Below are 55,458 nucleotides of genomic sequence, written 5' to 3'. Positions count from 1 at the left end.
CGGGGGCCCGGCCGGCGGGGGCCCCCGGGGGCGCGGCCCCCCCCCCGGGGGGGGGCCCCCCGCCGGGGGGCGCGCCCCCCCCCCCCCCCCGGGGGCCCCCCCCCCCCCCGGGGGGGGGCCCCCCCGACAAGATGCCGCCCGAAGCGCCCGGGCCGGGCCGGGCGTTGACGGTACGGCCTAGAGTCGGGCTTCATGCAGAACACCGCCGAGACCGGCCCCGACGCCCCGTTGGACGTGACCCCCCTCCTCGACGATCCGTACGCCGCCTGCGCGGCCCTGCGCGAAGCCGGACCCGTGCACCGGATCACCGGCACCGACGGCAGCCCCGCCTGGCTGGTCACCCGCTACGACGATGTCCGGCGCGCGCTCGCCGATCCGCGGCTCTCCCTCGACAAGCGGCATGCCACGCCCGGCGGTTACCGCGGGTTCGCGCTACCGCCCGCACTCGACGCGAACCTGCTGAACATGGACCCGCCCGACCACACCCGCGTACGTCGGCTGGTGGTCAAGGCGTTCACCCCGGGGCGGGTCGAGAAGCTGCGCGGGCCGGTCCGCCGGACCGCCGAGGAACTGCTGGACGCCATGGCGGCGGCCGGGCGCGCGGACCTGATCAGCGACTACGCGGGCCCGCTGCCGATCACGGTGATCTGCGATCTGCTGGGTATCCCGGAGGCGGACCGGCGCGACTTCCTGGCCTGGTCGGACGCCCTCATCACGCCGGACCCCGGCCGCCCGCACCTGATGAAGGAGGCGATCGGGGCGATGCTGGAGTTCTACACCGGCCTGATCGCCGCCAAGCGGGCGCAGCCGGGCGACGATCTGCTCTCGGACCTGATCGCGGTCCGCGACGAGCCGGCTGCGGGCTCGGGGGAGCGCGCCGAGGGCGGTGACCGGCTCACCGAGGACGAACTGACCTCGCTCGCCTTCCTCATCCTCTTCGCCGGCTACGAGAACACCGTCCACCTCATCGGCAACTCCGTACTGACCCTCCTCGACCATCCCGAACGGCTCGACCGGTTGCGCCGCAATCCGGCCGAACTCCCGGCCGCGGTCGAGGAGTTCCTGCGGTTCGACGGACCCTCGCCGCTCTCGATCCGCCGCTTTCCCACGGAAGACCTGGAGATCGGCGGGGTGCGGATCCCGGCGGGGGACAGTGTGCTGCTGTCGATAGCGTCCGCGAACCGTGACCCGGGCCGTTTCCCCGACCCCGACGTGCCGGACCCCGGACGGAACGCCTCCGGGCACCTCGCGATGGGGCACGGCATCCATCACTGCCTCGGCGCCTCCCTGGCTCGCCTGGAGGCCGTCACCGCGCTCGACGCCCTCCTCGGCCGCTTCCCGGACCTGCGGCTCGACGTTCCGCGTGGCGCGCTGCGGCATCGGCGCTCGCTGCGTTCGCGTGGCCTGATTTCGCTCCCCGTCACCTGGAAATCAGCAAACGAACAAGCTTTTGAGGCATAACCGTTCGCTCATGCGGTAGAAAGGTGTTGAGCCCGCCCGGTGTGCATCCCCCGTCGCACCGGGCGGGCCCTTCTTTGCACCTGCGACACGCCGGGGCGGCGCGCTCTCCTTGATCCGTCTGGCGCACCTGTGCTGCGGGCCGCGGCCGCCCTTCTTAGCGTGACGGCATGGCAATTGACGCGCTTTCGTCCAAGAAGGCCGGTGCGCTGGCGGTGATCGCCGTCTCCGGCGTGTCACTGATGTGCATACCTGCCGTGGCCCGGCCCGCCGGGACGGCGGACCACCGGCCCGCACCGGCGTCGGCAGGGGGCGGAGGAGGAGGTGCCGCTCCCGGCGCCCCCAAGCTGCCCGGCGGGCTGTCCGCCCTCTCCTGGACGGTGGCCGACGCGGACTCCGGCAGCGTCCTCGCGTCCAAGGACGCGCACCGCAAGCTCGCCCCCGCAAGCACCCTCAAGACGCTGTTCGCGGTCACCGTCCTGCCGAAGTTCTCGGCCGGCACCGTCCGTCAGGTCAGCGCCGCCGACCTCGACGGCATCGGGGCGGGCAGCAGCGTGGTCGGTGTCCGGAAGGGCGAGCGTTACAAGGTCGGCGACCTGTGGCGCGGGGTCTTCCTTCGCTCGGGCAACGACGCCGTGCACGTCCTGGCGTCGATGAACGGCGGATGGAAGGTCACCGCGCGGGAGATGCAGGAAACCGCCCGCAAGCTCGGCGCACGCGACACCACCGTCAAGTCCCCGGACGGCTACGACGCGCCCGGCCAGGTCTCCTCGGCGTTCGACCTGACGGTCTTCGCCCGCGCCGGACTCGCCAACGCGGACTTCGCGCGCTACTGCTCCACCGTCCGCGCCGATTTCCCGAGTGCCGGCGGCACCACCCGGATCGAGAACACCAACCGGCTGCTGGCGGGGTCGCAGGGGATGGCCCGCTATCCCGGCATCATCGGCGTCAAGAACGGCTACACCACCAACGCCGGCAACACCCTGATCGCCGCCGCGCGGCGGGACGGCCGCACCCTGCTGGTGACGGTGATGAACCCGCAGTCCGGTGAGGCCAACGGGGTCTACAAGGAGGCCCGTTCCCTGCTGGACTGGGGTTTCCGCAGCGCCGGGAAGGCCCAGCCGGTGGGCACCCTGCGCACCACGGGTGTCACCCACGGAGCGGGCGGCCCACCCGCCCAGACGGTCGCCCACTCCGCCGAAGCCGACGACGAGGCGCGCGACGGCTCCACCTGGCGTTCCGCCGTCGCCCTGTGGGCGGGCGGCGTGGGAGCACTGGTGCTCGCCGCGGGCGCCCTGCTCGCCTGGCGAATGCACGCCCGCCGCGACAGCTCCGGGGGAGGACCTTCCTAGGGCCTGTCGTCACACTCCCGTCGTCTGCCCGAAGGGCAGGCCTTGCGGCGTCCGGTGCGTGTGAGCGCAAGGCGGAGGGCGTCCCGGTACGGGGTGTACCGGGGCGGTCCCGACAACGCGGCGAGCACGCGTGCGGGACGCCGCAAGGCTGGGGGCACCTCTCGGCGTCAGCCGGGGGAGGGAGTGTGACGCCAGGGCCTGGGGTCTGTCGTGTGGATCACGCCGGGCTCGCGGGGCCGGCGTGATCCACACGCCAGACCCTGGCTGCCGAACGCCACCGGTGGGCGCCCCATCAGGCCCCGCCGGTGCCGTCCCGCAGCCGGGGCGCCGTGCCGGCCGCCGGCACCGGACCGCTCAGCCGCCCCGCGAGATCCCGGGCCCAGACCATCAGCCCGCCGACGTCGATGCCGTACGGGGCCCCGTCCGTGTACGGCTCGATGGCCACCGCGCCGCGGTCCAGCAGCGATCTGCCCCCGGAGACATTGCCGCGCGCCGCGTGGGTGAGGCCCACGGCGAGCTGGGCGAGCCCGCGCCACAGACCGCGCTCGGCCTCCGGCGCCGCCTTCCAGGCGTCCTCCAGCACCTCGTGGGCGTGGAAGGGCATGCCGTCGTCGAGCAGCCGCTGCGCTTCGGCCAGCGACTCGGCCGGCGTACGGGGAACTCCTTCGGGCTGCCGTGCCACGCCTGCTGAGCCGTACGGCAGCGGGCGGCCGAGCCCGTCCCGGGGCCGCGCGTTACGGGCCCGCCCCTGCTCGTCCCGGTCCCGGCGCCCGGACGGCCGCCCGGAAGCGGGGGAAGCGGGGGAAGGGGCGGCGCCACGCGCGGTGTCGCTGCGGTCCGGGCGGTCTTTGGCCGTGCCGCCGTCGGCCTCGGTGCCGGCCGCCCCGGCGCCGCAGTACGGGCAGCCGCCGCCCGCGCCGGGGCCGGGCCGCTCATCGATCCGCCCGCAGACCTCGCACACCCGGTCCAGCCAGCAGGCCGGGTCGCCGCCCTCGTCGTGGGCCGCGCCCGCGCCCGGCCCGCCGGGCCTGTCGTTGCCTTCCGCCGTGTTGCTCACCCTCCGATTGTGCGCCGCGCGGCTCACCCGCGTCACCGCGGGGGCGGTGGGGGCACGCGCCGGGGCGCGCCGGGCGTGCCCGTCGGGTCGCACGGGGGTCCGGCAATCGCCTCAGCCCCGGCGGCAGTTGAAGATTCCCCAGCTCAGAAGGTCCTCCTGGCAGGCCTCCACCCACCGCGGCAGGTTCTCCAGGAGGCCGTCCAGATAGCCGGGGCTGATGACGCCGCGCAGCTCGTCCGCGCGGCGCCGGGTCTCCTCGGTGAGGCGGAGGTAGTGGGTGAGCAACTGTTCGCTGTGGTCCTCGAAGGTGACGTCGGCCAGCCCGAGCCCGGCGAGCTCGCGCCGGTAGAAGTGCGGCGTGGCGAGGGCTTCCACCTCAAGGCGGGCCACGACGGCCCGCAGCTTCTCGGGCGGGGTGCCGTCGGTCGCCATCAGGTCCGTGAAGACCAGCTCGCCCTGCGGGGCGAGCACCCGGACGGCCTCGCTGAGCAGCCTGCGCCGGTCGGGGCTGTGGCAGAACGCCTCCTGTGACCACACGACGTCGAAGTGGCCGGCCGGGTAGGGGATGTCCTGGAAGGAGCCGGTGACGACCTCGATGAGCCCGTCCAGGCCGCGTTCGGCGTTGGTTTTCCGGTGCCGTTCGTTCTGCGGTTCGCTGATGTTGAGGGCGACGACCCGGCAGCCGAAGTGGCCGGCCAGATAGCGGGCGGGCCCGCCGTATCCGGAGCCCAGGTCCAGCACCGTGGCCCCGGGCCCGAGCCGCCCGGCGGCCGTCGCCGCGGCGCGTTCCTCCGTGCGGCGGGAGGCCTTGGCGACCGGCTCGTCGTCGTGTGCGTAGATGCCGGTGTGGATGTCCTCGCCGCCCCACACCGCGGCGTAGAAGGCGTCGACGTCGTCGGTGCCGTAGTAGCGGCGCGCCGCCTCGGCGGCATCGGCTGTGCTGTCGTGACCCATGCTGCTGCCCTCACTTGTCCGGTCCGTCGTCGTGGTGGAGCTGCTGGACGTGACGGTAGCCGGACGGCCCCTTGAAGATCAGGAGGGCGGATCCGGCCATCCGGGCCTCGCGCCGGGCTGGGCACCCGTACGGGGTGAGGGGGCGTCCGGTTCCCGCGGGGACGGGGCGCCGGCACCGTCGGAGACGGGAGGGCGTAGGTGAGGGTGCGGTCGGCCGACCGCGCGCGGCAGGGGGATGAGCAGGACCGCGATGATCATGCGCGCGTCAAGAGTGGGGGCGTGGTCAGGGGTGGTCCCTCCTACCGCCCCGCAGTGCCCCGGCCGCGCCGCCTATACCAACTCGGCGTCGTAGAAGCAGAGATGGTCCTTGATCTGCGCGACCTCGGAATGCGATCGGGGTAGGCCCACACGAGGTCCTCCGGGCCGCCGGGAAGGGACCAGTAGGAGGCGGTCCCCTTGAACGGGCAGAAGGTGTGGGTCGCGGACGGCGTGAGCAGCTCGGTGCGGACGTCCTCCGGTGGCAGGTAGTAGCGCACCGGGCAGCCGGTCTCGGAGAGCAGCAGCGGGCGGCGGCTGTCGGCGATCAGCTGTCCGTCGCGCTCCACCCGGATGTGGTCGGTGCCTTCGGCGATCTCGATGCGGTGGCCTCGGCCGGTGGTCATGATCGATTCCCGTCGGTGGACGATGCAGGTCCACCGTTCCAACAACCGACCGCGGCCGTGGTGTTCCCCGGCCACCGGATCGCGTACGGCGGCGCGCCCCCGCCCGCGCGGGGCGGGGCGGGGCGGGGGCGCGGCGCGGCGTGCGGCGGCTCAGATCTCCCGGATGCCGCGCCCCGCCCAGGCGGGCGCTGGCCCGGTCAGGGTGGCGAGGTGGGTGCGGGTGGCGTCGGGCAGCGGCGCGGCGCGGCCGGCGCCCTGGTCGACGTGCAGGGTGAAGAGCTCCTCGGTCGCCACCGGATCGCCGGACGGCTCGCCCGTCGGCGCGGCGAGGAACATCTCGTGCAGGAAGCGGACCTTCTTGGCGTCCGTCCCCAGCACGGTGGTGCGGACGCACAGGTCGCTGCCGCGTGGCACCTCGTGCAGGTAGCGGACATGCGCCTCGACGGTGTAGAGGGAGCAGCCGGTGCGTGCGCGGTAGCCGGCGTCGAGGCCCGCCGCGTCCATCAGCGCGTCCGTCGCGAAACCGAAGACGAGGACGTAGTACGCCTCGCTGAGATGGCCGTTGTAGTCGATCCAGTCGTCCTGGACGGTCTGCCGGAAGACCGGGAGGCCGCCCGTCCCGTGAGCGGTCATCGGCGGGCACCGCCCAGCCGGCCGGTGGCGCGCAGCACGTCGATGACGCCCTGGTCGCGCTCGGCGACCAGATCCGCGTACGTCCGCTCGCCTGCGGCCTCGTCGCAGCCGTCGACCATCGCGTCCCGCAGCTCCTTGTCCAGCTCGGGCGCCTCCAGCCGGGTCCACGGGGACTTCAGGGACGGGCCGAAGTGGTCGAGCATATGGGCCATGCCGCCCTCGCCGCCGGCCAGCGCGAAGGTCAGGCACGGGCCCATGAACGCCCAGCGCAGACCGGGGCCTTCGGTGATCGAGGCGTCGATGTCCTCGACGGAGGCCTCGCCGTTGGCGACCATGTGCAGCGCCTCGCGCCACAGGGCTTCCTGGAGGCGGTTGGCGATGAAGCCGGGCAGTTCGCGGTCCATGGTGATGACGGACTTGCCGGCCACGTCGTAGAAGCGCGAGGACCACTCCACGGCCGCGGCGTCGGTCCGCTCGCCGCCGACCACCTCGACCAGCGGGATGAGGTACGGAGGGTTGAAGGGGTGGCCGACGACGAGCCGCTGCGGGCTCGCGGCGGCGTCGTGCGGGGGCTGCATATCGGTCATCGGGTAGCCGGAGGTGGAGGAGGCGATGACCACGCCGGGCGGCGTCGCCGTGTCCAGCTCGGCCAGCAGCGACTGCTTCAACTCCAGCTTCTCCGGGGCGCTTTCCTGGACGAACTGGGCGTCGGCTACGGCCTCGGCGAGTGTCGCGGTGACCGTCAGCCGGTCCTGCGAGGCGCCGTCGGCCAGGCCTATCTGCTCCAGCGCGGGCCAGGCGGCGGCGACCAGGCGGCGCAGCTTGTCCTCCGCGTCGGGGGCCGGGTCCCAGGCGGTGACGTCGTAGCCGCGGGCGAGGAAGTGGGCGACCCAGCCGCCGCCGATGACGCCGGCGCCGATACAGGCGACGCGCCGGACGTCCTCGGGGGAGCAGGGGGCAGGGGTGGTGGCAGGCACAGGTGTCCTCCGGATCGGGCCGGTCGGGCGGGGAGTTGGGGGGTCAGGCGCGCGGCTTGAGGCCGAGGCGGGCGCGGGCCTCGTCGGGGGTGGCGACCGAGGCGCCGAGCAACTCGGTGATCTGCACGGCCCGTTCGACGAGCTGGCCGTTGGTGGCCTTGACGCCCTTGCTGAGGTAGAGGTTGTCCTCCAGGCCGACCCGGACGTTGCCGCCCAGCAGGATCGACTGGGCGACCCACGGCATCTGCATCCGGCCGAGCGCGAAGCTCGCCCACTGTGCGCCCTCGGGCAGCATGTTGACCATGGACTGCAGGACGCCCGGGTCGGCGGGTGCGCCCCACGGGATGCCCATGCACAGCTGGAAGATCGTCGGGTCGTCCAGCAGGCCCTCCGCCAGCAGCTGCTTGGCGAACCACAGCTGACCGGTGTCGAAGATCTCCAGCTCCGGGCGTACGCCGAGGTCCTGGATGCGCTTGGCGCCGGCCCGCAGCATGTCGGGCGTGGAGACGTAGAGGTTCGAGCCGTCACCGAAGTTCAGCGAGCCGCAGTCCAGGGTGCAGATGTCGGGGAGCAGCTCCTCGACGTGCGGCAGCCGCTCCAGGCCGCTGACGAGGTCGGTGCCCGGCAGGCTGGTGAGCGGGTTCTCCGGGTCGATGACCAGGTCTCCGCCCATCCCGGCGGTGAGGTTGATGATGACGTCGGTGCCGGTCTCCTTGACCCGCTCGACCACCTCGGCGTAGAGCCGCGGGTCACGGGACGGGGCGCCGGTCTCGGGGTCGCGGACGTGGATGTGGACCACGGCGGCGCCCGCCGATGCCGCCTCGACGGCCGATGCGGCGATCTGCTCGGGTGTCACGGGGACGTGCGGCGAGCGGCCGACGGTGTCGCCGGCTCCGGTCAGCGCACAGGTGATGATGACGTCGTTGTTCACGGGGTGTCCCTTCGGGGTGGGGCGGGGCCGGTCGGCCAGAGGGGGAGCCGGGCGGGGGCGCGGCTCAGGCGGTGAGTTCGCTGTCCACGAAGGCGAGGAGAGCGGCGTGCATGGTGTCGGGGCCGGTGCTGTCGGGCGCGGTGGCCAGGACCTGGGTGGCCAGCCCGTCGATCAGGGCGGTCAGTCGCAGCGCGGCGAACTCCGCGTCCACCTCGCGGAAGACGCCCTGCTCGATGCCGCGCCGCAGGACGTCGGCGACGGTGCTGCGCCACTGCCGGTAGTAGTGCTCGTGCAGCCGCCCGACGGCGGTGGAGCGGGCGGCCTGTGCCCACAGGTCCAGCCAGACCAGCCACTGGCGGCGCTGCTGTGCGGTGCGCGGGGTCTGCAGCGCGATCAGGTGCAGCAGTTCGGCGCGGGCGTCGGCGGCCTCGGCGAGACCGGCCGCCCGGCGCTCGGTGTCCTCGTCCATGCACCACCGCACGGCCGCTTCCAGCAGCTCGTCGCGGCCGGGGAAGTGGTAGTGCACGGCGGCGGTGCTGGTGCCGCAGGCGGCCGCGATGTCGGAGACCCGGACCTCGTGGAAGCCGTGCTCGGCGATCAGCCGGACGGTCTCCCGCACGATCTGCAGCGGCCGGCCGCCCTCCGGCACCGGCACCGGCTCACGGTCGGGCGGCGGCGCGGGCCGCTCCGGGGAGCCGAGCAGCCGGCCCACCTCGACCCCGCCGATCTCGGCGATGCGGACGATCTCGGCGAGCGTGAAACGCCTGGTGCCGCCCAGTGACCTGGACAGTTTCGAGGGGTCCATCACGATGCGGCGGGCGAACTCCCGACGGCTGCAGCCGAGCCCGTCGATCACCTGCCGGACACGGTCCGTGACATCCCCGGCGTCGTCGGTGACCCGGGTCGCGGGTTCTTCCTTCATGGTCGGGGACCGTAGCAGTGCGTTGAGATCATCGCAACGCTTGAAGCCGGGACTGCTTCTGATATCCCTGTTCTGGTGGGGTGCGAGAGAGGTGGTGAGGGGGAAACTGATGCGTGAGTCAGGGGTGGCGAGGGAGGGGAGGGCCAAGGGGCCGGAACGCCGCAATCCGGGTGAATGTGGCAAAGTGACGACATGGCTGACCGGGGAGCGAAGCGGCCCACCGTGTCGGTGCCGGACGACTGGCCCGCCCACCCGGACCTGACCCTGGCCCTCAACGGCATGGGCGGCTTCGACTGGGACCTCGACAGCGGGCTGATGCACATGGACCCGCCCGCCCTTGAGGTCTTCGACATGCTGCCGGAGGAGTACGACGACCGCCCGGCCAGCCTCAGCTGCCGTGTCCCGCCCAACGAGGCCGCCCGCCTCGACGCCCTGGTCGCCCGCGCCCTCAAGGACGGCAGCGACTCCTACGGCGCCTACTACCGGGTCCGCCTGCGCGACGGCGAACTGCGCTGGACCCACAGCCAGGGCAGCATCCGCCGCGACAGCACCGGCAAACCCCGCCGCATCATCGGTGTCGTACGCGACGCCAGCGACGAGTACACCCAGGCGGCCGAGCGGATCGCCGTCGACGAGGAACGCCGCCGGCACACCAGCGTCGTCGAACGCACCACCGCCGCCCTCGCCCACGCCAGGACCGTCCGCGACGTCATCGCCGTACTCGCCGACGAACAGGGCCTGAGCCGCCTCGGCGCCGAAAACGTCATCCTCGGCCTCGTCGAGGCCGGCCGCATCCGGCTGGTCTCCGAAGGCAAGGCCGGCAGCTTCGTCCCCGATCTCGAATACACCAAGGTCGGCGACGAATTCCCGATGAGCGAGGTCGTCCGTACCCTCACCCCCCGCTACGTCCGCAGCCGCACCGAGTTCGCCGAGGGCTACCCCCGGCTGTGGCCCGCCATCGAACCACTCAACGTCGGCTCCGCCGCCTACCTCCCGCTGATCGCTCAGGGCCGCCCGATCGGCGTCATCGGCCTCTTCTTCGAGCGGGAGAGCGAGTTCCGCGACCAGGAACGCAACCTGCTGGTCGCCCTCGGCTCCAGCATCGCGCAGAGCCTGGCCCGCGCCATGCTCTACGACCAGGAGCACGACCTCGCCGCCGGCCTCCAGACCGCCATGCTGCCCCGCCGCATCCCCGGCGTCGCCGGCGCCCAGGTCGCCGTCCGCTACCGCTCCGCCCGCATGGGCCGCGACATCGGCGGTGACTGGTACGACGTCATCCCGCTCCCCGACGGCCGGGTCGCCGCCGTCATCGGCGACGTCCAGGGCCACGACACCCAGGCCGCCGCCCTCATGGGCCAACTGCGGATCGTGCTGCGCGCCTACGCCGCCGAAGGGCACGCGCCCGCCACCGTCATGGCCCGCGCCTCCGCCTTCCTCAACGAACTCGACACCGACCGCTTCGCCACCTGCACCTACGTCGACGCCGACCTCACTACCGGCGCCGCCCGCTTCGTCCGCGCCGGACACATCGACCCCCTGCTGCGGCACGCCGAGGGCATCTGCCGCCGGCTGCCCGTCGCCGGGGGACTGCCGCTCGGCATCTCCTCCGAGTTCAAGCGCCTCGACTACCCCGTCACCACCGTCCACCTCGCCCCCGGCGACACCCTGCTGCTCTGCACCGACGGCCTCGTCGAACAACCCGGCGTCGACCTCGACGACGGCATGCGGCAGCTCGCCCGGGAGGTCCGTGAGGGTCCTCAGGACGTCCAGCAACTCGCCGACCGGCTCTGCGAATCGGCCGACGAGCGGCCCAGCGAGGACGATATGGCCCTGCTCCTGCTGCGCCGCCTCGGCACACCCGAACACGACACCGCGGGACGCTTCCGGCAGCACATCGCCCCCGCCGACCCCCAAGGCCTGTCCGCCGTCCGGCACATGATCCGGGCAGCCGTACGGGCCTGGGGTGCGCGCGAGCGCGCCGAGGAGATCGAGCTGGTCGCCGACGAACTCATCACCAACGCCCTGCTGCACACCGATGGCGAGGCCGTGGTCAACATCCGCATGCCGCACAGCGTCGAGCGCCGCCTGCGCCTGGAGGTCGAGGACCACTCCAGCAGCCTGCCCAGACGCCGCGAACCGGGCGAGGCCGGTGTGTCCGGCCGCGGCCTGCTGCTCGTGGACCGGTTGGCCGATGTCTGGGGGGTGGAGCCGCGCGGCGGAGGGAAATGCGTATGGTGCGAGTTCAACTGCCCGTGACCGGCAAGGCCCTGCGCCACCCGGGGGACCACGGGATCGGGCGCCGAGAGATCGGCACGGCGGAGTGAGGACGGCTCAATGGGACTGCGGCCTGCGGAACAGCGCGAGCAAGCCCGCCAGTTGACGGCGCGGCTCGGCGCGGAAGGCGTCCTGAACGTGGCCCTGACCTGGGTGGACAATGCGGGCATCACGCGCGTCAAGGCCATACCGGCACAGCGCCTGGAAAATGCCGTGCACCGCGGCGTCGGCATGTCACCCGTCTTCGACGTCTTCACCTCCGACGACGCCATCACCGAATCCGCCCACCTCGGCGGCCCGGACGGCGACCTACGGCTCCACCCCGACCTGGACCGCCTCACCACCCTCGCCGCACAACCCGGCTGGGCCTGGGCCCCCGCAGACCGCTACGACCAGCTCGGCCTGCCGCACCTCGCCTGCCAGCGGCAGTTCGCCCGCCGGATGACCGAAAAGGCCGCCGCCGCGGGACTCGACCTGCGGATGGGCTTCGAAACCGAGTGGGTCGTCACCCGCGCCCCCGACCCCCGGCGCCCGCACCACACCACGGCCCCGGACGACGGCTCCACCCCGGCCGCGGGCTCCACCCCGGCCGCCGGTCTCCTCGACTACCCGTGCACCGGTCCCGCCTACGGCATGACCCGCCTCGTCGAACTCTCCGACTACCTCCGCGACGTCACCGAAGCGCTCACCCTCCAGGGCGTCGACGTCCTCCAGATCCATCCCGAGTACGCCCAGGGCCAGTTCGAGGTCACCACCACCCCCGGCGACCCGGTGCGCGCCGCCGACGACGTCGTCCTGGTCCGCGAAACCATCCGCGCCGTCTCCGCCCGGCACGGGCTGCGCGCCACCTTCGCCCCCACCGTCGTCGCCGGTCAGGTCGGCAACGGCTGCCACCTCCACCTCAGCCTGCACCGCGAGGGCAGCAGCCTGCACCGCGCCGCCGGTGCCGAATGGGGCCTGGCGCCCGACGCGCACGCCTTCCTCGCCGGTGTCCTCGCCGACCTGCCGGCCCTCCTCGCCATCGGCTGCCCCTCACCCGCCAGCTACCTCCGGCTGCAGCCCTCGCGCTGGGCCGGCGTCTACCAGTGCTGGGGAGTGGAGAACCGCGAAGCGGCACTGCGCCTGATCACCGGCGCCCCCGACGACCCCGACGGCGGCCACGCCGAGGTCAAGACCTTCGACGCCGCCGCCAACCCCTACCTCGTCGTCGGCTCGGTGATCGCCGCCGGACTGCACGGCATCGAAACCGGCACCCCCCTGCCCGCCCCGGAGACCGGCGACCCCGGCGTCCTCGGCGTCCGTGAACGTGCCCGCCGCGGCATCGTCCGGCTCCCCGCAACCCTCACCGAGGCCGCCGACCGGTTCGAGAAGTCCGCCCCGCTCCACGAGGCACTCGGCAAGGTCCTGCACGGCGCGATCCTCGCGGTCCGCCGCGCCGAGGAGGAGCACTTCGCCGAGAGCGAGGCGGAGGAGATCGCGGCCGCCACCCGCGGGCGCTGGTGATGGCCGCGAACGCCCCCGGGGCCGGGCCCGACGCCGACGACGGCCTCCCGCCGCTCGTCGACCACCACTGCCACGGCGTGATCCGGCACCAACCGGACCCCGCGGCGTTCGCCGCTCACCTCACCGAATCCGACCGGCCGCCCGCCGCCGGCACCACGTTCTTCGACACCCAGACCGGCTTCGCGGTCCGCCGCTTGTGCCCTCCCCTGCTCGGCCTGCCCGCCCACAGCAGCCCCGAGACCTACCTCGCCCGCCGCCGCGAACTCGGCCCCGAAGAGACCACGCGCCGTCTGCTGCGCGCCACCGGCATCGGCAGCTACCTCCTCGACACCGGGCTCCCCGGCGACCTGACCGGCCCCACCGAAACCGCGGCGGCCGGCGGCGGCACCGGACACGAGATCGTCCGACTGGAAACCCTCGCCGAACGCGTCGGCGCCGGTACCCGTGACGCCGACGCATGCGTCGAGACCCTCGGCCAGGACATCCGGGCGGCCGCACGCACCGCCGTCGCCTTCAAATCCGTCGCCGCCTACCGCCACGGCCTCGCCCTCGACGCCCGGCCACCCACCCGCGACGCGGTCCGCACCGCCGCCCACGCCTGGCTGGCCGCCGGCGCGCCCCGCCTGACCGATCCGGTGCTGCTGCGCCACCTCATCGAACTTGCCGTCGCCACCGGCCGCCCGCTCCAGCTCCACACCGGCTTCGGCGACCCCGACCTGCGCCTGCACCACGCCGATCCGGCCCTGCTGACCGACTTCGTGCGGGCCACCGCGGACACCGGCACCCCGCTCGTCCTGCTGCACTGCTACCCCTACCACCGCCAGGCCGCCTACCTGGCGAGCGTCTTCCCGCACGTCCACGCCGACATCGGCCTGACCCTCACGCACACCGGGCCGCGGGCCGCCGCCGTGCTCGCCGAATTCCTCGAACTCGCCCCGTTCGGCAAGCTCCTCTTCTCCACCGACGCCTACGCCCTGCCCGAGCTGTACGCCGTCGGCAGCGCCCTGTTCCGGACCGCGCTGGCCACCGTGCTCGGCGACTGGACGGCGTCCGGTGCCTGGTCACCGCAGGACGCCCGGCGCGTCGGCGCGATGATCGCCGCGGACAACGCGCGGCGGGTGTACGGCCTCCGCGACGACTGAGACCGGGGCGCGAGGGGACCCGGAACCGCTGCCCGGACCACCGGGAGCCGGCCACCCGCGGCACCCTCCGCACCCGGTCCGGGGCGTGCCTCCCGGGCCGGCCCCGAGGCAGCCCCGACCGGCCCCGAGAGACACGCCGCCGCCCGCCGTGTTTTACTTCCGCGTGCCCCCTACAACGACCACCGCCGACGACGAAACCCCGCTGCGCTCCCGGATATTCGCCGACCTGACCCCGCTGCGCAGCTCCCCGGACTACCGGCGCCTGTGGTGCGGCAACACCGTCTCCTGGATGGGCCAGCAGATGACCGCCCTGGCGGTCTCCCTGCAGGTCTACGCCATCACCGGATCCACCTTCTCGGTCGGCCTGGTGGGCCTGTGCTCGCTGGTGCCGCTCGTCGTCTTCGGGCTCTACGGCGGCGCCATCGCCGACACCGTCGACCGCCGCAAGCTGGGCCTGTTCAGCGCCGCGGGCGCCACCGTGATGTCCGTCGTGCTGGCGGGCGCGGCACTGGCCGGCTACCATCGGGTCTGGCTCCTCTACACCGTCGTCGCCCTCCAGGCCGTCTGCTTCGCGATGAACTCGCCGGCCCGCTCGTCGATGATCCCCAGGCTGCTGCCCACCGAGCAGCTGCCCGCCGCCAACGCCCTCAACTCGCTCACCAGCAACCTCGGCCTGATGGGCGGGCCGATGCTGGGCGGCGTGATCGTCGGCCTGTGGGGCTACCAGGCCGCCTATCTGATCGACGTCGCGGCCTTCAGCGGCTCCCTCTACGCGATGTGGCGACTGCCTTCCATGCGGCCCGAACAGGGCCCTGACGAGGGATCGTCGAAGCGCCGCGCCTCGGTCCTGGACGGCCTGCGCTTCCTCGCGACCCGCCCGAACCTCCGGATGACGTTCTTCTCCGATCTGTCGGCGATGGTGCTGGCCCAGCCCCGGGCCCTGTTCCCCGCCATCGCGGTCCTGTGGTTCGCCGGGGACGCCAAGACCGTCGGACTGCTCGTCGCCGCACCCGCGGTGGGCGCCGTCCTGGGCGGACTGTTCTCCGGCTGGCTCGGCGGGATCCGTCGCCACGGACTGGCCATCCTGATCGCGGTGGCCGCCTGGGGCGCGGCCATCGCCTGCTTCGGGCTCTCCCGGAACCTGTGGTTCGGACTCTTCTTCCTGGCCGTCGCCGGCTGCGCGGACACCGTGTCGATGGTTTTCCGCTCCACGATGTTGCAGGCCGCGACGCCGGACCAGATGCGTGGCCGGCTCCAGGGCGTCTTCATCGTGGTCGTCGCCGGCGGGCCGCGGCTCGGCGACTTCCTCGCCGGATCGGCCGCCGACCTCACCTCACCGGCCGCCGCGGTGGTCGGCGGCGGCCTGGCCTGCGTCCTGGTCGTGACCGCCCTCGGCCTGGGCCGTCGCGCCTTCGCCCGCTACGACGCCCGCGACCCGCAGCCGTGAGGTGCGGTCCGCGGACAGCGGGATGCCGCGGACACCTCCACGCCGGGCCCTACCCGAGCAGCACCGGCGTCAGGTCCGGCTCCTCGAACCCCTCGTCGTCGAACGGGTAGAGCGGCCGCTGCACCTTGTGGTGGCCCAGTCGCAGCAGGTCCTGGTCCACGCCGCCGGGGGTCAGCGCCAGCAGCCAGTCCGCGGCCATCGCGTACAGCTCCGGCTCCAGATACCCGATCTTGACGGCCACCAGGTCGTAACGGAGCGGATCCAGCGCCCCGAAGTCGGCACGGGTGTGGAACGGCTTGCGGCGCTCGGTGAGCACCACCGTCACACCGCCCCGGGTCACGGCGGCGGTCCGTCCGCCGCCGTCGTAGGCCGGATTGCCGCGCGGCGTGCCCGGTTCGGGGGCCTCCGCACCGTCGAGGGAGGCGACCGTGCCGGTCAGGGCGTACGGCTCGGCGTGCGGGCCGGTGCCCGCGCTGACCTGCCCGCCCACGGCGAGCGTGACCTCGGCGCCGACACCCGCGTCGAAGCACGCGGCGACGGCCTCCGGGTCGGTGATCCCCGGGTGCAGTGCGGAGACCCGCCCGCTCGCCAACTCCTCGTTCGCCAGCAGCCGGCCGAGCAGATACGCCAGGTCGCCGGCCCCGCCCGCCGTGGGGTTGTCCCCGGAGTCGCTGATCAGGAAGGGGCGGGCGGGGGAGGCCACGGCGCGGGCGATACAGCTGTCCGCGTCACCGGTCGGCCCGACGAACACGAAATCGCGGCGCGCCTCCCAGTAGGCGCGGGCCAGTGATGCCGCCTCCGCGAGGGCGAGGGCGGGGTCGTCGCCGGTGACGACGACGGCGGCCCGGCAGCGTTCCTCGTCGGCCCAGGCGTAGCCCACCCAGAGAGCCGCGTCGACGATCCCGTCGAGCGCCTCGACCGACGCCAGCCGTCCGTACAGCGACGCGGCGGGCTCCAGCCGGGTGCTGGTCTTCTCCCCGGGGAGCAGGACGGGGATCTGCACCCAGGCGCGGTGCGGGCGGCCCTTTCCGGAGACCAGCCGTCCGACGAGCTTGCGGGCGGCGCGTTCGCGGGTCTCCCAGGCGTCCTCGTGCGGGGCGAGGCGGTGCGCGGTGAGCAGGTCCAGGCGGTCGGCGAAGCGGCGGGAGACGTTCCCGTGCAGGTCCATGGCGGCGGAGATGAGGGTGTCCGGGCCGGTCGCGGCGCGTACCGCGTCGGTCAGATCGGCCTCGGCGTCCTCCAGCCCGACGACGCTCATCGCGCCGTGGATGTCGTACACCAGGCCGTCCAGCGGTCCCGACTCCGCGATCCGGCCGGTCAGTTCGGCCTTGATGCGGTCGTACGCGGTGCGCTCCACGGGGCCGCCGGGAAGCGCGACGGCGTGCACCAGTGGCACCCACTCGACCAGCGCGGCCAGTTCGTCGTCCGGCCCGGTCCAGGTGTAGCGGTCCAGCAGCGCGCCGTCCCGCGTGATGCGGAAGTCGTCGTACACCGACCGGTGCGGGCAGAACTGGCTGGACTCGATGGCCATACCGCCGATGCCGATCCGGAGGCGGCGGCCGCCTTCCGGCCGCGTGCGGTCGGTGGAGGGCTTCACGGGGGATCACCTTTCCTTTCCACGGCTGCCCGCCGCCACCCCGCGCAGCGCGGCGTGCCCCGCGCCGAGCAGTCCGGCGTCCGGGCCGCCGGTGGCGGCGTTGATGAGGAGTTCGCTGGTGGCCATCGGCAGGCAGCGTTCGTAGAGCATCCCGCGCACCGCGGCGACCAGCGGCTGGGCGCCGGACAGGGCGCCGCCGAGGAGCACCGCCTCGGGGTTGAAGAAGTTCACGACGACGGCGAGCACCGCCCCGATGTCCCGCCCGGCCTGCCGTACGAGGGTGGTGGCGTGCGGTTCGCCGTTCTCGACGAGGCGCAGGATGTCGGTCGTGGAGTCGGCGGCGATGCCCTGGGCGCGGAGCGCGGCGGCGAGCGCGGCGCCGCTCGCCACGGTCTCCAGACAGCCGATGTTGCCGCAGGAGCAGGGGCGTTCACCGGCCGCCTCCAGGCGCACATGGCTGATGTCCCCGGCCGACCCGCGGGCCCCGCGGTAGAGCCGGCCGTCGCTGATGACGCCGGAGCCGATGCCGCGGCCCGCCTTGACGACGACGAGGTGCCGCAACGCCGGGTGGGTGGCGCGGTGTTCGCCCAGGGCCAGCATGTTGGCGTCGTTGTCGAGGAGTACGGGCAGGCCGAGGCGGTCGGCGAGCCGGTCGCGCAGCGCGAACAGATGCCAGCCGGGCATGCGGGACGGGGCGATGATCCGGCCGCCGTCGGCGTCCACCGGCCCCGGGAAGCCGACGCCCACACCGCGCACGGTGCGGCCGGCGGCGCGCTGCCGCTCCGCCAGCGCGCCCAGCCGCTCGGCGAGTGCGTCCAGGGCCGGTTCGGGGCCCGAGGTCAGGTCGGCGGCGTCCTCCTCGACGTCGAAGACGGGGCCGGTCAGCCCGACGGCGCCGGTACGGACGTGATGGCTGCCCAGGTCGGCGGCGAGGGCCACCGCGCCCCGGTCGGCGATGCGCAGCAGCCGGGGCCGCCGGCCGCCGCGTGAGGCGCCTTCGCCGGACTCGGTCAGCAGTCCGGCCTCGACGAGGTCCTGGACGCGGGCGGAGACGGTGGAGGCGGCGAGTCCGAGTTCTCTGACGAGGTCCGCGCGGGAGGTGGCGGAGCCGTTCGCCACGAGTGCGAGGACGTGCGCGGCGGAGCCGGGCTGCTCGTCGGAGGCGGTCATGGGGCGCCTTTCGGCTCGGTGCGGGAGGGGCGGCCGCTCTGGGACCGCGGGGCTCGGCAGAGGCCGGACTTTCTTCGGTCGTCGAAGGAAGTGGGGGCTCAACTGGTGGTCAGTAGACCGCAGTCGGGGATGCTTAGCCAAGCCCTTGACTTCTTTTCGCGACCGTCCGTACTTTGCTCGCATTCTTCGACGGTCGACCCCCGGAGGCGGCATGGGCCAGCGCAGCACACGCATACGCGGGCCCCTGGGGCGCATCCTGGCCGCTGTCCTGCTCGGCACCCTTGCGGCGGCCGGGTGCGGACCACGTGGCAACGTTGTCACCGAGGTCGGCGCCACCGGCGGTACCCCCGTGCGGGGCGGCACCGCCACCATGGCCCTGCCACCCGCCTCCACCCCCAACTGGATCTTCCCCATCGGTGCCCCCGGCTTCCTGGCGACGTACAACAGCGCCCTCCAGAGCCTGCTGTTCCTGCGGCTGTTCACGCCCGGGGAGAAGGGCGGCGCGCTGACGATGGAATCGCCGCACAATCTCGCCGAGGCGCCCCGCTACAGCGACGGCAACAAAACCGTCAGCATCACGCTGAAGAAGGGCTATGCGTGGTCCGACGGAAAACCGGTCACCGCGCGTGATGTGAAGTTCTGGTTCACACTCATCAAGCACAACAAGGAAGACTGGGCCGGGTATGCGCCGAAGCTCATGCCGGATGACGTCAAGGCCTTCGAGATCGTCGACGCCCGCACCTTCCGGCTCCGCCTGGACCGGGCCTACAACCCGGCGTGGTTCACCGCCAACGAACTCGAAAACTTCGTCGCGCTGCCCGAACACGCCTGGAACCCCCGCCACGAGGGCCCGAAGAAGGCCTTCGCGCGGCTCATGCACCACGCCCGTCAGTTCTCGGAATTCGGCACGGACCCGTTGTGGAAGACCGTCAACGGGCCCTGGACGATCGAGAAATGGAGCACCTCGGGGCAGGTGTCTCTGGTCCCCAACAAGAAATACCGGGGGCCGGACACACCCCATCTGGACCGGGTGGTGTTCAAGCCCTTCACCACCGCCGACTCCGAATTCAATGTGCTGCGCGCCGGCGGCGTCGACTACGGCTACATCCCGCCGTCCGTCATGGCCCAGGCATCGAAGTTCCGGGAGAGGGGCTACCGCATCGACCCCTGGGAGGGCTGGGCGGTCACCTACATCGTGCTGAACTTCCACCACCCGACGGCCGGACCGCTGCTCCGCCAGGCCTATCTGCGCCAGGCCCTCCAGCACCTCATCGACCAGAAGGCGATCTCCGAGGTGGTCTGGCACGGCAGCGCCACGCCCACCCTCGGCCCGGTCCCCGCCGCCCTGATGGATGACAACCCCTTCCCGTACGACCCGAAGAAGGCCAGGGCGCTGCTGACCGCACACGGCTGGTCCGACCACGGCGGCACACTGCGCTGCACGCGTCCCGGACGGGCCGCGGGGGAGTGCGGCGCCGGCATCAAGCACGGCCAGGAACTACGGCTGTCGTTGCTCTCCCAGTCCGGCTCCACCGAGACCTCCAACACCATGCAGGCCGTCAAGTCCGACTTCGACAAGGCAGGCGTCGCCCTCGACATCCGGCAGCAGCCGCTCAACACCGTGCTGGGCACCACCGTCCCCTGCAAGGAAACCGAACCGGCCTGCGCGCAGTGGCAGCTCGGCTTCTTCGGCACCCAGGGCAGCTGGTACTTCCCCGCGGATCCCAGCGGCGAGCAGATCTTCGCCACCGACGCCCCGTCCAACATGGGGAATTGGTCCAGCCCGAAGACCGACCGGCTGATCCGTGCCACCGAATACTCCGACGACCCCGCAGCGATGCGTGACTACGGCCGCGAGGTCGCCCGGCAGCTCCCCGTCCTGTGGACCCCCAACCCCGCCTACCAGGTCTCCGCCATCCGCAACGACCTGCGCGGCGTCGACCAGAACCCGACCCTCACCCTCGCCCCCCAGGACTGGTACTTCGTGAAGAGGGGAGGTGCCGGCAAGTGACCGGCTTCCTGGTCAAGCGCCTCGCACAGGCCGTCGTCGTGCTGCTGCTCGTCTCCGTCATCGTCTTCGTGCTGCTGCACATGCTGCCGGGCGGCCCGGCCCGCGCCATCCTCGGCGTGCAGGCCACCCCGCAGTCCATCGCGCACTTCAACCACCAGCAGGGATACGACCGTTCACTTCCCCAGCAGTACGTCATGTACCTCGGTCGGCTGCTCTCCGGCGACCTCGGCGAGTCCTACAGCCGCAACCAGTCGGTGGCCGCGCTGCTCGCCGAACGCCTCCCGCGGACCGCACTGCTGGCCGGACTGTCGCTGCTGCTCGCCGCGCTGCTCGCCGTCCCGCTCGGCATCCTGCAGGCCGTACGCCGCGGCCGGGCCGCCGACCACACCCTGACCGGCCTCGCCTTCCTCGCCTACGCCACCCCGGTGTTCTTCCTCGGCCTGATCCTCATCCTCGTCTTCAGCCAGCAGCTGCAGCTCTTCCCCGCCGAGGCGCCGCAGGCCGACACGGTCGGCGGCATCCTCGCCGAGCTGCCCGCGCTCGTCCTGCCCGTGGTCACTGCCGCGCTCGGCATCATCGCCGCCTTCAGCCGCTATATGCGCTCCGCGGTCCTGGACAACCTGAGCGAGGAGTACGTCCGCACCGCGCGCGCCAAGGGCCAGTCCGAGGCCCGGATCATGGTCCGGCACGTCCTGCGCAATGCGCTGATCCCGTTGGCCACCCTCCTCGGCCTCTACCTCCCGACCCTCTTCAGCGGCACCCTCGTCGTCGAGTCGATGTTCAACTACCCCGGAATGGGGCTGCTGTTCTGGAACGCCGCCCAGGGGTCGGACTTCCCGGTGCTGCTCGGCGTCACCCTGGTCGTCGGCGTCGCCACCGTCCTCGGCTCCCTGGTCACCGATATCGCCTACGCCGTTCTCGACCCGCGCATCAGGAGCGTGACGTGACGACCACCGCCCTCGACGCCACCCAGCCGGAGGCGGCCCTCGCCACCCCGGGCCTGGCCCGCCGCACCCTCGCCGTCTTCTCCCGCAACACCCTCGCCCTGACCGGCGCGCTGGTCCTGGTGGGGCTGCTCGCCTTCTGCTTCCTCGGACCGCTCGTCCACCCCACCGAACAGATCCACACCGACCTGACCCAGGCGGCCCTGGCGCCCGGGGCCGGCCATCCGCTGGGCACCACCGACCTGGGCTACGACCTGCTCGGCCGGCTGATGTACGGCGGCCGCACCTCCCTCGAAGTGGGGCTGGCAGCAGGCCTGTTGGCGACCCTGTTCGGCACGGTCTACGGGGCGGTCGCCGGCTACTCCGGCGGCTGGGTGGACGCCGCGATGATGCGCGTCACCGATGCGGCACTGGCCATCCCGGCACTCTTCCTGCTCGTCGTGGTCGCCGCGATCGTCACCCCCAGCAAGCCGGTCCTCATCCTGATCATCGCGTCCGTCGCCTGGCTCTCACCGGCCCGGCTGATCCGCGGCGAGGCGCTCGCGCTGCGCAGCCGCGACTACCTCCACGCGATGCGGCTGATGGGCGGCGGCGGTGGCCGCGCCGTGTTCCGGCACATCCTGCCGAACGCCATCGGCACCGTCATCGTCAACGCCACCTTCCAGATCGCCGACGCCATCCTCTACGTCGCCTATCTGTCCTTCCTGGGCCTGTCGATCCCGCCGCCCGCCGCCGACTGGGGCTCCATGCTCTCCTCCGGCATCACCTACACCCAGGTCGGCTACTGGTGGCTGATCTTCCCGCCGGGCATCGCGATCGTGCTGGTCGTCGCGGCCTTCCACTGCATCGGGGACGGCCTGCGGGACGCCTTCGACGTGCGGCTCCAGAAGCACGGATGAGTACCCCGCCCGTACGGGCGAAGAGCGCGGCCGACAGCACCGGCAGCGAGGGCATCGACCCCCCTCGCGTGGAACCGAAGCGAGGACCCACACCATGACCGAACCGCTCCTGCGGATCGACGGCCTGCGGGTCGACATCGCCGGCCGCGGCCGCACCGTCCACGCCCTCGACGGCATCGACCTGGACCTCGCGCCCGGCGAAGCCCTCGGCATCGTCGGCGAATCCGGCTGCGGCAAAACCATGACCGCGCTCTCCGTCCTCGGGCTGATCCCGGGCGGCGGCAACGTCACCGGCGGCCGGATCCTCTTCGACGGCATCGACCTCGCCGCCGCCCCCGCACCCGTCCTGCAAGACATCCGCGGCCACTCCATCGGCATGGTCTTCCAGGACCCGCTGACCTCCCTCAACCCCACCCTCACCATCGGCGCGCAGGTCGCCGAACCCCTGCTGCTGCACACCCGGCTCACGAAGGCGCAGGCCTGGGCGAAGGCCGAGGAGACGCTGCGGCTGGTGGGCATGCCGCGCCCCGCCGAACGGATGCGCCAGCATCCGCACCAGCTCAGCGGCGGTATGCGCCAGCGCGTCGCGATCGCGATGGCGCTGGTCTGCGAACCCCGCCTGCTGATCGCCGACGAACCGACGACCGCGCTCGACGTCACCACCCAGCACCAGATCCTGGAACTCATCGACGAGCTGCGCGCCCGCCTCGGCATGGCGATGATCCTGGTCACCCACGACCTGGGCGTGATCGCCCGCCGGGTCGACCGGGTCGCGGTGATGTACGGCGGACGGATCGCCGAACACGCCCCCGTACGGTCGCTGTTCGCCACGCCCCGGCACCGCTACACCCAGGCCCTCTTCGCGGCCCTGCCGCACCTCCCGCCGGGAGATGCGGCCCCCGCCGGCGGCACCGACGCGCGGCCGCTGGCCACCATCCCCGGCCTGCCGCCGTCCCTCGTCACCCGCCCCCTCGGCTGCCGCTTCGCACCGCGCTGCGGCTTCGCCACCGACCTCTGCCGCACCAGCGAACCGGACCTGCAAGCAGGCGCCGGCGGCGGCGCCCCGCACACCTTCGCCTGCTTCCACCCGGCGGACCCCGCCCCCGGCAGTGACCCGGTCGCCGAGGTCCGGCCGCCCGCACCGGCCGCGCCCGCCGCCCGCACCGCGGAGCCGCTGCTGCGCCTGGCCGGCGTCGCCAAGACCTACCCCCTGCACGGCGGCCCCTTCGCCCGCCGGAGCGCGGCCGCGCAGGTCAGCGCGGTGGACGGGATCTCGCTGACGGTGCGGCGCGGGGAGACCTTCGGGATCGTGGGGGAGTCCGGCTGCGGAAAGTCGACGCTCGGCCGGATGGTGGTCGGCCTGGAGCCCCCCACCGCCGGCACCATCCACTTCGCCGACCGCGACATCGGCACCCTCACCCGGAGGGAACTGCGCGCCCACCGCCGCCAGGTGCAGCTGATGTTCCAGGACTCGTACGCGTCCATGGACCCCCGGATGCGGGTGGGCGCCGTCCTGCGGGAACCGCTGGTCGTCCAGGGCATCGGCGACAAGGCCGAACAGCGGCGCCGGATCGCAGGGCTGCTGGAGGACGTCGGGCTGCCGCAGGGGGCGGTGGACCGCTATCCGCACGAGTTCTCCGGAGGCCAGCGCCAGCGGCTGGGCCTCGCCCGCGCCCTCGCGCTGGCGCCCGCCCTCGTCGTCGCCGACGAACCGGTCTCCGCGCTCGATGTGTCCGTACAGGCGCAGATCCTCAACCTGATGCGCGATCTCCAGCGGGACAAGGGGCTCACCTACCTCTTCATCTCGCACGATCTGGCCGTGGTGCGCCATCTCGCGGACTCGGTCGGCGTGATGTACCTGGGCAAGCTCGTCGAGACCGGCCCCGTCGAGCAGGTCTTCGCGCGCCCGCTGCACCCGTACACCCGGGGGCTGCTGGACACGGTGAACGTGCCGGACCCGGACGCCGCGCCGGCGGGCACCCCGCTGGGCGGTGAGACGCCGTCGGCCGCCGCACCCCCGTCGGGCTGCCGCTTCCGCACCCGCTGCCCGATCGCCACGGACCTGTGCGCGACAACCGAGCCGCCGCCCGCCGAGCCCAAGACCCCCGGCCACCGGGTCGCCTGCCACTTCCCGCTCACCGCCGGAGCGGTCGCCGGCGGACGGTAGGAGGGGATGGCCGGAGTCGGCGCGCCTTCCGGGCGGGGTGTTCCACCGGCCCGCTGTTGAGCGATCGCATTCCGTGCCACAGTGTCATCGGCTGACACGGTCAGTGCGGAAGGCGCCGGACCCTCGGGGGGATGACATGGGTTCAGAAGCACGCTCGTCCAGCGGCATCCGCGTACGCCATCTGGTCCGCGGGGTGGTCGCCGACCTGGCACCGGATGAACTCCCGCTGGTGGACGGGCTGTTCCACCTCGACGACGCCGCCGCCGTCCGGCGCCTGACCGGCCGTCGGCAGCGGCGCGAGCCGCTGGGATTCGGCATGGGCGAGATCGCCGTGCTGGTCACGCCGGTGGTCTGGCTGGCGCTGGACCAGGCGGGCAGGCGCCTCGCGGACGCCGCCCTGGGCAGGACGGCGAAGGGGGCAACCGCCGTGCTGCGCCGGATGTTACGCCGGGACCAGGCGCCGGTCACGGTGCCCCCGCTGACCCGCGAGCAACTCGTCGAGGTGCGGCGTCTGGTGCTGGAGACCGCCGCGCAGCGGGGTCTTCCGGCCGGGCGGGCCGCGGAGGTCGCGGACGCGGTGGTGGCCCGGCTGTCGCTCGCCGAGCCGGATACGCCGGACCCCGGCAGGCCGGACCGGGCCCCCCAGGACTAGCCCCCGATGGCCATGTCCGGGCCCCGGTCCCGGATCGACGAACGGGCGATGGGCGCGGGTACCACCGTGCGCTTCGCGATGCTGGTGGTTCTGCTGCTCGCCGCCAGCGGCGCCATGATGCTTCCGGTCATCAAAGACCTGCGCACCACGGACCAGGTGGGCTGCCAACTCGCGGCGGGCATCGACCCGGACACGGCCGGGGACATGGCCTCCGCGCTCAACGCCCTCGGGCAGGCCATCGCCTACCGCGCCTGCATCGCCAAGTACGCACCCCCGCCCCCGCTGTGGGAGATCTACGGCTGGCCGGTCCTGCTGTCTCTCACGGCAGCGCTGCTGTTCGTTCTCCTGCCGGTCTGGAAGGCCCGGCGGAACCGCGCCGTACCGCTGGACTCGGTGGACAGGGACGGTGAACTACGCACCCTGTTGGCCGGGTTGGCGGAGACCGCCGGCCTGGACCGGCTCCCCTGGGTGGTCGTGGACCGGGCCGAGATCTCCACCGGCGCGGTGGTGTTCGGCCGCAACCGCCGGCCGACCGTGTGCCTGTACGGCGGCCTGCTCGCCTGCCGACGCAGCGATCCGGAGCGCTTCCGGGCGGTACTGCTGCACGAGTTCGCCCACATCGCCAACCGGGACCTCACCGTCACCTACAGCACCGTCGCCATGTGGCGGGTGTTCCTCACCCTGGTGATCGTGCCCTACCTGGCCTGGGTGAGCACCCAGGTCTACGGCGCCTTCAAGTGGTGGACATGGTCCACCCACGCCCCGTCCCTGATCCGAGGCGTGCTGCTCCCCGCCCTGACCGTCGCCCTCGTCTACCTCGCGCGCTCGGACGTGCTGCGCAGCCGGGAGGTCTACGCGGACCTGGCGGCGGTGCGCTGGGGCGCGGACCCCCACGGATGGGACGTCACCCCCCGGGCCCCGGCGGGCGGCAGCCTCCGGCGCGCGCTCGGCTCGCTGCGGCGGCACTGGGGCACCCATCCGCGGTGGGAGGAGCGCCGTGACGCCCTGGCGGATCCGGCGCCCCTGTTCGGGGCCCGCGCGCTGCCGATGTTCCTGACCGGAGCCGCGGCGACGATGGTCAACGTCCACCTGCTGGCCTACCTCTCGACCTACGAGCTCTACAACCTGTGGCGGATCCAACTGGTCTCGCTGGCCCCCGCCGCGCTGGTCGCCGGGGTGATCGGGACGGCACTGTGGCGGACGGTGGCCTACGCCGTCCTGACGGGGAGCCCGGTGCCCTCCGGGGTGCGGGCGGGGCTGTGGCTGGGTGCCGGGATGGGCGTCGGCGGCCTGCTCACCGGATACGGCATGGGCGGCTACGAATGGCTGCCGAGGCGGCCCGCCCTGCTCGTCCTGGTCGTCGTCGCGGGGGTCGCGTTCGCCTGGTGGGTCACCCAGTGCGCCCATCTGTGGGCCAGTACCTGGCGCGGGCGCTCCCTCCGTCCGCCGCTGCTGATCGGCCTGCTGTCCGGCACGCTGGTGCTGTCCGCGTGGTTCGCCTGGTGGACCATGGACGGGACGGCATGGGCGGCCGGCACCTCCTACAGCGGTACCGGCATGCGCCAACTCCTCCTCCAACTGTTCCCCGGCTCCGACACCGGCCACCCGGCCGGCGTCTCCCCGGGCGCCGACGGGATGCGGTCGGCGGTGGTCTCGGCCGTCGCCGCCGTATGGCCGGTGCTGAACGGCTTCGTCGCCGCACCGCTGATTCCCGCTGCGATCGCCGCGCTGTGGGTGGTGCCGCTGGCGGCGTGGGCGATCGGCCGCGCCGCGGAGACCCCGCGCTGGGTGGCCGGCGCGCTGCCCGGCAGCGGTGACCGGGCGGCTCCGGCCGGGGAGCCGATGCCGTCGCTGCGCCGTGTGCTGTGGCCGGGGCTGCTGGGCGGTGCGGCGAGCTGGCTCCTCCTCGTGGCGGTGCAGGCCTACCTGCACACCTCGCAACCCGGCCCGCTGCAACGCGGTGGTCTCTATGAAGTGCGCTACCTGACGTGGATGTTCATGGCGCTGGTGGGGCCGGCGGCGGTGGCGGCGGTCGTTGCGGCGGTGCGGACCGGCCGCGGCCGCAGGCTGGCCGGGACCCTGATCGCGGCGGAAACGGCGGCGCTGCTGGGAGTCGCGGGGATGCTGGTGCTCGTCTCCGCGGACGGCTGTGTCAGGCCGCTCGACACCCTGGCGAGCAGCTGTACTTGGCATCCGGCCTGGCAGTTGTTGCAGTGGACGCTACCGCGCCTGGTCAACGGCACCTTCGTACTCGCCGCGATCATCGCCCTCCTGGTGGCCGCGGCCGGATCTCTCGGCCGGCGCGCCCGGCCGCAGCGGACGCGGGCGGCGGGGCCGGCCGGGGAGGCGCCGGGGGAGCGGACCGGGCGCGGTGGGCGGTCTGCGGGCCGGCGCCTCCCCGTGCGCCGGGTGGCGGGCGTGCTCGCCGTGGCGGCGCTGGGAATCGCGGTGGTGGAGCCGAGGTACCTGGCCAAGTGGCACACCATGACCCCTGACTCGGCCACCGCGCAACAGTGGACGCGGCAGTGGTCGGATGTCCCCGCCCTGTCGGTGTCCGCCGAGACCCGGGAACGTCAGGTGCACGCCTGGCACCGCCTCGGCGGCCACTACCTGCTGAACCACGCCACGGCCGACTACGACTACCTCCGGGGCGTGCTCCGCGCGGCCGTCGACACCCGGCACACGCAGCTGACCGATCTGGCCAAACTCCGGCCCACCTGCGCCGACTTCGGCAGGATCGCCGGCTGGGTGAACGGCGCCTACTTCAGGGTCCCGGACCCGACGGCCCAGGCGGCCTGGCAGGCGCTCGGCACCCAGGCGCAAAAGGGCAGCCAGGACTGCCAACGCGCCCTGGACCGGAAGGACGACGCTCTCTTCGTCACCGCCATGCGTGAACTGATCGCCGCCGGAAAGAGCGCCGCGACGGTCACCCGCAGGGTCACCTCGGTGCTGCACGAGGCGGGGTACGACGGCTACTGAGCCGACTTCCGCCGGGTGCGCTAGTAGCGGGTGAGCGACGTCGGCCCGTGTGCCGTGCCGATGGCGAGGTGGGGACGCTGTCCGGGCCGTACCCAGGACAGGATCCGTGCCATCGCGCCGGCCGGGACGGACACACAGCCGGCCGTCGCGCCCTTCCCGTTGACGTGCAGGAAGATCCCGGCACCCCGGCCGTGCACCGGCCGCCGGTAGTTGAACCCGACGACCAGCGCCCGGCTGTACTGCGTCGGGTAGTCCGCCAGCCGCTCGGATTCGGCGGCCGCGCAGTCGCCCGGCCGGGGGTCCACCCAGCGGTTGTACGAGGTGGAGGCGTTGTCCTCGCACCACCAGGAGTCGGGGCCGACCCGGCGGTAGGGCGTCGTGGTGCCGGCCGGCGCCCGGCCGGTGCCGAAGGCGAACGGCAGGTCGTACAGCCCCGTCGGGGTGGTCGAGGTGCCCTGCACCCGGGTGGTGCCCTCGGTCAGCCCGCCGGAACCGAAGCGGGCGGGAGCCGAACCGGCCTTCCGCCAGAGGCCGTTGTGCCGCTGCCACCAGGTCAGGGTCCCGGTGGTGGCATCCGTGCCGGCGGCTCGGGCGGTGAGGAGCTGATCGCCGCCGCCGGTGTCGGCCATGCGGTAGGGGAGCGGAATGCGGTCGGCGGGGGACGGGGTGGCCGCGGCGGCGGGGGTGGCGAGCGCGGTGAGCAGGGCGAGTGCGAGCAGCGCGGCGGGGGCCCTCCCGGCGCGGTTCCTGGCCCTGGTCCTGTTCCCGGCCGGCTGCTCGGACCTCTTCGTGATCCTCTGTGTACGCGTCATGGACATGGTCGCAATCTAGGCCGTGCGAGCCGGCCGGGCGCCTCCCGAACAGGTCATCCCGCAGGGGCGCGCGCCCGCTCCCGTCGTCCGCACCGCCCCGCCCGTGGCCCGTCCGCATCCCGTCCGGCGGTAATCCGTCGTGCGTACGGGCCATGGACGGGCGAAACTCGGGTACAGGGGCCACGTGCCATCAGCCATCCGATTCTGGAGGCCCGCAGTGCAGCCGCGACACCCCATGCAGCGACCCGGCACCCTGGACCGCGATCCCGTACCGACGCCGCCCCCGGACCCCGGAGGTCCCGGCCCCGTGCCCGACCCGCTCCCCGGGCCGACGCCCGCGCCGGTACCGCCGGAGCCGGCGCCCGCGCCCGGACCGCCCGAGCCGGGCCCGGTGCCGCGGCCGCCCGGCCCCGACCCGGATCCGGTCCCCGACCCGTCCCCGGAGCCTTCACCGCTGTCCTAGGGCGTTTCGGACACACCACGGGACGCCCATCCGCCACCGCATCCAAGGAGGTGCCGCACCATGGCCATCGCCACGGTCAACCCGGCCACCGGCGAGACGCTCAAGACCTTCGACGCGCTCAACGCCGGAGAGATCGAAGACCGTCTGGTCCGGGCCGACCGGGCCTTCCAAGAGCACCGCACGACGACCTTCGCCCACCGGTCCGCGCTGCTGCTCAAGGCCGCCGAGCTGCTCGACGCCGACCTGGACGGCATCGCCCGCACGATGACCACCGAGATGGGCAAACCCCTGGCCCAGGCGCGGGCGGAGGCCGCCAAATGCGCCAAGACCATGCGCTGGTACGCCACCCACGCCGAGGAACTCCTCGCCGATGAGCACCCCGACCCCGCCGACGTCCACGACTCCGGTGCGACACGCGCCGTGGTGCGCTACCGGCCGATCGGCACCGTGCTCGCCGTGATGCCCTGGAACTTCCCGCTCTGGCAGGTCGTACGGTTCGCCGCGCCCGCCCTGATGGCGGGCAACACCGGGCTGCTCAAGCATGCGTCGAACGTGCCGCAGACCGCGCTCTACCTGGAGGAGCTGTTCCGCCGGGCGGGCTTCCCCGAGGGCTGTTTCCAGACCCTGCTGATCGGCTCCGGCGCCGTCGAGGACATCCTGCGCGATCCGCGGGTCGCCGCGGCGACGCTGACCGGCAGCGAACCGGCCGGCCGCGCCGTCGCCGCGACCGCCGGCGACGAGATCAAGAAGACCGTCCTCGAACTCGGCGGCAGCGACCCCTATCTCGTGCTGCCGTCGGCCGACATCGAGAAGGCCGCCCGCACCGCCGTCACCGCTCGCGTCCAGAACAACGGCCAGTCCTGCATCGCCGCCAAGCGCTTCATCGTGCACAGCGATGTCTACGACGACTTCGCCGCGCGCTTCACCGACGCGATGGCGGCGCTGACCGTCGGCGACCCGATGGACGAGAAGACCGACGTCGGACCGCTCGCCAGCGCGCAGGGCCGCTCCGACCTGGAGGAACTCGTCGACGACGCGGTGCACCAGGGTGCCGCGGCGCTGTGCGGCGGCCGGCGCCCGGCGCAGCATCCGGCGGGCTGGTTCTACGAGCCGACCGTGCTGTCCGGCATCACCCCGCAGATGCGCATCCACCAGGAGGAGGCGTTCGGGCCGGTCGCCACGCTCTACCGCGTCGCGGACCTGGACGAGGCGCTGGCGGTCGCCAACGACACACCGTTCGGGCTCAGTTCCAACGCCTGGACCCGGGACCCGGACGAACAGGCCCGACTGGCACGGGACTTGCAGGCCGGCGGGGTGTTCTTCAACGGGATGACCGCCTCGCACCCGGGCCTGCCGTTCGGCGGCGCCAAGCGTTCCGGCTACGGCCGGGAGCTCTCCGGGCACGGCATCCGCGAGTTCTGCAACATGACCACCGTCTGGTACGGCCCGGAGGACTGAACGCGTCCGGTCCGGCGGCTTTTCCGCCGCCGGACTCAGGGTGTACGTTCCGATCAGGTCGAGCCGGCCGACGGCCAGGTTGGTCGGTTCGGCCCTTGTGAACGCCCGGGTCCCTCGTACGGATCACGCCGGGCCCGCGCCGTCCGGTACATCGAACTCACACCACAGGGCCTTGCCCGAGCCGCGCGGCTCGGCGCCCCAGCGGTCCGCCAGAGCCTCCACCAGCATCAGCCCCCGGCCGGACGTGGCCGTCTCGCCGGGGCTGCGCCGCCGCGGCCACTGGCTGGAGCGGTCCTCGACCTCCAGCCGGATCCGCCGCGGGGCCCCGGGCAGCAGCTCGACGGAGACCAGCGCACCGCTCTCGGTGTGCGTCAGCGCGTTCGCGATCAGCTCCGAGGCGGCCACCTCCACATCGTGGGTGACGTCGCCCACCCGCCACTGGTCCAGCGTCCGGCGCAGCGACGTACGGACCTCGGACGCGCCCGACGGGTCGGCCTGGTGGACGTGCAGCCGCAGGCGCGGGCTGCTGGCGGTCCCGGGGTGAGGCAGCCGGTGCAGCAACAGGAGCGCCATGTCGTCCTCCGAGCCGGGTTCGGCCCACAGGTGGTCGGAGATCTGGTCGGCGAGCGCCTCCAGGTCGCCGGGCCCGGCGCGGACCGCGGCGGACAGCGCGTCGATGCCGGTGGTGATGTCCCGGCCGGGGTGCTCCACCAGGCCGTCGGTGCACAGCAGCAGCGTCGAGCCGGGCTCCAGGAAGAGCTGGGTCTCGGGGAAGTGGTCGCGCCCGAACGCCGTGGCCACACCGAGCGGCAGTCCGCCGCGGGTCTCGGGCCAGTAGATGTGCCGGGCGCTGTCGCTGATCAGCGGGCCGAGATGGCCGGCCCGCGCCACGTGCAGCGCCCCGGACTCCAGGTCCGCCTGGACGTAGGTGCAGGTCGCGAACCGTTCGGTCTCCAGCTCGGCCAGGAAGCGGGAGGCCCGCACCAGCACCGTCTCCGGTGAGTGCCCCTCGCTGGCGTAGGCGCGCAGCGCGATCCGCAACTGCCCCATCACGGCGGCCGCATGGGTGTCGTGGCCCTGGACGTCGCCCACCACCAGCCCGGTCAGCCCCTGGGGGAGGGGAATCACGTCGTACCAGTCGCCGCCGACGTCCCGGCCGACGCTCGCCGGGTGGTAGCGGACGGTGACCTCGCCGCCGGTGATGGACGGGACCCGGCGCGGCAGCATCGTGGCCTGCAGCCCGGTGGCGAATTCCCGCTCCTGGTCGAAGAGGGTCGCCCGCTGCAGCGACTGCGCGACCACACTGGCCAGTGCCAGCGCGAGGTTCCGGGTCTCCGTCGACTGCACCGACGGCTCGGCGCTGAGCAGCGCCAGCGCGCCGATGACGGTGTCCTGCGCGACCAGCGGCAGGAAGGACGCGCTGCCCGTCGGCAGCATGTCGGTGTAGGGGCGCAGCCGCGGGTAGCGGGCGATCAGCTCGCCCCGGGTGCCCAGGAAGGCGGGCCGCCGCGAGAGCACCGCGTCGGACAGCGGCAGGGTGTCGTCGAGCCGGGAGTTCATCATGTCCTGGGGCACCTCGCCCTCCAGGCCCACGGTGGCGATGACCTCGAACCGTTCGTTCGCGACCAGCCCCAGGACCAGCGCGTCCGCGCCGAACCGCTTGGCGCCTCCGGTGCCGGTGAGCACCCGGGTCACATCGGCGACGGACAGCGCACGGGCCAGCGCTGCGGTGGTCTGCTGCACCATCAGGGTCTGCCGCTGGCGCTCCTGCTGGAGTGTGCGCAGCAGCGCGGAATCCGCGAGCTCGCCGGAGGCCTCCCGGACGATGCCGATGATCCGGTACGGCATCCCGCCCTCGTCGTGCAGGATCCGGCCCTGGGAGTGCGTCCAGCGCAGCGTCCCGTCCCGGCCCTGGACCCGGAAGTAGGCGCCGTAGGAGGAGGAGCCGTCCTGGAGTGCCTGGGAGAGGGCCGCGTCCAGCCGCAGGCCTTCCTCCGGAGGGACCCGGGCGACCAGGGACAGCGGCGCGCCGTCGTATTCGTCCGCGTGCAGATCGAAGACTTCCAGCGCCCCGGGGTCCAGGTTCATGAACCCCTTGTCCAGGTCCCAGTCGAAGGTGCCCATGCGGTTGAGGGAGAGCCGCCGCCGCAGGCCGATCGGCTCGTGGTGCGACACACCGGGGGCGTGCTCGTCGACACGGCGCGGGTCCCGGTCGGTACGCGGGTCATAGCCCTCGTGCGACGGTCCGCTCTGCCCTGTCACGCGCTGTGCCTCCGCCTGTCGTCGCAGCCGCTCCCGACGACGGGGCCGGCAGCCGCCGAGCCGCGGTCGCGGGCCGTGGGCCGAGGGCCGGTATCCACCGGAACGCGGCCATGCGGTCACCCTATGCGGGGCCGGTAGGGCCCGCATTCCCGGTGCTCCGGGCGGTATCGGGCGTTACGGAAGACGGGTGACGGGGCGGCGGCGGTGGGGGGCGAGCCCGGGGCGGGGGCCTTGGCGACTTCTGCGACCGCTCCCGTGCCCGGCGGCGGCGCCCCGATTCCCTGCGTCAAGGCCGCGTTCAGAGGTTGTATGCGCGGTGCCACGCGCGGCCGTCCACCTCCCATCTGGTGCAGGACTCTTGACGCGGCCCGTTCAACTCCCGAACCATGTGCCCGAGCAGTCGGCCGTGATGACACCGGCCGGGAGCAGGAGCAGGGGCCGTGGGTGCACCGGCCCGCAGGGCGGGATGAGGCGTGCGCGCCTGCCTGCCCTCGCCACAGGAAGGCACCCCCCCACGATGAGATCCCGCAGAGTCCGCCGGGCCGTGACCGGCGCGGTCGCCGCAGCGGCAGCAGCCCTCGTGCCGCTGTGTGCGGCAGCCGGGGCGCAGGCGAGCCCGGACACCGCCGCCGAACAGGTCCAGGTCCACCTCACCACCACCTCCGACACCGGTGGCCGGCAGGTCGACAAGGGCCTGGAGAAGCAGGACCCGATCAGCTTCGCGCCGGGCGGTGGAGGCAACATCACCGTCGATGAGTCGAAGACGTACCAGAGGTTCGAGGGCGGCGGCGCCTCCTTCACGGACACCGCCGCCTGGCTGCTGAAGGGCAGCGGCGCGCTGAGCGACGCCACCCGCGACGCGGTCATGAAGAAGCTCTTCGACCCCGAGGCGGGCATCGGGCTCGGCTTCGTCCGCAACCCGATGGGCGCCTCCGACCTCGCCCGTTTCGGCTACACCTACGACGACATGCCCGCCGGGCAGAGTGACCCCGACCTGAAGAACTTCTCCGTCGAGCACGACCTCGCCGACATCCTCCCGCTCACCGCGCAGGCCCGGCAGCTCAATCCGGCGGTCAAGGTGATGGCGTCGCCGTGGAGCGCGCCGGCCTGGATGAAGGACAACGACAAGCTCGACCAGGGCTGGCTCCAGTCGAAGTACTACGCCGCCTACGCCCAGTACTTCGTGAAGTACCTCCAGGCGTACCGGGACAAGGGCATGCCGGTCGACTACGTCTCCGTGCAGAACGAGCCCACCTGCTGCTCCGGCTACCCGTCCATGCAGTGGAACGGCTCGGGCCTCGCCTACTTCACCAAGAACAACCTGCTGCCCGCCCTGAAGAACGCCGGCCTGACCAGCAAGGTCCTCGCCCTGGACTGGAACTGGGACAAGTACGCCGACTTCGCCGCGCCCACCGTCGACGACGCGGCCATCCGCAGCCACCCCAACTTCGGCGGCATGGCCTGGCACGGCTACGGCGGTGACGTCGCCGAACAGAGCCGGGTGCACGACCGGTACCCGGATCTTCTCGCGTACGACACCGAGCACTCCGGCGGCCGGTGGATCGCCAACCAGCAGAAGGAGGACATGCACAACCTCATCGACTACACCCGCAACTGGGGCAGCAGCTGGGTCAAATGGTCCCTCGCCGTGGACCAGAACGGCGGTCCCCACTACGGCGGTTGCGGCACCTGCACCGGCCTGATCACCGTCCACAACGGTGACGGGGCACACGGCACCGTCGACTACACCGTCGAGTACTACACGATGGGCCACCTCACCAAGTTCGTGAAACCCGGCGCCCTGCGCATCGGCTCCACCGCCAACTCCTCGGTCCCCAACGTCGCGTGGCGGAACCCCGACGGATCCAAGGTGCTGATCGCCTACAACGACACCGGCAGCACCCAGAAGGCGGACATCAACTGGGGCGGACAGCACGCCGCCTACGACCTGCCGGCCGGTGCGTCGGCGACCTTCACCTGGAAGGGAGCGGCCGGCGGCGCCCCCCGAACCGCCGCGCACGCCCCCGTCACCGCCGCCCACCTCCGAGAGCGGAGCTGATCGAGATGCACCTCCGACACCCCTGGCGCGTCGCCACCGGCATCGGTGCCTGCCTTGCCCTGGGCACGACGGTGGCGGCCCAGGCCACCACCGCCCCGGCCTCCGCGCCGCACCGCGTGGCCGCCGCAGCGCCCCAGGCCGTGGCCCCCTACCTCTACAACGGCTGGGGCAACCCGCCCGACCCCGGCGAGGTGATGGACGCCACCGGCACCGGCTGGTTCACCCTCGCCTTCGTTCTCGACGCGGGCGGCTGCGACCCGCAGTGGGACGGCGGCCGGCCGCTCAAGGGCGGATCCGACCAGAAGACCGTCGAGGCCGTACGGGCCAAGGGCGGTGATGTGGTGCCGTCCTTCGGCGGCGCGAGCGGCAACAAGCTGGAGCAGTCCTGCGCTGACGCGGGCGCGCTGGCCGGCGCCTACCAGAACGTCATCGACGCGTACGGCCTCAAGGCCCTCGACGTCGACATCGAGGGCGACGCCTACAACGACCCCGCCATCCAGCAGAAGACCATCGACGCCCTCAAGAAGGTCAAGGCCGCCAACTCCGGCCTCGCCGTCTACGTCACCTTCCCCAGCGATCAGTCCGGCCCCGACGGCAGCATGATCGGCCGGGCCGCCGACTCCGGGCTGGAGGTCGACGGCTGGACGATCATGCCGTTCGACTTCGGCGGCGCGGGCAAGAACATGGCCGACCTGACCAAGAAGGCCACCGACGGCCTGAAGAACCAGGTCAAGGACGCCTACGGCTACAGCGACGACGAGGCCTACCGGCACAGCGGACTCTCGTCCATGAACGGCATCACCGACATGGACGAGCGCGTCACCACCGGCGACTTCGAGGCGATCCTCGGCTACGCCCAGGAGCACCACCTCGCCCGGCTCGCCTTCTGGTCCGTCAACCGCGACCGCCCCTGCCCCGGCGCCTACCCCAACGACGACACCTGCTCGGGAGTGGACCAGCAGCCCTGGCAGTTCAGCAAGATCTTCGCCCGGTACACGGGCTGAGAAGGAGAACCCCGTGCAGCTCCGATTCGCCGCCGGCCACCGCAGAGCCCGGGTGCCCCGCCGCGTCACCGTCCTCGCCGTCCTCGTCGCGGCCTGCGGCAGTGCTCTCGCCCTGCCGCACGCGGACGCCGCCGCGGCCGACCCCGACCTCGGCCCGAACGTCCAGATCTTCGACCCCTCGACGCCCAAGGAGGAGATCCAGAGCGCCGTCGACGGCGTCTTCAAGGACCAGGAGAAGGCCCAGTTCGGCGACGCCCGCAAGGCCCTGCTGTTCAAGCCGGGCTCCTACGACGTGGACGCCAACATCGGCTTCTACACCCAGATCGCCGGGCTCGGACTCTCCCCGGACGACACCGACATCAAGGGCGCGGTGCACGCCGAGGCCGACTGGTTCGACGGCAACGCCACCCAGAACTTCTGGCGCTCCGCCGAGAACCTCGCCGTCACCCCGACCGGTGGTGCCGACCGCTGGGCGGTGTCCCAGGCCGCGCCGTACCGCCGGATGCACCTCAAGGGCGACCTGGCGCTGGACGACGGCGGCTGGTCCAGTGGCGGGCTGCTGGCGGACAGCAAGGTCGACGGCCAGGTGAACTCCGGGTCCCAGCAGCAGTGGCTGTCCCGCAACACCGAATGGGGCGGCTGGTCCGGCTCCAACTGGAACATGGTCTTCGTCGGCGCCGAGAACGCCCCGGCCGGAGACTTCCCCAAGCCGCCCTACACCCGCGTCGACAAGACCCCGGTCGCCCGCGAGAAGCCGTTCCTGTATGTCGACGACGCCGGTGAGTACAAGGTGTTCGTGCCCGACGTCCGCAAGGACTCGCAGGGCACCAGCTGGTCCGGCGGCGCCCCCAAGGGCAGTTCACTGCCGCTGAGCGACTTCTCCATCGTCAAGCCCGGCACGAGTGCCGAGCAGATGAACTCGGCGCTGGCCGCGGGCAAGCACCTGCTGGTGACGCCCGGCGTCTACCACCTCGACCGGACGCTGAAGATCACCGAGCCGGACACGGTGGTGCTGGGCCTGGGCCTGGCCACCCTCATCCCCGACAACGGCGTCACCGCCGTGTCCGTCGCCGACGTCGACGGGGTGAAGCTGGCCGGCCTGCTGATCGACGCGGGGACGAAGAGCTCGCCGTCCCTCATGGAGGTCGGCCCCCAGGACTCCTCGGCCGACCACGCAGACGACCCGACGTCGCTGCACGATGTGTTCTTCCGGGTCGGTGGCGCGGGCCCCGGCAAGGCCGACACGAGCCTGGTCGTCAACAGCTCGCACGTCATCGGCGACCACACCTGGATCTGGCGCGCCGACCACGGGGACGGCGTCGGCTGGAACACCAACACCGCCGCCAACGGACTGACCGTCAACGGCGACGACGTCACCATGTACGGCCTGTTCGTCGAGCACTACCAAAAGCACCAGACCGTCTGGAACGGCGAGCGCGGGCGGACGTACTTCTACCAGAACGAGATGCCCTACGACCCGCCGGACCAGGGCTCCTGGATGAACGGCGGCACCCAGGGATACGCCGCGTACAAGGTCGGCGACGACGTCAAGGACCACGAGGCGTGGGGGCTCGGCAGCTACTGCTTCTTCAACGTCAACCGCGATGTCGCCGCCGAGCACGCCTTCGAGGTCCCGGACACGCCCGGCGTGCGCTTCCACGACATGGTGACCGTCTCGCTCGGCGGCGCCGGCACCATCCACCACGTCATCAACACCACCGGAGGCCCCTCGGACGCGAACAGCAATGTCGCCGACCTCGTGAGCTATCCGCAGTGACACAGCGGCCGGTGACACGGCGCTGAACTTCCCGGGACGGGCCCGCGCCCGTCCCGGGACCGCGCACCCGGGGCCGCGCAGGGGCTCAGGCGTGCGCGGGCGCCTTCGCGCCCGCCGCGACCGGCTTCCGCTGCTGGGTACGGTGCGCCAGCGTGGCCTTGCGGGTCGCGACATCGACCGTGTAAGCGTCGATGGTCAGCCCCGCACGGGACACCTTCAGCACCATGAACCCATGGGCGGCGAAGTCCTGCCAGGCCGACGGATGCCCGAAGTGGGCCTTGCCGTCCTCGGTTTTGGCCGACGCGCCGCACACCACCTGCCGCGTCCCGCCCGTACGCGCCGTCGGCTCCAGCAGCTGCAGGGTGTGATCGTGCCCGGACAGGATCAGGTCCGCCCGCCCGAGCACCACCTCCTCGTACATCTCCTTGAGGTGGATGCCGCTGGTGTAGTTCCCGATCTCGAAACCGTCGTAGGAACCGGCGCTGCCGTGCTTGCCGTTGTTCAGATACGGATGGTGGCTCAGCACCACCTTCCACCGGGCCCGCGACGCGCCCAGCGCCCCGTCCAGCCAGCTGCGCTGCTCGCGCATGTAGGGCCCGTCCCAGCGGTAGTGCGGGTCGAGCTGCGCCACATACGACGACCACGGGATGGTGTCGATGGCGAAGAACTCCACCAGCGGCTCGGCGGCCGGCAGCGGCACGCTGTAGTAGCGGCTCGGCATGTGCCAGCGCCGGGACGTCGCGGCGTAGGAGACCTCCCGGTCACCACGGGACGGGTCGCCACCGCTGCCCGGGATCAGCCCCGAGCAGTCGTGGTTGCCGAGCACCATCAGCCAGGGCACGTCGATCCCGGCATTGGGCTTCTCGAACTTGTCCTGGAATTCGGAGTCGTGGTCGGACTCCGGGCCGTTCTCGTAGATGTTGTCGCCGAGGCCCACCGCCAGACCGATCTGTTCCGCCCGGCACACATCCCGGGCGGCGGCCGCCACGGCGTACTGCGCCTCGTCACCGGTCCCGGCGTCACCGGTCACCAGGATGGCGAACTCGCCCTTGCCGTTGGGGTGTTCAGGAAACGGGAAGGCCCCTGCCGCGCCACCCGCTCGGGTGGCCGCGGATGCGGGCGGCTGCGCCCCCGTCGGCAGTACCGCCAGCGCCGCTCCGGCGACGGCGCCGCCCAGCAGGGTCCGGCGGTTCACGAACTGGGGCACGCGCCCCGTGGTGCGCATCGGCGGCCCCCCGGCCGCCGCGTCCGATCCGGCCCGTAGCCACTGCTTCTCGGTCATGTCCGCCTGAGGCGGGATCAGTTCGTCCTCACACATGCCTGGTTTCTCTCACGGGCACCAGGGGTGGTGGTGAAGATTTGATGAATGCGGAGTGGATGTATGGAGATCAAGGGGAGGTTGTCGCGCCCCGGACCAGCTTCCGGAGCGTGCGGCCGCAGTGCTTGGTGTAGCGGCGCTGGAGGACGGGGACGAGCGGTCCGGCCAGGCGGGTGTACAGGCGGCCCGGCCGGCTGAAGGCGGTCACCGTGAACCACACCGAGTCATCGGCGCGCAGCTCCACCACGAACGTCTCCTCGCCGACCTCGGGGTGGCCCTCGCGGGTGCCGTAGCCGAAGCCGATGCGGTCCTCCTCGTCCACGGTCCACACCACCCGGCACGGCGCCAGCAGCCGCAGCGGCCCGACTCCCAGCGCCACTTCGACGGCCACCCCCACCGCGGCCCGCGGGGCGTCGGCCTGGATCCCGACGCCGGCGGCACGGTGCATCCGGAAGGTGGTGACGGCCTCGCCGGCCGCCGCCAGGTCCGCGCGGCCGTGCCCGATCGGCATCTCCACGTGCAGATGGTGGTAGCCGGCCGGCAGCGGGCTGCGCAGGGTGCCGTGGAGCTCCGGGTAGCTGAGGTCGTTCATGCGATGCGCTCCTTGGGGGCGGTGGGGATCGGGGCGGGTGGCGTGGCGCGCAGGCGGCGGTGGGCGAGCAGGGCGCAGAGGGCGAAGCCGAGGGAGTTGCCCAGGCCGTGGGTGGCGGCCATCCAGCCGAGCGACGGGTGTGCCAGCCCCGTCGCCTCGCCCACCGCCCACCACAGCGCGAGCAGCATGGTCGCGACGAGGACCGCGGCGGACGTGGCCAGCAGCGTCCTGGTGGTCCGGCCGGCTCCCGTCGTGGCGAGGTCGCGCCAGGTCAGCAGGCCCACCAGCCACATCCCCGTGGTCAGGACGAGTGCGCCCGCCAGCTCCGCCCAGTCGTCGACGAAGTATCCGGCGAGCACCATCAGGGTCCCTACCGGGACGCTGAGCGCCGCGATCCGGCCCGCCCGGCCACCGCTGTGCCGGCAGACCAGCCCCGCGATCAGCGCGGCGGCGAAACCGGCGAAGTGGAAGTGCGGCACGGTCAGCGCCAGGATGCCGAGGCCGAACCCGAACAACCGGTGCCCGGCGCGTTCCGCGACCAGGGCGAGACCGGCGACGGCCGGGGTGGCCAGCGCCGTCAGGACCGCGATCTCGGACGGTACGAGCGAACGGGTGCGGGCGAGCCGCCGGGGTGCCTGCGCGGCGAGCGCCAGGGTGGCCGCCGCATAGACCGCGGCGCACGCGGTGGCGGCCGGGCCGCGTGGCAGCCAGAGCGCGACCGAGCCGGCGACGGCGGCGGGCGGCCAGCACCGCCGGACGCGTGCCACCCCCGGCCCGTCGATGAGTGAGAGCCCGAGCGGGATCACCGCGAACATCCCGAGCATGACGATGAGATGGACCAACGCGTTCACCACGCCCCCCTTCCGTGCCGGATCACCTGCGGGTTCTGCGTTCCACCGACGACACTACGCACAGAATTGAACGTGTTCAAGAATGCGTGAGCGATGCCACGAACTCCCCGCCGCCCGCAGCTCTGCCCTCAGCGAATCTGCCGCGGGCAGAGATCCCTGTCGCACCGTCCGCCGCGCGCCGAGAGTGGGGAGACCGCGGCGAACCGGAGCCGCGCGAGGACAAGGAGCAGCGATGACACCACCACTTCTCACCGGCCGGGACACCCTCCGCAGCCCCCGGGCCACCGAGGACGACACCGCGTCGACACGGTTCGACGACCACCTCGCCGCACAGCTCCTCATGCAGCGCATCGTCTTCCTCGGCACCCAGGTCGACGAGGTCTCCGCGAACCGGGTCTGCGCCCAGCTGCTCCTGCTGTCCGCGGAGGACCCGCGCACCGACATCAACCTCTGCATCAACAGTCCGGGCGGTTCGGTGACGGCGGGGCTGGCGATCTACGACACGATGCGGCTGATCCCCAACGACGTCTCGACGCTCGCCATGGGCTTCGCCGCGAGCATGGGGCAGTTCCTGCTCACCGTCGGGGAGCCGGGCAAACGCTTCGCGCTGCCGAACGCGCGGATCATGATGCACCAGCCGTCCGCCGGGATCGGCGGGACCACCGCCGATATCGCCATCCAGGCCGAGAACCTGGAATTCACCAAGCGGGCCGTCGAGCGGATCACCGCGGAGCACACCGGCCAGACCGAGGAGACCATCTCCCGCGACGGCGACCGCGACCGGTGGTTCACGGCCGCGCAGGCCAAGGAGTACGGCATGGTCGACCGGGTCGTGCAGTCCCTCGACGACGTCCGCCCGGCAGGCAACCGACGACGGATGGGACTCTGACATGAGCCAGTACACGATCCCGACGGTCGTCGAGCGCACCCCGACCGGCGAGCGGGCGTACGACATCTACAGCCGGCTGCTGTCCGAGCGGGTCATCTTCCTCGGCACCGAGATCGATGACGGCGTCGCGAACGTCGTCATCGCCCAGCTGCTCCACCTGGAGTCGGCGAGCCCGGAGCGGGAGATCGCGATCTACATCAACTCGCCCGGCGGATCGTTCACTTCCCTCATGGCGATCTACGACACCATGACCTTCGTCAGCGCGCCGATCTCGACCTTCTGCGTCGGACAGGCGGCCTCGACCGCCGCCGTACTGCTGGCGGGCGGGGACGTGGGCAGGCGGTTCGTCCTCGAACACGCCCGGGTGATGCTGGGGCAGCCGGTGAGCGGCGGCGCCCAGGGGACGGTCTCCGACCTCAGCATCCAGGCCAAGGAAATGGTCCGGATCCGCTCCGAGGTGGAGGAGGTGCTCTCCCGGCACACCCCGCACGATGTCGCCACGCTGCGCGCGGACATGGACCGCGACAAGGTCCTCACCGCTCCCGAAGCGGTCGCCTACGGCCTCGCCGACGGCGTGCTCAGCCGCCGGATGACGGCCGCCTGAGATGCCGGGCGCCGGTGGCCGCTGCGCGCGCACGGCCACCGGTCAGGCGGCGAGCCGCACCTCGCTCTGCCGCACGACCGGCGCGGCGGCACGGCGCGCGGCCGCCCGCGCGCCGCTGAGCCGGAGCACCTCGTCCTGGCCGAGGGCGAGGAGATCGGCGAGCCCGAGACCGAGGGCGTGCGCGGCGGCGGCGAGGACCTCCGACGAGGCCTCCTTGCGGCCGCGCTCCAGCTCGGAGAGGTACGGCATGGAGATCCGGGCCGCCTCGGCCACCTCCTTGAGGGTGCGCTGCTGGGCCCGGCGCTCGCGGCGCAGCACCCCGCCCACGATGTCCCGCCACAGGGGCTCCTTGGCCGCGGGGGACGCTACGGGGACCGGCGCAGCAGCCGCTGCCACCGGACGCAGGGGAAGGGCGCGGGCTGGGTCGGGCGCATGGCTGCTCACCCCTCCAGAGTAGAAGCGCGACGGCCGTCGGCAAGGCAACGGCGTTCCGCCCTCGGCGAATTCGGTCAGCGCAGCTCCGGCTCAGGCTCCGGCTCCGGCGCCCGCGCGCCGTGCCGCCCGGCCCCCGCCGCGAAGCGCGCCGCGCCCTCCTGCGCCTGCGCCAGTACCGCCTGACCGTGCCGGAGTTCAGCGTCCATCGCGGCCTGCTCCTCCAGGCCCTCCTGCTCCAGCAGGGAGGCCCGGTCGCTGCGCAGACATGCCTGCGGGAAGCGGGCGATCTCCGCCGCCAGCGCCTCGGCCTCCGCGCGCGCCGCGCCGACCGGCACGACGCGGTGAGCCAGCCCGATGTCCAGCGCCTCCGCCGCGGGCACCGCGCGCCCGGTCAGCACCAGGTCCATGGCGCGGCTCTCGCCGATCAGCCGGGGCAGCCGCACCGTGCCGCCGTCGATCAGGGGCACGCCCCAACGACGGCAGTACACGCCGAAGACCGCGTCCTCCTCGGCGACCCGCAGATCGCACCAGAGGGCCAACTCCAGCCCGCCGGCCACCGCGTGGCCGGCGACGGCCGCGATCACCGGTTTGCCCAGCCGCATCCTGGTCGGGCCCATCGGCCCGTCGCCGTCCGGCGCGACGCGGTTGCCGCGCTCCGTGCCGAGGGCCTTCAGGTCCGCCCCGGCGCAGAACGTGCCGCCCTCGCCCCACAGCACGGCGACGCGCGCCGTGTCATCGGCGTCGAACTCCCGGAAGGCGTCGGCAAGTTCGCCCGCCGTCGGACCGTCGACGGCATTGCGGACCGCCGGCCGGGACAGTACCACGGTCGTCACCGGCCCGGCCCGCTCCACCCGTACGGCCTTCACGCCCCGCTCCCGCCCGAGGGGCGGGCGCGCTCCAGGACGGCGGTGAGGTCCACGCCGGCCGGCAGGGTGCCGAAGGCGTTGCCCCACTCCCCGTCGAGCCGCGAGGCGCAGAACGCGTCCGCGACCGCCGGATGGCTGTACCGCACCAGCAGCGACCCCTGGAGCACCAGCGCCATCCGCTCCGCCAGCGTCCGCGCCAACAGTTGCGCCCGCTCCGGATCGGCCAGGGCACCCAGCATCTTGCGGACGCCGGCCACCGCCGCGTCCAGCCGGCGGTCGGCGCCTGCCGCCGCGTCCACCTCGGCGAAGTAGGCGTCCAGCGCGGCTGGTTCCTTCGACAGGGCGCGCAGCACGTCGAGCGCCGCGACGTTCCCCGAGCCCTCCCAGATGGAGAGCAGCGGCGCCTCGCGGTAGAGCCGCGGCATGCCCGACTCCTCGACGTAGCCGTTGCCGCCCAGGCATTCCAGCGCCTCCGCGGCATGCGTGCTGCCCCGCTTGCACACCCAGTACTTCCCGGCGGCCAGTGCCAGCCTGCGCAGCGCGGCCTCAGCGGCGTCCCCGGCCTGCGAACGGTCCACCGCCGCGGCCAGCCGCATCCCCAGCAGTGTCGCGGCCTCCGACTCGACCGCGAGATCGGCCAGCACCGAGCGCATCAGCGGCTGCCGGTCCAACTCCCGCCCGAACGCCCGCCGGTGGGAGGTGTGGTGCAGCGCCTGCCGCAGCCCCGCCCGCATCCCGGCCGCGGAGCCCAGCACGCAGTCGAGGCGGGTCATGTTCACCATCTCGACGATGGTCCGCACCCCGCGCCCCGGCTCGCCGACCGGCCAGGCCACCGCCTCGTCGTACTCGATCTCGGAGGACGCGTTCGAGCGGTTGCCCAGCTTGTCCTTGAGCCGCATCAGCCGCATGCCGTTGAGGGTGCCGTCCGGCAGCACCCGCGGCAGCAGGAAGCAGCTGAGCCCCTCCTCGGTCTGCGCCAGCGCCAGGAACACATCGCTCATCGGCGCCGAGGTGAACCACTTGTGGCCGGTGATCCGGTAGGTGCCGTCCCCGGCCGGCACCGCGCGGGTGGTGTTGGCGCGTACGTCCGAACCGCCCTGCTTCTCCGTCATCGACATGCCCGCGATCAGCCCCGACTTCGTCAGCGGAGCCCGCAGCCCGAAGTCGTACGTCCGGGCCGCCAGCAGCGGCTCGTAGCGCGCGGCGAGCTCCGGTGCGGCCCGCAGGGCGGGGACGGCGGCGTAGGTCATCGAGATCGGGCAGCCGTGGCCCGGTTCGGCCTGCGACCAGACGTAGAACTTCGCGGCGCGTACCAGATGCGCACCGGGGCGGTCGTCGGCCCACGGCGCGGCGTGCAGGCCGTGTTCCACCGCGACCGTCATCAGCTGATGCCAGGCCGGGTGGAATTCGACCTCGTCGACGCGGTGCCCGAAGCGATCGTGGGTGCGCAGCCGGGGCGGCTGTTCCTCCGCCCAGCGGGCCTGGTCCTGCACCGCTTCCGAGCCTGCCAGCGCGCCCAGCTCGGACACCTCCCGCTCGCCCCAGCCGGCACCCTCCCGGCGCAGCGCTTCCCCCAGGGCGGGCTCGTCCGCCGTGCTGAATCCGCTGAGCGGCGGGGCCTGATTCACGACTTCATGGGTGACGGTCATACCTCGACGTTACAGTTGTCGAACGCCTGTGGGAAGGCTGTAATAGGAGGGATGGGTGACGCGGCTAGAATTTCCGCACCTATGGACGAGAACAACGACAGCCGGGCTCCCGGCGGCCCCGGCTCCCTCGTGCTGCGCACCCTCACCGCCCGCTCCATCGTGCTGAGCACCCTCCTCGGGCACCATCCGCCCCGCCTGCCCGCCCGCGCCCTCGTGCGGGTCGGGGAGCTCTTCGGTGTCGCCGAGGGCACCGTCCGGGTCGCGCTCTCCCGGATGGTGGCCGCCGGCGACCTGCGCCAGCGCGACGGCTCCTACGCACTGACCGCCCGGCTGCTGGAGCGCCAGGCCCGGCAGGACGAGAGCAGGACCCCGCGCACCCGGACCTGGGACGGGAGCTGGGAGATCGCCGTCGTCGCCACCGCCGAACGCCGGCCCGCCGCCGAACGCACCGCGCTGCGGCAGGCCATGGCCGGCCTGCGGCTGGCCGAACTCCGCGAGGGCAGCTGGCTGCGCCCCGCCAACCTCGACCGGGACCGCCCGGCCGTCGCCACCGAGCAGTGCACCTGGCTCACCGGCACCCCCGACGGCGACCCGGCCGCGCTCGCCGGGCGGCTGTGGGACCTGGACGCCTGGGCCCTGCGGGCCCGCGCCCTGATGGCCGCGCTGGACGCCGCGGCCACCCCCGCCGACCGCTTCACGGTCGCCGCCGCGGCGCTGCGCCATCTCCTCGCCGACCCGCTGCTGCCCGGCGCACTGCTGCCGCCCGACTGGCCCGGCGGCGAACTCCGGCGCAGCTACGACGCGTTCGAGACCGAACTGGGCGACCTGCTGCGGCAGTACCTGGCGCCGGGCCGGTACACCTAGGGCCTGTCGGGCGGATCACGCCGGGCTCGCGGGGTCCGGCACGCGCATCTGCTGCGATGCCGTCCCTCAGCAACGCTCCGTGTTGCCTCCATCCTCCGCCGTACGGCTGCACGCACCGGACCGGTCCCTGATCCGGCGTGATCCGAACGACAGGCCCTGGAGACCCAGCGGCGGCAGCGGAAGCGGCAGTCCGGGCAGAGCGTCGATGCTCGCGGCGATGTGCTCCTTCTTCTCGAAGTAGCGCGACAGGGACGCGTCGTCCTCGCGCGCGAAGCGCTTGCGATGCAGATCGCGGTCCGCCTCGTAGGCCAGGAACGGCACGGCGTAGCCGCAGGTGTCACGGATGAGTTCGGCCGTCACCACGATGATGGCGCGCAGCCCGTGGGGGGCCGGGTCGATGTCCGGGAAGTGTGCGAGTAGTTCTCCGAAGCGCGGGTCGTCCCGGAAGACCGGCTCGCCGCGGCCATGCACACGGACGATGTTCGGCGGGCCCTGGAACGCGCACCACATGAGGGTGATGCGGCCGTTCTCGCGAAGATGCGCGACGGTTTCGGCATTGCTGCCGGCGAAGTCGAGGTAGGCCACCGTCTGTTCATCGAGTACCGCGAACGAGCCGGTGAGGCCCTTGGGGGAGAGGTTCACCGTGCCGTCGCCGGACAGCGGCGCCGTCGCGGTGAAGAAGAGGGGCTGTGCCTCGATGAAGGCGCGCAACCTGCCGTCGATGCGCTCATATGTCTTTCCCATGCCTCCGATTCTCGACCACGCCGTGCCGGAGCGTCTGCCCTGCCCGGCGGATGCCTTCGGCCGATCGCCGGGGCGTCCCCGAGCTCCGGAGTTTCATCAAAACGATTCAATAGGGGCTTTCGATGGGCGGGCCGATCGACGGGTTGGAGGAACGTAGGCGCCTCGGTCGGCACCCGTCAAGAGGCAGGACGGAGTGCAAAATTGCGTGGTGCAGCCCCTCTTGACGGGTTACCGGGGCGGGGTTAGCTTCCCCGGGATCTCCTTTGAATCAATTCATTTTGTGGTCCTCAGTAGAGCACAGGAGTCCCTTCATGCCGCAGTCCGTGCGGGACCCGGTCCCCGTCCTCGCCCTGGACGGGGTGAGCAAATCCTTCGGTGCCGTCCGCGCGCTGCGTGAGGTCTCCCTGCGCCTGTACGCGGGCGAGGTGCACGCACTCGCCGGGGAGAACGGTGCGGGCAAGTCCACCCTCATCAAGACGCTCGCCGGAGTGCACCGCCCCGACGCGGGCACCGTCGTCCTCGACGGCCGGCCCGTCGTCCTGCACGGACCGGCGGACGCCCGCGAGGCGCAGATCGCCGTCATCTACCAGGAACCGACGCTCTTCCCCGACCTGTCCGTCGCGGAGAACCTTTTCATGGGCCGGCAACCGCGCCGGGCACTGGGCCGCGTCGACCACAAGGCCGTGCACCGGCAGGCCGCGGACCTCTTCACCCGGCTCGGCGTCACCCTCGACCCGCGGCGCCCCGCGCGCGGTCTGTCCATCGCCGACCAGCAGATCGTCGAGATCGCCAAGGCACTGTCCTTCGACGCCCGGGTGCTGATCATGGACGAGCCGACCGCGGCACTCACCGGCAGCGAGGTCGCCCGCCTCTTCGGCGTCGTCCGCACCCTCCAACAGCAGGGCGCCGCCGTGCTGTTCATCTCGCACCGACTGGAGGAGATCTTCGCCCTCTGCGGCCACGTCACGACGCTCCGGGACGGCGCCCTGATCTCCACCGAGCCACTGGCCGGACTGACCGAGGACGACCTGGTGCGCCGCATGGTCGGCCGCGACCTCGCCCAGCTCTACCCCGAACGGCACGGCGAACCGGGCGCCACCGCCCTGCGGGTGCACCGGCTGACCCGCGAAGGGGTCTTCACCGACGTCTCGTTCGAGGTGCGGCGCGGGGAGATCGTGGCGCTGGCCGGACTCGTCGGCGCCGGGCGCACCGAGGTCGCGCGCGCCGTCTTCGGCATCGACCGCTGGGACGCCGGTGAGGTCCGGGTCGAAGGCCGGCCGCTCAGGCCCGGGGCCCCCAGCCTGGCCATGGCCGCGGGCATCGCGCTGGTGCCCGAGGACCGGCGGGCCCAGGGCCTGGTGATGGGCATGTCCATCGAGCGCAACATCGGGCTCACCGCCCTCACCGGTCCCGCAGCCACCGCCCGCGCCGGGCTGATGGCGCGCGGCGCGGAACGCAGCCGCTCCCAGGACTGGGCGGCCCGCCTCCAGGTCAAGTACGCCCGGATCGCCGACGCGGCCGCCACCCTGTCCGGCGGCAACCAGCAGAAGGTGGTGCTCGCCAAATGGCTGGCCACCGGGCCCAGGGTGCTGATCGTCGACGAGCCGACCCGCGGCATCGACGTCGGCACCAAGGCCGAGGTGCACCGCCTGCTGGCACAGCTCGCCGCCGACGGGGTGGCCATCTTGATGATCTCCTCCGACCTGCCCGAGGTGCTCGGCATGGCCGACCGGGTCCTGGTGATGCACGAGGGGCGGCTGGCCGCCGAACTCCCGCGCGCCGCCGCCACCGAGGAGAGCGTGCTGGCGGCGGCCACCGGGCACGCACGGCGGAGGGCCGCATGACCGTGACCGCACCGCCCCCGGCGACCTCGGCGCCGCCCGGCAGGAACGGCGCCCGCCGCCTCGCCGACCGGGTCGGCAGGGCCCGCGAACTCGTCATCCTGGTCGTCCTCCTGGTGATGATCGCCGTCACCCAGGCGGGCAATCCCGCCTTCCTGTCCGAGCAGGGCATCAAGGACCTGCTGTTGAACGCCACCATCCTGGTCCTGGTGGCCGTCGGCCAGGCGCTCGTCGTCATCACCCGTAACGTCGACCTCTCGGTCGGCTCGACCCTGGGCATCAGCGCCTTCGCGGCCGGGAGTTACCTCCAGGGCGGCGGCAGCCCGCTGCCCGCCGTGCTCCTCGCCACGGCGGTGGGTGTCGCCTTCGGACTGCTCAACGGGCTGCTGGTCGGCCTCGGCCGGGTCCCGGCCCTCGTCGTCACCCTCGGCACCCTCTACATCGTCCGCGGCATCGACTCCCTCTGGGTCGGCTCCCGGCAGATCACCGCCGCCCAACTCCCGGACTCCTTCACCGCGTTCGGGTCGGGCGGCATCCTCGCCGTGCCGTACCTCGCGCTGCTCGCGGCCGCCGTGCTGATCGCGGTCGCCGGCTACCTCCGCCACTACCGGGGCGGCCGCGAGTGCTACGCGATCGGCTCCCACCCGGAGGCCGCCCGGCTCGCCGGCATCCCCGTACGCACCCGCGTCCTCGCCGTCCACACCGCCTGCGGGGCGCTCACCGGGCTCGCCGGCGCGCTCTACCTCGCGCGCTTCGGCAACGTCGACAGCTCCACCGGCAGCGGCTACGAACTCACCGTCGTCAGCGCCGTCGTGGTCGGCGGGGTCGCCTTCACCGGCGGTGCCGGCAGCGTTTACGGTGCCGCGCTCGGCGCCCTCCTGCTGACCTCCGTCAACAGCGTGCTGCCCGCCCTCGGCGTCAGCTCCGTCTGGGTGCTCGCCATCAACGGCGTACTGCTTCTCCTCGCCATCGCCGCCGACCGCATCGTCGCCCGGCGCCTCGGGGCCGGGCTGAAGAGGAGGAACGTCCGCCATGGCTGACCTCGTACCCGCCCGTGCCGTCCGCTGGGACACCGCGGTCGGCGTGCTGCTCCTCGCCTTGCTCCTCGCCTCCTTCGCCTTCGTCGACGGCTTCGGCAACGCCCTCAACCTCTCCTTCCTGATCGGCAACACCCTGCCGATCGCGCTGATCGCCCTGCCCATGACCCTGCTGGTGGTCAGCGGCGAGATCGATCTGTCGGTCGCCTCCACCGCCGGGCTGTCGGGCGCCGTCATGGGCGCCCTGTGGAACGCGGGCCTGGCCATCGAGACGATCATCCCGCTGTGCCTGCTGCTCGGCCTGGCCTGCGGGCTGGTCAACGGCCTGCTGGTCACCCGGCTCGGGCTGCCGTCGCTCGCCGTCACCATCGGCACCATGGCCGCCTACCGGGGCATCGCGCAGATCGTCCTCGGCTCGGACGCGGTCACCGACTTCCCCGTGACCTACCTGGAGTTCGCCGCCGGCCGCATCGGTGACACCTTCCTGCCGTACGCCGCGCTGCCCTTCCTCGTCCTGCTCGCCGTCGCCGCCGTCCTGCTGCACGCCACCCCCTTCGGGCGGTCCCTGTTCGCGGTGGGCGCGTCCGAGGAGGCCGCGCGGTTCGCCGGGATCCGCGTACGCCGCCACAGGCTCCTGCTGTTCGCCCTCACCGGCCTGCTCTCCGCCCTCACCGGTGTCTTCTGGGCCCTGCACTACGCCAGCGCCCGCTACGACAACGCCACCGGCCTCGAACTGTCCGTGGTCGCCGCCGTGCTGCTCGGCGGTGTCGACTTCGACGGCGGCAAGGGAACCCTCGGCGGCGCGCTCGCCGGTGTCTTCCTGCTGGGCGCCCTGCAGAACGTGATGAGCCTGCTCGACGTCTCCGCCCAGTCCCAGATCCTGGTCACCGGCGTGCTGCTGGTGGTCTCCGTGCTCGCCCCGCGCCTCGCCCGGCAGTTCACCGACGCGCGGGCCGCCCGCCGCGCCACCGCCACCTCGCCATGAACACCCCGGCTCCGCCCGTCCCTCCAGCCTCCCGGAAAGGGATCCCTGTGCCCTCCGCATCCGCCACACACACCAGCCGCATCCCGTCGGCGTCCCGCGCGCTGCGCCGCGCCTGCTCCGCGCTGGCCACGGCCACCACGCTCGCCCTCGCCGTGACGGCCTGCGGCGGCACCACCAAGAATGCGGCCCGGCAGGACGGCGACGCCGCCGCGTCCGGCGCCACCGCCCGGCCCCACGCCCCGCTCAAGAAGGGCCTGACCGTCGCCTTCCTCCCCAAGCAGGTCAACAACCCCTACTTCACCGTCGCCGGCAAGGGCGGCGAGAAGGCCGTACGGGAACTCGGCTCGACCTACAAGGAGACCGGGCCGAGCAGCGCCACCGACACGGCGGGACAGGTCGGCTACGTCAACACCCTCACCCAGCAGCAGGTCGACGCGATGGCCGTCTCGGCCCAGGACCCGGGCGCGCTGTGCACCGCCCTCAAGCAGGCCATGCGGGGCGGCGTCAAGGTCGTGACCTTCGACTCCGACACCCGCCCCGGCTGCCGCGATGTCTTCATCTCCCAGGCGAGCGCCGAAGCCCTCGGCCGCACCCAGGTCGAACTGCTCGCCCGGCAGATCGACTACAAGGGCGAGATCGCGGTCCTCTCCGCCGCCCAGACCGCCACCAACCAGAACACCTGGATCGGCTTCATGAAGAAGGAGCTGAAGAAGGACAAGTACCAAAACATCGAGCTCGTCGCCGCCGCCTACGGCAACGACGACGCGCAGACCTCCTTCCAGCAGACCCAGGGCCTGCTCCAGGAGCACCCGAAGCTCGCCGGGATCATCTCCCCGACCACGGTCGGCATCAAGGCCGCCGCCCAGTACCTCGCCGGCTCCCGCTACAAGGGCAAGGTCGCGCTCACCGGCCTCGGCACCCCCGACGACATGCGCCGCTACATCAAGAACGGCACCGTCGAGGCCTGCGAACTGTGGGATCCGGCCCGGCTGGGCGCGCTCGCCGCGCACGCCTCCGTCGCCCTCGCCTCCGGCCGGATCACCGGCGCGAAGGGCGAAAAGCTCGACGCCGGCACGCTCGGCACCTTCACCATCGGCGACCGGGGGGTCATCGACCTCGGCACCCCCACGGTCTTCGACGCGCGCTCCATCGACCGGTACCACTTCTGACCACCGGGGTGCCGCCGGGCCACCGCCGCACACCCGGGTGCATACGATGAGCGGCCCGGGGTCTGCCGTGCGGACCGGATCCCGCGGGCCCGGCCCGATCCGGACGACGGGACCGGGGGACGGGTGACGGTGGCCCGGGAGGACGGAGGAGCAGAGCGCATGGTGGGAATCAAGGACGTGGCGCGGCAGGCGGGCGTCTCCGTCGGCACGGTCTCCAACGTCATCAACCGGCCGGAAATGGTCTCGGAGGAGACCCGGCACCGGGTCCGGTCGGTCATCGAACGCCTCGGCTACGTCCGCAGCGAGTCCGCCCGCCAGCTCCGTGCCGGCCGCAGCCGGATCATCGCGCTGCTCGTCCTCGACATGGGCAACCCCTTCTTCGTCGACGTCGCGCGCGGCGCGGAGCGGGCCGCCCGCGCCGCCGGCCTCGGCGTGATGGTCTGCAACAGCGCGCAGAGTTCCGCCGAGGAGGCCGACTACCTCGGGCTCTTCGCCGAACAGCGGGTCCGCGGCGTCCTGCTCAGCCCCACCGACGCCACCGGCCGCAACCTCACCGCCTTCCGCCGCCACCGCATCCCCTTCGTCCTCGTCGACCGGGTCGCCGAGGGCGCCGCCGAATGCTCGGTGTCGGTCAACGACGTACGGGGCGGGGAGCTGGCCGCGGCACATCTGCTCGCCGCCGGCCACCGCTCCCTCGCCTACGTCAGCGGGCCACCGCACCTCCTCCAGGTCCGCGACCGGCGGGCCGGCGCCCTGCGCGCGCTCGCCGCCGCCGGGCTGCCCGCCGACGCACTGCTCGACCTGCCCACCGAACGCCTCGACGTGGCGGCCGGACGGGACGCCGGTGCCCGGCTGCTGGGGCGGGCGGAGCGCCCCACCGCCGTCTTCTGCGCCAACGACCTGCTGGCCCTCGGGGTGCTGCAGGCGGTCTTTGCCGCAGGCCTGAGCATCCCCCGCGACCTGGCCATCATCGGCTACGACGACATCGAGTTCGCGGCCGCCGCGGCCGTGCCGCTCACCTCCGTACGCCAGCCCGCCGTGCGGATGGGCGCGCTGGCCGCCGGGCTGCTGCTGGAGGAGACCGACGGCGAGGCGAGCGGCCACTTCCACCAACGAGTCGTGCTGGAGCCGGAGTTGGTGGTGCGCGACTCCACCCTCATGCCTCGCTGAGCGCACCCCTGCGGCGCCGCACCTCGTAAGCGGCCAGTACCACCGCCAGCGTCAGCAGGCTCAGCCAGAACTGCGAGCGGCTGTCCGGCAGGAACGCCATCGCCCCGATCACCAGCACCATCAGCGCGATGGTGAGCCGGCTGAGCCAGGGGAACCACCACATCTTCAGCGTCAGCCGCTCCGGCTCCTCACGCTCCAGCTTCCGCCGCATCCGCACCTGGGCGACGGCGATCGCCAGATAGACGAACAGGGCGATCGCGCCGTAGGAGTTGATCAGGAAGGCGAAGACCACATCCGGCGAGATCCACGCCGCGATCACCGACACATACCCGACCGACGTCCCGGCCAGCAGCGCCCGGCGTGGCACCCCGCTCGCACTGACCTTGGTGAATCCGCGCGGCGCGTCCCCGTTGCGGGTGAGCGCGAACAGCATCCGCGAGGAGGTGTAGAGCGCGGAGTTCAGGCAGGACAGCACCGCGATCAGCACGATCGCGTTCATCACCGTCCCGGCCGCCGGCACCGAGAGCCGGTCCAGCACCGCGGCGTACGGACTCACCTCGATCGCCTTCGCCGTCCACGGGACCACCGCGACCACCAGGAAGACCGACAGGACGTAGAAGCCCACCACCCGCAGCACGATCGAGCGGATCGCGTCGGCCACCGCGCGCTCCGGCTCGACGGATTCGGCGGCCGCGATGGTCACGATCTCGGCGCCGGTGAAGAAGCCGATGCAGGGCACGACGGCCGCGAGCACGGCGCCGACGCCCTCGGGCGCGAAGCCGCCGTGGGCCGTCAGCTGCCCGAGCCCACCCGGCGCGTCGGGCCACAGGCCCAGCACATAGAGCGCGCCGAGGAAGAGGAAGACGACGATCGCCACGACCTTGATCGACGAGAACCAGTACTCGAACTCGCCGTAGGACCGGGCCGAGACCATGTTCGTCGCGGTGAGCAACGCCATCAGGACCAGGCTGATCGCCCACAACGGCGCGCCCGGCAGCCACAGTTGGATGATCCGGCCGCCCGCCACCGCTTCGACGGCGACCACGATGACGAAGAAGTACCAGTACAGCCAGCCGACCGTGAATCCGGCGCGCAGCCCGAGGGTCTCGCGGACATGGGCGTAGAAGGAGCCCAGCGCCGGCCGGGCGACGGTCATCTCGGCCAGCATCCGCATGATCAGCACCGTGAGGGCGCCGGCCGCCAGGAAGGAGAGCACGGCGGCCGGCCCGGTGGCCCGGATGACCACCCCGCTGCCGACGAACAGCCCGGCCCCGATGACCCCGCCCAGCGCGATCAGCTGCATATGGCGGCGTTTGAGCCCCTGCTGCAGCCCTCCCGGACCTGCCGCCCCGTCCTGTGGTGCCCCGGTGTCCGGAGTGTGCTCCCGCGCTGTACCCGTACTCATGGCAACCGACGCTAACGCGCGAATCGTGCGGCACTGTTGCCGCAGTGTTTCACCTTGCGCCGTGCGTCCACGGGCCGGTGCACCGGGCGTCGTGCCAGGTCACAGCGGCAGAAGCAGGCGCCGGGTCACAGCGGCAGGACACAGACCGGCACCGGCGCCGCGAACGGCTGCCCGGTGCTCTCCAGCGCCCCGGATCCCGCGTCCACCGAGAACACCGTCACCGACCCCGACTTCTGGTTCGCCGCGAACAGCAGCCGCTGGTCCGGCGAGAAGGCGATCTGCCGGGGGAAGTCGCCGCCCACCGGCACGGTGTCCAGCAGGCGCAGCCGCGCCCCGCCCGCCTCCACGGCATAGCGGGTGAGGCTGTTGTGGCCGCGGTTGGCGAGAAAGGCGAAGCCCCCGTCCTCGGTGACGAGCAGGTGCGCCGGGAAGCTGGTGCCCGCGCCCGTCCCGGTGGACTGCGGCTCGCCCGGCGTCAGCTTGCCGGTGGAGGGGTCGTAGCCGCAGACCACCACGGTGTTGTCGACCTCGTTCGCCAGATAGGCGAAGGTGCCCGACGGGTGGAAGGTCAGATGCCGGGGACCGGCACCGGGCCGCAGTGCCGCATACGACACCCGGGTGAGCTTTCCGGCCGATTCGTCCAGCCGGTAGCTGTAGACGGTGTCGGTACCGAGATCGACGGCGAGGACATGCCCGCCGTCCGGCGAGGTGACGATCTGGTGCGCGTGCGGCCCGTCCTGGCCGGGGCCGGGTGGCGGGCTGGAGTGGGTGACCAGGTCCGTCCGCGCGCCCAGGGCTCCGCTGTCCGGGTCGATGGGATGCACGGCCACACTGCCCCCGAGGTAGTTGGCGCTCAGCAGCCAGCGCCCGCCGGGATGCACCGAGAGGTGGCACGGGCCGGCCCCGCCGGTCGGTCTGCTGCCCAGCACCCGCGGCGGACCGTCCGGCGACAGCGCGAGCGCGGTCACCGCGCCCTGCTCCTGCTCGTCCACGGCGTAGAGCGTGCGGCCGTTCGGGGCGAGCGCCAGATACGACGGGTCGGCGACGCCGGTCACCACGCCGGTCGCGGTGATCTGCCCGGACGCGGCGTCGTAGCTGCCCACGCCGACACCGGTGCCGCCGCCTGCGGTGGAGGTGTACGTCCCGAGGTACAGCGGGCGGGGGGCGCGCGGCCTCGGGGCGGGGCGGTGGCGCGCCTGGGCGGGCGCCGCGTCGCCGACCGTCAGCAGGGCGGCACCGGCGGACGCGGCGGCCCCGGCCGCCACCGTCCCGAGGAAGCGCCGGCGGCCGATCCCCGCCGCCCCGGCCGCTGTGCCCGACCCGGTCCCTGTCCGTGCTGCGCTCATGCCCACACCTCGGCGTTCGGTGATCTCGGATGTGGAGCCAGGGTGGCCCGTGCGGACCGTCACGGCAAGAGGTGCAACTCAAATTGCACAGGGCGCAACGTGTGGCCCCGGGGCCCCAACCGCCTTG

General features: G+C 72.8%; 41 protein-coding genes and 3 pseudogenes. 24 read left to right on the top strand and 20 right to left on the bottom strand.

Going from position 1 to position 55,458, the window contains the following annotated elements; all coding sequences use genetic code 11:
* The first annotated feature begins 192 nt into the window (after positions 1-192).
* The gene (locus ACIRQ7_RS11825; RefSeq protein WP_404261883.1) at positions 193-1,461 is read left to right on the top strand and encodes a cytochrome P450; all 1,269 of its coding nucleotides are present in this window, start codon (positions 193-195) and stop codon (positions 1,459-1,461) included.
* A 167-nt stretch (positions 1,462-1,628) separates the two neighbouring features.
* On the top strand, positions 1,629-2,810 hold the full coding sequence (locus ACIRQ7_RS11820; protein ID WP_404261881.1) for a D-alanyl-D-alanine carboxypeptidase family protein: 1,182 nt from the start codon (positions 1,629-1,631) through the stop codon (positions 2,808-2,810).
* 292 nt (positions 2,811-3,102) lie between these two features.
* On the opposite strand, the gene ACIRQ7_RS11815 is transcribed toward ACIRQ7_RS11820, so the two are convergent.
* The 7 genes and pseudogenes from ACIRQ7_RS11815 to ACIRQ7_RS11785 all read right to left on the bottom strand — a co-directional run bounded on the left by ACIRQ7_RS11815 (position 3,103) and on the right by ACIRQ7_RS11785 (position 8,946).
* A complete protein-coding gene (locus tag ACIRQ7_RS11815) occupies positions 3,103-3,867 on the bottom strand; it encodes a DUF309 domain-containing protein (protein ID WP_404261879.1) in 765 nt (254 codons plus the stop codon).
* A 111-nt stretch (positions 3,868-3,978) separates the two neighbouring features.
* Positions 3,979-4,821: an SAM-dependent methyltransferase gene (locus tag ACIRQ7_RS11810; protein WP_404261877.1), complete on the bottom strand. Its 843-nt coding sequence runs from the start codon at positions 4,819-4,821 to the stop codon at positions 3,979-3,981.
* A 330-nt stretch (positions 4,822-5,151) separates the two neighbouring features.
* Positions 5,152-5,483, bottom strand: a pseudogene (locus tag ACIRQ7_RS11805) (DUF427 domain-containing protein).
* Positions 5,484-5,633: 150 nt separating this feature from the next.
* Entirely contained in the window at positions 5,634-6,116 is a 483-nt protein-coding gene (locus ACIRQ7_RS11800; RefSeq protein WP_404261875.1) for a thioesterase family protein, read from the bottom strand.
* A complete protein-coding gene (locus ACIRQ7_RS11795) occupies positions 6,113-7,093 on the bottom strand; it encodes a 3-hydroxyacyl-CoA dehydrogenase NAD-binding domain-containing protein (RefSeq protein WP_404261873.1) in 981 nt (326 codons plus the stop codon). Before ACIRQ7_RS11795 ends, ACIRQ7_RS11800 begins: the two co-directional genes overlap by 4 nt.
* 43 nt (positions 7,094-7,136) lie before the next feature.
* Positions 7,137-8,024, bottom strand: a complete 888-nt coding sequence (locus ACIRQ7_RS11790) for a 3-keto-5-aminohexanoate cleavage protein (protein ID WP_401466713.1) — start codon at positions 8,022-8,024, stop codon at positions 7,137-7,139.
* A 64-nt stretch (positions 8,025-8,088) separates the two neighbouring features.
* Complete coding sequence (locus ACIRQ7_RS11785) at positions 8,089-8,946, bottom strand: TetR family transcriptional regulator C-terminal domain-containing protein (RefSeq protein WP_401466710.1); 858 nt, start codon at positions 8,944-8,946, stop codon at positions 8,089-8,091.
* Between the two features lie 192 nt (positions 8,947-9,138).
* Between ACIRQ7_RS11785 and ACIRQ7_RS11780 the strand changes: the two genes are divergently transcribed.
* The 4 genes from ACIRQ7_RS11780 to ACIRQ7_RS11765 all read left to right on the top strand — a co-directional run bounded on the left by ACIRQ7_RS11780 (position 9,139) and on the right by ACIRQ7_RS11765 (position 15,312).
* Entirely contained in the window at positions 9,139-11,202 is a 2,064-nt protein-coding gene (locus ACIRQ7_RS11780; protein ID WP_404261872.1) for a SpoIIE family protein phosphatase, read from the top strand.
* A gap of 78 nt (positions 11,203-11,280) precedes the next feature.
* Positions 11,281-12,723: a glutamine synthetase family protein gene (locus tag ACIRQ7_RS11775; protein WP_404261870.1), complete on the top strand. Its 1,443-nt coding sequence runs from the start codon at positions 11,281-11,283 to the stop codon at positions 12,721-12,723.
* Complete coding sequence (locus ACIRQ7_RS11770; protein WP_404261869.1) at positions 12,723-13,865, top strand: amidohydrolase family protein; 1,143 nt, start codon at positions 12,723-12,725, stop codon at positions 13,863-13,865. Before ACIRQ7_RS11775 ends, ACIRQ7_RS11770 begins: the two co-directional genes overlap by 1 nt.
* A gap of 163 nt (positions 13,866-14,028) precedes the next feature.
* Entirely contained in the window at positions 14,029-15,312 is a 1,284-nt protein-coding gene (locus ACIRQ7_RS11765) for an MFS transporter (RefSeq protein WP_404261867.1), read from the top strand.
* A gap of 49 nt (positions 15,313-15,361) precedes the next feature.
* Here ACIRQ7_RS11765 and ACIRQ7_RS11760 read toward each other — a convergent pair whose 3' ends face one another.
* Positions 15,362-16,909, bottom strand: a complete 1,548-nt coding sequence (locus tag ACIRQ7_RS11760) for a M81 family metallopeptidase (protein WP_404261866.1) — start codon at positions 16,907-16,909, stop codon at positions 15,362-15,364.
* Positions 16,910-16,915: 6 nt separating this feature from the next.
* A complete protein-coding gene (locus tag ACIRQ7_RS11755; protein WP_404261864.1) occupies positions 16,916-18,079 on the bottom strand; it encodes an ROK family protein in 1,164 nt (387 codons plus the stop codon).
* Between the two features lie 211 nt (positions 18,080-18,290).
* On the opposite strand from ACIRQ7_RS11755, the gene ACIRQ7_RS11750 reads away from it, so the two are divergent.
* The 6 genes from ACIRQ7_RS11750 to ACIRQ7_RS11725 all read left to right on the top strand — a co-directional run bounded on the left by ACIRQ7_RS11750 (position 18,291) and on the right by ACIRQ7_RS11725 (position 27,731).
* Entirely contained in the window at positions 18,291-20,090 is a 1,800-nt protein-coding gene (locus tag ACIRQ7_RS11750) for a peptide ABC transporter substrate-binding protein (RefSeq protein ID WP_404261863.1), read from the top strand.
* Positions 20,087-21,037: an ABC transporter permease gene (locus ACIRQ7_RS11745; RefSeq protein WP_404261862.1), complete on the top strand. Its 951-nt coding sequence runs from the start codon at positions 20,087-20,089 to the stop codon at positions 21,035-21,037. The genes ACIRQ7_RS11750 and ACIRQ7_RS11745 overlap by 4 nt, the downstream gene beginning before the upstream one ends.
* Positions 21,034-21,933 carry an ABC transporter permease gene (locus ACIRQ7_RS11740; protein ID WP_404261861.1) on the top strand — a complete coding sequence of 300 codons (900 nt, stop codon included), beginning with the start codon at positions 21,034-21,036 and terminating at the stop codon, positions 21,931-21,933. The genes ACIRQ7_RS11745 and ACIRQ7_RS11740 overlap by 4 nt, the downstream gene beginning before the upstream one ends.
* Before the next feature lie 94 nt (positions 21,934-22,027).
* Complete coding sequence (locus ACIRQ7_RS11735) at positions 22,028-24,100, top strand: dipeptide ABC transporter ATP-binding protein (RefSeq protein WP_404261859.1); 2,073 nt, start codon at positions 22,028-22,030, stop codon at positions 24,098-24,100.
* Between the two features lie 136 nt (positions 24,101-24,236).
* On the top strand, positions 24,237-24,752 hold the full coding sequence (locus ACIRQ7_RS11730; protein ID WP_404261857.1) for a hypothetical protein: 516 nt from the start codon (positions 24,237-24,239) through the stop codon (positions 24,750-24,752).
* Positions 24,753-24,758: 6 nt separating this feature from the next.
* Positions 24,759-27,731, top strand: a complete 2,973-nt coding sequence (locus ACIRQ7_RS11725) for a M48 family metallopeptidase (RefSeq protein ID WP_404261855.1) — start codon at positions 24,759-24,761, stop codon at positions 27,729-27,731.
* 20 nt (positions 27,732-27,751) lie between these two features.
* On the opposite strand, the gene ACIRQ7_RS11720 is transcribed toward ACIRQ7_RS11725, so the two are convergent.
* Positions 27,752-28,549, bottom strand: a complete 798-nt coding sequence (locus tag ACIRQ7_RS11720; RefSeq protein WP_404261853.1) for a L,D-transpeptidase — start codon at positions 28,547-28,549, stop codon at positions 27,752-27,754.
* A 517-nt stretch (positions 28,550-29,066) separates the two neighbouring features.
* Between ACIRQ7_RS11720 and ACIRQ7_RS11715 the strand changes: the two genes are divergently transcribed.
* Entirely contained in the window at positions 29,067-30,464 is a 1,398-nt protein-coding gene (locus ACIRQ7_RS11715; RefSeq protein WP_401466671.1) for an NADP-dependent succinic semialdehyde dehydrogenase, read from the top strand.
* Between the two features lie 123 nt (positions 30,465-30,587).
* On the opposite strand, the gene ACIRQ7_RS11710 is transcribed toward ACIRQ7_RS11715, so the two are convergent.
* Positions 30,588-32,726, bottom strand: coding sequence for a SpoIIE family protein phosphatase (locus ACIRQ7_RS11710; protein ID WP_404261851.1), 2,139 nt, complete (start codon positions 32,724-32,726; stop codon positions 30,588-30,590).
* Between the two features lie 517 nt (positions 32,727-33,243).
* Between ACIRQ7_RS11710 and ACIRQ7_RS11705 the strand changes: the two are divergent.
* From ACIRQ7_RS11705 to ACIRQ7_RS11695, 3 genes and pseudogenes are all read left to right on the top strand, one after another.
* Positions 33,244-34,737 (top strand): annotated as a pseudogene (locus ACIRQ7_RS11705) (glycoside hydrolase family 30 beta sandwich domain-containing protein); the annotation flags it as partial.
* Positions 34,738-34,790: 53 nt separating this feature from the next.
* Positions 34,791-35,789 carry a chitinase gene (locus ACIRQ7_RS11700; RefSeq protein ID WP_404261850.1) on the top strand — a complete coding sequence of 333 codons (999 nt, stop codon included), beginning with the start codon at positions 34,791-34,793 and terminating at the stop codon, positions 35,787-35,789.
* Positions 35,790-35,802: 13 nt separating this feature from the next.
* Positions 35,803-37,566, top strand: coding sequence for a coagulation factor 5/8 type domain-containing protein (locus tag ACIRQ7_RS11695; RefSeq protein ID WP_404261849.1), 1,764 nt, complete (start codon positions 35,803-35,805; stop codon positions 37,564-37,566).
* An 85-nt stretch (positions 37,567-37,651) separates the two neighbouring features.
* On the opposite strand, the gene ACIRQ7_RS11690 is transcribed toward ACIRQ7_RS11695, so the two are convergent.
* The 3 genes from ACIRQ7_RS11690 to ACIRQ7_RS11680 form a co-directional block, all read right to left on the bottom strand.
* Positions 37,652-38,884, bottom strand: coding sequence for a metallophosphoesterase (locus tag ACIRQ7_RS11690; protein ID WP_404261847.1), 1,233 nt, complete (start codon positions 38,882-38,884; stop codon positions 37,652-37,654).
* A gap of 70 nt (positions 38,885-38,954) precedes the next feature.
* Entirely contained in the window at positions 38,955-39,476 is a 522-nt protein-coding gene (locus ACIRQ7_RS11685) for a DUF1990 family protein (protein WP_404261845.1), read from the bottom strand.
* On the bottom strand, positions 39,473-40,327 hold the full coding sequence (locus ACIRQ7_RS11680) for a YndJ family protein (protein ID WP_404261843.1): 855 nt from the start codon (positions 40,325-40,327) through the stop codon (positions 39,473-39,475). Before ACIRQ7_RS11680 ends, ACIRQ7_RS11685 begins: the two co-directional genes overlap by 4 nt.
* Positions 40,328-40,559: 232 nt before the next feature.
* Here ACIRQ7_RS11680 and ACIRQ7_RS11675 point away from each other — a divergent pair, with 232 nt between their 5' ends.
* Together ACIRQ7_RS11675 and ACIRQ7_RS11670 are read left to right on the top strand one after the other, a co-directional pair.
* A complete protein-coding gene (locus tag ACIRQ7_RS11675; protein WP_404261841.1) occupies positions 40,560-41,216 on the top strand; it encodes an ATP-dependent Clp protease proteolytic subunit in 657 nt (218 codons plus the stop codon).
* A gap of 1 nt (position 41,217) precedes the next feature.
* Positions 41,218-41,820, top strand: coding sequence for a ClpP family protease (locus ACIRQ7_RS11670; RefSeq protein ID WP_404261839.1), 603 nt, complete (start codon positions 41,218-41,220; stop codon positions 41,818-41,820).
* A gap of 42 nt (positions 41,821-41,862) precedes the next feature.
* Here the strand turns inward: ACIRQ7_RS11670 and ACIRQ7_RS11665 are convergent, their stop codons facing one another.
* The 3 genes from ACIRQ7_RS11665 to ACIRQ7_RS11655 form a co-directional block, all read right to left on the bottom strand.
* Positions 41,863-42,264 carry a helix-turn-helix domain-containing protein gene (locus ACIRQ7_RS11665; RefSeq protein WP_404261837.1) on the bottom strand — a complete coding sequence of 134 codons (402 nt, stop codon included), beginning with the start codon at positions 42,262-42,264 and terminating at the stop codon, positions 41,863-41,865.
* A gap of 65 nt (positions 42,265-42,329) precedes the next feature.
* Positions 42,330-43,121: a crotonase/enoyl-CoA hydratase family protein gene (locus ACIRQ7_RS11660; protein ID WP_404261836.1), complete on the bottom strand. Its 792-nt coding sequence runs from the start codon at positions 43,119-43,121 to the stop codon at positions 42,330-42,332.
* Positions 43,118-44,770: an acyl-CoA dehydrogenase family protein gene (locus ACIRQ7_RS11655; protein ID WP_404261834.1), complete on the bottom strand. Its 1,653-nt coding sequence runs from the start codon at positions 44,768-44,770 to the stop codon at positions 43,118-43,120. The genes ACIRQ7_RS11660 and ACIRQ7_RS11655 overlap by 4 nt, the downstream gene beginning before the upstream one ends.
* An 81-nt stretch (positions 44,771-44,851) precedes the next feature.
* Between ACIRQ7_RS11655 and ACIRQ7_RS11650 the strand changes: the two genes are divergently transcribed.
* The gene (locus ACIRQ7_RS11650) at positions 44,852-45,634 is read left to right on the top strand and encodes a PaaX family transcriptional regulator C-terminal domain-containing protein (RefSeq protein ID WP_404261832.1); all 783 of its coding nucleotides are present in this window, start codon (positions 44,852-44,854) and stop codon (positions 45,632-45,634) included.
* A gap of 168 nt (positions 45,635-45,802) precedes the next feature.
* Here the strand turns inward: ACIRQ7_RS11650 and ACIRQ7_RS11645 are convergent.
* A pseudogene (locus ACIRQ7_RS11645) lies at positions 45,803-46,378 on the bottom strand (pyridoxamine 5'-phosphate oxidase family protein); the annotation flags it as partial.
* Positions 46,379-46,689: 311 nt separating this feature from the next.
* Here ACIRQ7_RS11645 and ACIRQ7_RS11640 point away from each other — a divergent pair.
* The 5 genes from ACIRQ7_RS11640 to ACIRQ7_RS11620 all read left to right on the top strand — a co-directional run bounded on the left by ACIRQ7_RS11640 (position 46,690) and on the right by ACIRQ7_RS11620 (position 52,580).
* Positions 46,690-48,222 carry a sugar ABC transporter ATP-binding protein gene (locus ACIRQ7_RS11640; protein ID WP_404261830.1) on the top strand — a complete coding sequence of 511 codons (1,533 nt, stop codon included), beginning with the start codon at positions 46,690-46,692 and terminating at the stop codon, positions 48,220-48,222.
* Positions 48,219-49,259: an ABC transporter permease gene (locus tag ACIRQ7_RS11635; RefSeq protein WP_404261829.1), complete on the top strand. Its 1,041-nt coding sequence runs from the start codon at positions 48,219-48,221 to the stop codon at positions 49,257-49,259. Before ACIRQ7_RS11640 ends, ACIRQ7_RS11635 begins: the two co-directional genes overlap by 4 nt.
* A complete protein-coding gene (locus ACIRQ7_RS11630; protein ID WP_404261827.1) occupies positions 49,252-50,241 on the top strand; it encodes an ABC transporter permease in 990 nt (329 codons plus the stop codon). The genes ACIRQ7_RS11635 and ACIRQ7_RS11630 overlap by 8 nt, the downstream gene beginning before the upstream one ends.
* A gap of 47 nt (positions 50,242-50,288) precedes the next feature.
* Positions 50,289-51,410, top strand: coding sequence for a rhamnose ABC transporter substrate-binding protein (rhaS, locus tag ACIRQ7_RS11625; RefSeq protein ID WP_404261825.1), 1,122 nt, complete (start codon positions 50,289-50,291; stop codon positions 51,408-51,410).
* A gap of 159 nt (positions 51,411-51,569) precedes the next feature.
* Positions 51,570-52,580, top strand: coding sequence for a LacI family DNA-binding transcriptional regulator (locus ACIRQ7_RS11620; protein ID WP_404261824.1), 1,011 nt, complete (start codon positions 51,570-51,572; stop codon positions 52,578-52,580).
* Here the strand turns inward: ACIRQ7_RS11620 and ACIRQ7_RS11615 are convergent.
* Both ACIRQ7_RS11615 and ACIRQ7_RS11610 read right to left on the bottom strand, forming a co-directional pair.
* Positions 52,567-53,985 (bottom strand): amino acid permease, encoded by a 1,419-nt coding sequence (locus ACIRQ7_RS11615; protein ID WP_404261822.1) that lies wholly within the window; start codon positions 53,983-53,985, stop codon positions 52,567-52,569. The two genes, ACIRQ7_RS11620 and ACIRQ7_RS11615, sit on opposite strands and share 14 nt — an antisense overlap.
* 125 nt (positions 53,986-54,110) lie before the next feature.
* Complete coding sequence (locus ACIRQ7_RS11610; RefSeq protein WP_404261820.1) at positions 54,111-55,331, bottom strand: lactonase family protein; 1,221 nt, start codon at positions 55,329-55,331, stop codon at positions 54,111-54,113.
* Positions 55,332-55,458 lie beyond the last annotated feature (127 nt).

The organism is Streptomyces sp. NPDC101393 (genome assembly GCF_044767385.1).
Taxonomy (GTDB): Bacteria; Actinomycetota; Actinomycetes; order Streptomycetales; family Streptomycetaceae; genus Streptomyces.
Note: the sequence above shows the minus strand (reverse complement) of the source record. Positions and strands in the feature narration are given on the sequence as shown.

Excerpts from the sequence above, each read along its gene's own strand:
- ACIRQ7_RS11655 (WP_404261834.1), bottom strand. The coding sequence starts at position 44,770 with ATGACCGTCACCCATGAAGTCGTGAATCAGGCCCCGCCGCTCAGCGGA.
- ACIRQ7_RS11640 (WP_404261830.1), top strand. The coding sequence starts at position 46,690 with ATGCCGCAGTCCGTGCGGGACCCGGTCCCCGTCCTCGCCCTGGACGGG.
- ACIRQ7_RS11635 (WP_404261829.1), top strand. The coding sequence starts at position 48,219 with ATGACCGTGACCGCACCGCCCCCGGCGACCTCGGCGCCGCCCGGCAGG.
- ACIRQ7_RS11685 (WP_404261845.1), bottom strand. The coding sequence starts at position 39,476 with ATGAACGACCTCAGCTACCCGGAGCTCCACGGCACCCTGCGCAGCCCG.
- ACIRQ7_RS11720 (WP_404261853.1), bottom strand. The coding sequence starts at position 28,549 with ATGTCCATGACGCGTACACAGAGGATCACGAAGAGGTCCGAGCAGCCG.
- ACIRQ7_RS11615 (WP_404261822.1), bottom strand. The coding sequence starts at position 53,985 with ATGAGTACGGGTACAGCGCGGGAGCACACTCCGGACACCGGGGCACCA.
- ACIRQ7_RS11610 (WP_404261820.1), bottom strand. The coding sequence starts at position 55,331 with ATGAGCGCAGCACGGACAGGGACCGGGTCGGGCACAGCGGCCGGGGCG.
- ACIRQ7_RS11725 (WP_404261855.1), top strand. The coding sequence starts at position 24,759 with ATGGCCATGTCCGGGCCCCGGTCCCGGATCGACGAACGGGCGATGGGC.
- ACIRQ7_RS11750 (WP_404261863.1), top strand. The coding sequence starts at position 18,291 with ATGGGCCAGCGCAGCACACGCATACGCGGGCCCCTGGGGCGCATCCTG.
- ACIRQ7_RS11810 (WP_404261877.1), bottom strand. The coding sequence starts at position 4,821 with ATGGGTCACGACAGCACAGCCGATGCCGCCGAGGCGGCGCGCCGCTAC.
- ACIRQ7_RS11620 (WP_404261824.1), top strand. The coding sequence starts at position 51,570 with ATGGTGGGAATCAAGGACGTGGCGCGGCAGGCGGGCGTCTCCGTCGGC.
- ACIRQ7_RS11730 (WP_404261857.1), top strand. The coding sequence starts at position 24,237 with ATGGGTTCAGAAGCACGCTCGTCCAGCGGCATCCGCGTACGCCATCTG.
- ACIRQ7_RS11780 (WP_404261872.1), top strand. The coding sequence starts at position 9,139 with ATGGCTGACCGGGGAGCGAAGCGGCCCACCGTGTCGGTGCCGGACGAC.
- ACIRQ7_RS11715 (WP_401466671.1), top strand. The coding sequence starts at position 29,067 with ATGGCCATCGCCACGGTCAACCCGGCCACCGGCGAGACGCTCAAGACC.
- ACIRQ7_RS11650 (WP_404261832.1), top strand. The coding sequence starts at position 44,852 with ATGGACGAGAACAACGACAGCCGGGCTCCCGGCGGCCCCGGCTCCCTC.
- ACIRQ7_RS11675 (WP_404261841.1), top strand. The coding sequence starts at position 40,560 with ATGACACCACCACTTCTCACCGGCCGGGACACCCTCCGCAGCCCCCGG.
- ACIRQ7_RS11775 (WP_404261870.1), top strand. The coding sequence starts at position 11,281 with ATGGGACTGCGGCCTGCGGAACAGCGCGAGCAAGCCCGCCAGTTGACG.
- ACIRQ7_RS11735 (WP_404261859.1), top strand. The coding sequence starts at position 22,028 with ATGACCGAACCGCTCCTGCGGATCGACGGCCTGCGGGTCGACATCGCC.
- ACIRQ7_RS11785 (WP_401466710.1), bottom strand. The coding sequence starts at position 8,946 with ATGAAGGAAGAACCCGCGACCCGGGTCACCGACGACGCCGGGGATGTC.
- ACIRQ7_RS11755 (WP_404261864.1), bottom strand. The coding sequence starts at position 18,079 with ATGACCGCCTCCGACGAGCAGCCCGGCTCCGCCGCGCACGTCCTCGCA.
- ACIRQ7_RS11820 (WP_404261881.1), top strand. The coding sequence starts at position 1,629 with ATGGCAATTGACGCGCTTTCGTCCAAGAAGGCCGGTGCGCTGGCGGTG.
- ACIRQ7_RS11670 (WP_404261839.1), top strand. The coding sequence starts at position 41,218 with ATGAGCCAGTACACGATCCCGACGGTCGTCGAGCGCACCCCGACCGGC.
- ACIRQ7_RS11800 (WP_404261875.1), bottom strand. The coding sequence starts at position 6,116 with ATGACCGCTCACGGGACGGGCGGCCTCCCGGTCTTCCGGCAGACCGTC.
- ACIRQ7_RS11630 (WP_404261827.1), top strand. The coding sequence starts at position 49,252 with ATGGCTGACCTCGTACCCGCCCGTGCCGTCCGCTGGGACACCGCGGTC.
- ACIRQ7_RS11770 (WP_404261869.1), top strand. The coding sequence starts at position 12,723 with ATGGCCGCGAACGCCCCCGGGGCCGGGCCCGACGCCGACGACGGCCTC.
- ACIRQ7_RS11700 (WP_404261850.1), top strand. The coding sequence starts at position 34,791 with ATGCACCTCCGACACCCCTGGCGCGTCGCCACCGGCATCGGTGCCTGC.
- ACIRQ7_RS11825 (WP_404261883.1), top strand. The coding sequence starts at position 193 with ATGCAGAACACCGCCGAGACCGGCCCCGACGCCCCGTTGGACGTGACC.
- ACIRQ7_RS11690 (WP_404261847.1), bottom strand. The coding sequence starts at position 38,884 with ATGTGTGAGGACGAACTGATCCCGCCTCAGGCGGACATGACCGAGAAG.